General features: G+C 55.5%; 51 protein-coding genes (1 of these 51 only partly in view). 35 read left to right on the top strand and 16 right to left on the bottom strand.

Annotation, left to right across the window (positions count from 1 at the left end; all coding sequences use genetic code 11):
- The 6 genes from hrpB to fhuB all read left to right on the top strand — a co-directional run.
- Positions 1-1,097: the 3' portion of an ATP-dependent helicase HrpB gene (gene hrpB / locus RVY89_RS15105; RefSeq protein WP_484825764.1), read on the top strand. 1,333 nt of this gene lie to the left of the window's left edge; the window shows 1,097 of its 2,430 coding nt (coding positions 1,334-2,430); its start codon lies beyond the left edge, outside the window; its stop codon occupies positions 1,095-1,097.
- A 144-nt stretch (positions 1,098-1,241) separates the two neighbouring features.
- Positions 1,242-3,767: a bifunctional glycosyl transferase/transpeptidase gene (gene mrcB / locus RVY89_RS15100; RefSeq protein ID WP_484825763.1), complete on the top strand. Its 2,526-nt coding sequence runs from the start codon at positions 1,242-1,244 to the stop codon at positions 3,765-3,767.
- A 235-nt stretch (positions 3,768-4,002) separates the two neighbouring features.
- The gene (gene fhuA, locus RVY89_RS15095) at positions 4,003-6,213 is read left to right on the top strand and encodes a ferrichrome porin FhuA (RefSeq protein ID WP_484825762.1); all 2,211 of its coding nucleotides are present in this window, start codon (positions 4,003-4,005) and stop codon (positions 6,211-6,213) included.
- A gap of 50 nt (positions 6,214-6,263) precedes the next feature.
- The gene (fhuC, locus tag RVY89_RS15090) at positions 6,264-7,061 is read left to right on the top strand and encodes a Fe3+-hydroxamate ABC transporter ATP-binding protein FhuC (protein WP_484825761.1); all 798 of its coding nucleotides are present in this window, start codon (positions 6,264-6,266) and stop codon (positions 7,059-7,061) included.
- Complete coding sequence (gene fhuD / locus RVY89_RS15085; RefSeq protein ID WP_484825760.1) at positions 7,061-7,951, top strand: Fe(3+)-hydroxamate ABC transporter substrate-binding protein FhuD; 891 nt, start codon at positions 7,061-7,063, stop codon at positions 7,949-7,951. The genes fhuC and fhuD overlap by 1 nt, the downstream gene beginning before the upstream one ends.
- The gene (gene fhuB, locus RVY89_RS15080) at positions 7,948-9,930 is read left to right on the top strand and encodes a Fe(3+)-hydroxamate ABC transporter permease FhuB (protein WP_484825759.1); all 1,983 of its coding nucleotides are present in this window, start codon (positions 7,948-7,950) and stop codon (positions 9,928-9,930) included. Before fhuD ends, fhuB begins: the two co-directional genes overlap by 4 nt.
- A 96-nt stretch (positions 9,931-10,026) precedes the next feature.
- Here the strand turns inward: fhuB and hemL are convergent, their stop codons facing one another.
- Entirely contained in the window at positions 10,027-11,307 is a 1,281-nt protein-coding gene (gene hemL / locus RVY89_RS15075) for a glutamate-1-semialdehyde 2,1-aminomutase (protein ID WP_484825758.1), read from the bottom strand.
- 177 nt (positions 11,308-11,484) lie between these two features.
- Here hemL and clcA point away from each other — a divergent pair, with 177 nt between their 5' ends.
- Both clcA and erpA read left to right on the top strand, forming a co-directional pair.
- Positions 11,485-12,885, top strand: coding sequence for a H(+)/Cl(-) exchange transporter ClcA (clcA, locus tag RVY89_RS15070; protein WP_484825757.1), 1,401 nt, complete (start codon positions 11,485-11,487; stop codon positions 12,883-12,885).
- 85 nt (positions 12,886-12,970) lie between these two features.
- Positions 12,971-13,315: an iron-sulfur cluster insertion protein ErpA gene (gene erpA, locus RVY89_RS15065; protein ID WP_013095643.1), complete on the top strand. Its 345-nt coding sequence runs from the start codon at positions 12,971-12,973 to the stop codon at positions 13,313-13,315.
- 93 nt (positions 13,316-13,408) lie between these two features.
- On the opposite strand, the gene RVY89_RS15060 is transcribed toward erpA, so the two are convergent.
- Genes RVY89_RS15060 through mtnN form a run of 3 tightly spaced genes read right to left on the bottom strand, consistent with a single transcriptional unit; the run spans position 13,409 to position 15,545 of the window.
- On the bottom strand, positions 13,409-14,026 hold the full coding sequence (locus tag RVY89_RS15060; protein ID WP_024907514.1) for a TRIC cation channel family protein: 618 nt from the start codon (positions 14,024-14,026) through the stop codon (positions 13,409-13,411).
- A 27-nt stretch (positions 14,027-14,053) separates the two neighbouring features.
- A complete protein-coding gene (gene btuF, locus RVY89_RS15055) occupies positions 14,054-14,854 on the bottom strand; it encodes a vitamin B12 ABC transporter substrate-binding protein BtuF (RefSeq protein ID WP_484825756.1) in 801 nt (266 codons plus the stop codon).
- On the bottom strand, positions 14,847-15,545 hold the full coding sequence (gene mtnN, locus RVY89_RS15050; protein ID WP_014882620.1) for a 5'-methylthioadenosine/S-adenosylhomocysteine nucleosidase: 699 nt from the start codon (positions 15,543-15,545) through the stop codon (positions 14,847-14,849). Before mtnN ends, btuF begins: the two co-directional genes overlap by 8 nt.
- An 82-nt stretch (positions 15,546-15,627) precedes the next feature.
- On the opposite strand from mtnN, the gene dgt reads away from it, so the two are divergent.
- The 3 genes from dgt to cdaR all read left to right on the top strand — a co-directional run bounded on the left by dgt (position 15,628) and on the right by cdaR (position 20,014).
- Complete coding sequence (gene dgt / locus RVY89_RS15045; RefSeq protein ID WP_484825755.1) at positions 15,628-17,142, top strand: dGTPase; 1,515 nt, start codon at positions 15,628-15,630, stop codon at positions 17,140-17,142.
- 131 nt (positions 17,143-17,273) lie between these two features.
- A complete protein-coding gene (gene degP, locus RVY89_RS15040; protein ID WP_024907518.1) occupies positions 17,274-18,710 on the top strand; it encodes a serine endoprotease DegP in 1,437 nt (478 codons plus the stop codon).
- 146 nt (positions 18,711-18,856) lie between these two features.
- Positions 18,857-20,014: a DNA-binding transcriptional regulator CdaR gene (gene cdaR, locus RVY89_RS15035; RefSeq protein ID WP_252002977.1), complete on the top strand. Its 1,158-nt coding sequence runs from the start codon at positions 18,857-18,859 to the stop codon at positions 20,012-20,014.
- Between the two features lie 134 nt (positions 20,015-20,148).
- Here the strand turns inward: cdaR and RVY89_RS15030 are convergent, their stop codons facing one another.
- The 4 genes from RVY89_RS15030 to map form a co-directional block, all read right to left on the bottom strand.
- Positions 20,149-20,535: a DUF3461 family protein gene (locus tag RVY89_RS15030; protein WP_014168696.1), complete on the bottom strand. Its 387-nt coding sequence runs from the start codon at positions 20,533-20,535 to the stop codon at positions 20,149-20,151.
- A 111-nt stretch (positions 20,536-20,646) separates the two neighbouring features.
- A complete protein-coding gene (gene dapD / locus RVY89_RS15025; protein ID WP_008501915.1) occupies positions 20,647-21,471 on the bottom strand; it encodes a 2,3,4,5-tetrahydropyridine-2,6-dicarboxylate N-succinyltransferase in 825 nt (274 codons plus the stop codon).
- A gap of 32 nt (positions 21,472-21,503) precedes the next feature.
- Positions 21,504-24,179 carry a bifunctional uridylyltransferase/uridylyl-removing protein GlnD gene (gene glnD, locus RVY89_RS15020; protein ID WP_484825754.1) on the bottom strand — a complete coding sequence of 892 codons (2,676 nt, stop codon included), beginning with the start codon at positions 24,177-24,179 and terminating at the stop codon, positions 21,504-21,506.
- A gap of 63 nt (positions 24,180-24,242) precedes the next feature.
- The gene (map, locus tag RVY89_RS15015; RefSeq protein ID WP_023310454.1) at positions 24,243-25,037 is read right to left on the bottom strand and encodes a type I methionyl aminopeptidase; all 795 of its coding nucleotides are present in this window, start codon (positions 25,035-25,037) and stop codon (positions 24,243-24,245) included.
- Positions 25,038-25,358: 321 nt separating this feature from the next.
- On the opposite strand from map, the gene rpsB reads away from it, so the two are divergent.
- The 20 genes from rpsB to tilS all read left to right on the top strand — a co-directional run bounded on the left by rpsB (position 25,359) and on the right by tilS (position 48,841).
- On the top strand, positions 25,359-26,084 hold the full coding sequence (gene rpsB, locus RVY89_RS15010) for a 30S ribosomal protein S2 (protein WP_003856207.1): 726 nt from the start codon (positions 25,359-25,361) through the stop codon (positions 26,082-26,084).
- Between the two features lie 117 nt (positions 26,085-26,201).
- Complete coding sequence (gene tsf / locus RVY89_RS15005) at positions 26,202-27,053, top strand: translation elongation factor Ts (RefSeq protein ID WP_014882627.1); 852 nt, start codon at positions 26,202-26,204, stop codon at positions 27,051-27,053.
- A gap of 150 nt (positions 27,054-27,203) precedes the next feature.
- Complete coding sequence (gene pyrH, locus RVY89_RS15000) at positions 27,204-27,929, top strand: UMP kinase (protein WP_008501910.1); 726 nt, start codon at positions 27,204-27,206, stop codon at positions 27,927-27,929.
- A 167-nt stretch (positions 27,930-28,096) separates the two neighbouring features.
- The gene (gene frr / locus RVY89_RS14995) at positions 28,097-28,654 is read left to right on the top strand and encodes a ribosome recycling factor (protein WP_014882629.1); all 558 of its coding nucleotides are present in this window, start codon (positions 28,097-28,099) and stop codon (positions 28,652-28,654) included.
- A gap of 95 nt (positions 28,655-28,749) precedes the next feature.
- Positions 28,750-29,949: a 1-deoxy-D-xylulose-5-phosphate reductoisomerase gene (gene ispC / locus RVY89_RS14990; protein WP_484825752.1), complete on the top strand. Its 1,200-nt coding sequence runs from the start codon at positions 28,750-28,752 to the stop codon at positions 29,947-29,949.
- Positions 29,950-30,135: 186 nt separating this feature from the next.
- Complete coding sequence (ispU, locus tag RVY89_RS14985; protein WP_024907522.1) at positions 30,136-30,894, top strand: (2E,6E)-farnesyl-diphosphate-specific ditrans,polycis-undecaprenyl-diphosphate synthase; 759 nt, start codon at positions 30,136-30,138, stop codon at positions 30,892-30,894.
- A 12-nt stretch (positions 30,895-30,906) separates the two neighbouring features.
- On the top strand, positions 30,907-31,764 hold the full coding sequence (gene cdsA, locus RVY89_RS14980; protein WP_023310457.1) for a phosphatidate cytidylyltransferase: 858 nt from the start codon (positions 30,907-30,909) through the stop codon (positions 31,762-31,764).
- Between the two features lie 11 nt (positions 31,765-31,775).
- Entirely contained in the window at positions 31,776-33,128 is a 1,353-nt protein-coding gene (rseP, locus tag RVY89_RS14975) for a sigma E protease regulator RseP (protein WP_023310458.1), read from the top strand.
- Positions 33,129-33,157: 29 nt separating this feature from the next.
- Positions 33,158-35,575, top strand: a complete 2,418-nt coding sequence (gene bamA / locus RVY89_RS14970) for an outer membrane protein assembly factor BamA (RefSeq protein ID WP_371899234.1) — start codon at positions 33,158-33,160, stop codon at positions 35,573-35,575.
- A 122-nt stretch (positions 35,576-35,697) separates the two neighbouring features.
- The gene (gene skp, locus RVY89_RS14965; RefSeq protein WP_032644135.1) at positions 35,698-36,192 is read left to right on the top strand and encodes a molecular chaperone Skp; all 495 of its coding nucleotides are present in this window, start codon (positions 35,698-35,700) and stop codon (positions 36,190-36,192) included.
- Positions 36,193-36,195: 3 nt separating this feature from the next.
- A complete protein-coding gene (gene lpxD, locus RVY89_RS14960) occupies positions 36,196-37,221 on the top strand; it encodes a UDP-3-O-(3-hydroxymyristoyl)glucosamine N-acyltransferase (RefSeq protein ID WP_032644136.1) in 1,026 nt (341 codons plus the stop codon).
- A 102-nt stretch (positions 37,222-37,323) separates the two neighbouring features.
- Positions 37,324-37,779 carry a 3-hydroxyacyl-ACP dehydratase FabZ gene (gene fabZ, locus RVY89_RS14955; RefSeq protein WP_010426706.1) on the top strand — a complete coding sequence of 152 codons (456 nt, stop codon included), beginning with the start codon at positions 37,324-37,326 and terminating at the stop codon, positions 37,777-37,779.
- Positions 37,780-37,782: 3 nt separating this feature from the next.
- A complete protein-coding gene (lpxA, locus tag RVY89_RS14950) occupies positions 37,783-38,571 on the top strand; it encodes an acyl-ACP--UDP-N-acetylglucosamine O-acyltransferase (protein ID WP_484825751.1) in 789 nt (262 codons plus the stop codon).
- On the top strand, positions 38,571-39,719 hold the full coding sequence (lpxB, locus tag RVY89_RS14945) for a lipid-A-disaccharide synthase (RefSeq protein WP_484825750.1): 1,149 nt from the start codon (positions 38,571-38,573) through the stop codon (positions 39,717-39,719). The genes lpxA and lpxB overlap by 1 nt, the downstream gene beginning before the upstream one ends.
- On the top strand, positions 39,716-40,312 hold the full coding sequence (rnhB, locus tag RVY89_RS14940) for a ribonuclease HII (protein ID WP_257258663.1): 597 nt from the start codon (positions 39,716-39,718) through the stop codon (positions 40,310-40,312). The genes lpxB and rnhB overlap by 4 nt, the downstream gene beginning before the upstream one ends.
- A 38-nt stretch (positions 40,313-40,350) precedes the next feature.
- Positions 40,351-43,833 (top strand): DNA polymerase III subunit alpha, encoded by a 3,483-nt coding sequence (dnaE, locus tag RVY89_RS14935; RefSeq protein ID WP_484825749.1) that lies wholly within the window; start codon positions 40,351-40,353, stop codon positions 43,831-43,833.
- A 12-nt stretch (positions 43,834-43,845) separates the two neighbouring features.
- Positions 43,846-44,805 (top strand): acetyl-CoA carboxylase carboxyl transferase subunit alpha, encoded by a 960-nt coding sequence (gene accA / locus RVY89_RS14930; RefSeq protein ID WP_008501895.1) that lies wholly within the window; start codon positions 43,846-43,848, stop codon positions 44,803-44,805.
- Between the two features lie 100 nt (positions 44,806-44,905).
- A complete protein-coding gene (locus tag RVY89_RS14925; protein WP_484825748.1) occupies positions 44,906-47,038 on the top strand; it encodes a lysine decarboxylase LdcC in 2,133 nt (710 codons plus the stop codon).
- A 65-nt stretch (positions 47,039-47,103) separates the two neighbouring features.
- A complete protein-coding gene (locus RVY89_RS14920; protein WP_371899230.1) occupies positions 47,104-47,493 on the top strand; it encodes a VOC family protein in 390 nt (129 codons plus the stop codon).
- A gap of 58 nt (positions 47,494-47,551) precedes the next feature.
- Entirely contained in the window at positions 47,552-48,841 is a 1,290-nt protein-coding gene (gene tilS, locus RVY89_RS14915; protein ID WP_484825747.1) for a tRNA lysidine(34) synthetase TilS, read from the top strand.
- 28 nt (positions 48,842-48,869) lie between these two features.
- Here the strand turns inward: tilS and rof are convergent, their stop codons facing one another.
- On the bottom strand, positions 48,870-49,130 hold the full coding sequence (gene rof, locus RVY89_RS14910) for a Rho-binding antiterminator (protein ID WP_008501890.1): 261 nt from the start codon (positions 49,128-49,130) through the stop codon (positions 48,870-48,872).
- The gene (locus RVY89_RS14905) at positions 49,117-49,317 is read right to left on the bottom strand and encodes a YaeP family protein (RefSeq protein ID WP_008501889.1); all 201 of its coding nucleotides are present in this window, start codon (positions 49,315-49,317) and stop codon (positions 49,117-49,119) included. Before RVY89_RS14905 ends, rof begins: the two co-directional genes overlap by 14 nt.
- 196 nt (positions 49,318-49,513) lie before the next feature.
- Here RVY89_RS14905 and RVY89_RS14900 point away from each other — a divergent pair, with 196 nt between their 5' ends.
- Genes RVY89_RS14900 through nlpE form a run of 3 tightly spaced genes read left to right on the top strand, consistent with a single transcriptional unit; the run spans position 49,514 to position 51,211 of the window.
- Positions 49,514-50,059 carry a YaeQ family protein gene (locus RVY89_RS14900; protein ID WP_371899227.1) on the top strand — a complete coding sequence of 182 codons (546 nt, stop codon included), beginning with the start codon at positions 49,514-49,516 and terminating at the stop codon, positions 50,057-50,059.
- Positions 50,056-50,478, top strand: a complete 423-nt coding sequence (gene arfB / locus RVY89_RS14895) for an alternative ribosome rescue aminoacyl-tRNA hydrolase ArfB (protein ID WP_371899226.1) — start codon at positions 50,056-50,058, stop codon at positions 50,476-50,478. Before RVY89_RS14900 ends, arfB begins: the two co-directional genes overlap by 4 nt.
- Before the next feature lie 34 nt (positions 50,479-50,512).
- The gene (gene nlpE, locus RVY89_RS14890) at positions 50,513-51,211 is read left to right on the top strand and encodes an envelope stress response activation lipoprotein NlpE (protein WP_484825746.1); all 699 of its coding nucleotides are present in this window, start codon (positions 50,513-50,515) and stop codon (positions 51,209-51,211) included.
- 47 nt (positions 51,212-51,258) lie between these two features.
- Here nlpE and proS read toward each other — a convergent pair whose 3' ends face one another.
- The 6 genes from proS to metN all read right to left on the bottom strand — a co-directional run bounded on the left by proS (position 51,259) and on the right by metN (position 56,838).
- Positions 51,259-52,977 carry a proline--tRNA ligase gene (gene proS, locus RVY89_RS14885; protein WP_048028425.1) on the bottom strand — a complete coding sequence of 573 codons (1,719 nt, stop codon included), beginning with the start codon at positions 52,975-52,977 and terminating at the stop codon, positions 51,259-51,261.
- A gap of 112 nt (positions 52,978-53,089) precedes the next feature.
- Positions 53,090-53,797, bottom strand: a complete 708-nt coding sequence (gene tsaA / locus RVY89_RS14880) for a tRNA (N6-threonylcarbamoyladenosine(37)-N6)-methyltransferase TrmO (protein ID WP_484825745.1) — start codon at positions 53,795-53,797, stop codon at positions 53,090-53,092.
- A complete protein-coding gene (gene rcsF, locus RVY89_RS14875) occupies positions 53,794-54,198 on the bottom strand; it encodes an Rcs stress response system protein RcsF (protein ID WP_484825744.1) in 405 nt (134 codons plus the stop codon). The genes tsaA and rcsF overlap by 4 nt, the downstream gene beginning before the upstream one ends.
- Before the next feature lie 106 nt (positions 54,199-54,304).
- The gene (gene metQ, locus RVY89_RS14870; RefSeq protein WP_014168729.1) at positions 54,305-55,120 is read right to left on the bottom strand and encodes a methionine ABC transporter substrate-binding lipoprotein MetQ; all 816 of its coding nucleotides are present in this window, start codon (positions 55,118-55,120) and stop codon (positions 54,305-54,307) included.
- 40 nt (positions 55,121-55,160) lie between these two features.
- Positions 55,161-55,814, bottom strand: a complete 654-nt coding sequence (locus tag RVY89_RS14865; RefSeq protein WP_003856130.1) for a methionine ABC transporter permease MetI — start codon at positions 55,812-55,814, stop codon at positions 55,161-55,163.
- Positions 55,807-56,838, bottom strand: coding sequence for a methionine ABC transporter ATP-binding protein MetN (gene metN, locus RVY89_RS14860; protein ID WP_484825743.1), 1,032 nt, complete (start codon positions 56,836-56,838; stop codon positions 55,807-55,809). The genes RVY89_RS14865 and metN overlap by 8 nt, the downstream gene beginning before the upstream one ends.
- 188 nt (positions 56,839-57,026) lie before the next feature.
- Here metN and gmhB point away from each other — a divergent pair, with 188 nt between their 5' ends.
- Positions 57,027-57,593: a D-glycero-beta-D-manno-heptose 1,7-bisphosphate 7-phosphatase gene (gene gmhB / locus RVY89_RS14855; protein ID WP_484825742.1), complete on the top strand. Its 567-nt coding sequence runs from the start codon at positions 57,027-57,029 to the stop codon at positions 57,591-57,593.
- Positions 57,594-57,671: the final 78 nt, after the last annotated feature.

Here is a 57,671-nt window from a genome sequence, read left to right as displayed (position 1 = left end):
AGCCGCCGCGCGGAGGTTCCAGCGATCTGGGGCAGGCGTTTTCGCGCAATCAGGGGAACTGGCAGCAGCGGGCGCAGCAGCTGTGCAAACGGCTTAACAGCCGCGGCGGCGTGCCGGACAGCGAGAGTATTTCCCGGCTGTTAGCGCAGGCGTTTCCGGATCGAATTGCGCGTCGGCGCGGGCTGGACGGTCGCTATCAGCTGGCAAACGGCATGGGGGCGATGCTGGACAGCGATGACGCTCTGACGCGTCATGAGTGGCTGATTGCGCCGCTCCTGCTGCAGGGCAGCCATTCTCCGGATGCGCGTATCCTGCAGGCGATCGCCGTAGATATTGACGCCCTGACGCGTGCCTGTCCGCAGCTGCTTCAGCAATCTGATACCGTGGAATGGGATGACGCTCAGGGCACGCTGAAGGCGTTTCGTCGCAGCCAGATTGGAAAGCTGACGCTCGGGACGAAGCCGCTGGCGAAGCCGTCGGAAGAAGAACTTCATCAGGCTATGCTGAACGGCATTCGGGAAAAAGGGCTGAGCGTGCTGAACTGGACGCCGGAAGCCGAACAGTACCGCATTCGCCTGCACTGCGCCGCGAAGTGGCTACCGGAACATGGCTGGCCAGCGGTGGATGACGAGACGCTGCTGGCTACGCTTGAGGGCTGGCTACTGCCGCAAATGAGCGGCGTGCACTCTCTGCGCGCCCTTAAGGCGCTTGATGTTAAGACTGCGTTACAGAATTTACTTGACTGGTCATTACGTCAACGTCTGGATAGTGAACTGCCAGGGCATTACACTGTGCCGACCGGAAGCCGGATTGCCATCCGTTATCATGAGGATAATCCGCCGGCGCTGGCGGTTCGGATGCAGGAGATGTTTGGTGAAGCCATCACGCCGTCCATTGCCGAAGGGCGCGTGCCTCTCGTGCTTGAGCTGCTGTCGCCTGCGCATCGTCCATTACAAATCACCCGAGATTTGGGGGCGTTCTGGGCGGGAAGCTACCGTGAAGTGCAGAAAGAGATGAAGGGACGATACCCCAAACATGTCTGGCCGGACGATCCGGCGAATACGGCGCCGACGCGGCGAACGAAGAAATATTCGTGAAAGGGGAGTGCGGCCTGATGCCCTCACCCCGGCCCTCTCCCACAGGGAGAGGGAGAAAACAAATTTTGAGAGATTTCTTCTTTCACAGGCCTGTGAAAGAAAAGAAAATCTGGCCTTTGCGCCTGAAAGTTGCGGAGAAAAAGCATGGCGGGGAATGACCGCGAGCCAATAGGACGTAAGGGAAAACCAACGCGTCCGGCGAAAGAAAAGGTAAGCCGTCGTCGCCTCAGAGATGAGGATTATGACGATGACTATGAAGACGATTATGAGGATGAAGAACCGATGCCGCGTAATGGAAAAGGCAAAGGGCGTAAGCCTCGGGGCAAACGCGGCTGGTTCTGGCTGCTGCTGAAGCTGTTTATTGTTTTTGTTGTCCTGATCGCGATTTACGGCGTGTATCTGGATCAGAAGATCCGCAGCCGTATCGACGGGAAAGTCTGGCAATTGCCTGCGGCAGTGTATGGCCGCATGGTGAACCTTGAGCCGGACATGTCCATCAGCAAGAACGAGATGGTGAAACTGCTGCAAGCCACGCAGTATCGTCAGGTGTCTAAAATGACCCGACCTGGCGAATTTACCGTTCAGGCGAACAGCATTGAGATGATCCGTCGTCCGTTTGATTTCCCGGACAGCAAAGAGGGGCAGGTGCGCGCGCGTCTGACCTTTGACGGCGATCGCCTGGATACCATCGAGAACATGGATAACAACCGTCAGTTCGGTTTCTTCCGTCTCGACCCGCGTCTGATCACCATGCTTTCGTCAGCAAACGGCGAGCAGCGCCTGTTCGTAGCGCGTAACGGCTTCCCGGATCTGCTGGTCGATACTCTGCTGGCAACCGAAGACCGTCACTTCTACGAGCACGATGGCATCAGCCTTTACTCGATTGGTCGTGCGGTGCTGGCTAACCTGACTGCCGGTCGTACCGTGCAGGGGGCGAGTACGCTGACCCAGCAGCTGGTGAAGAACCTGTTCCTCTCCAGCGAACGCTCTTACTGGCGTAAAGCGAACGAAGCCTACATGGCCGTGCTGATGGACGCGCGCTACAGCAAGGATCGTATCCTTGAGCTGTACATGAACGAGGTGTATCTCGGTCAGAGCGGCGATAACGAAATCCGCGGCTTCCCGCTGGCGAGCCTGTACTACTTTGGTCGCCCGGTGGAAGAGCTGAGCCTCGATCAGCAGGCGCTGCTGGTGGGCATGGTGAAAGGGGCGTCCATTTATAACCCGTGGCGTAACCCGAAACTGGCGCTGGAGCGTCGTAACCTGGTGCTGCGTCTGCTGCAACAGCAGCAGGTGATTGACCAGGAGCTATACGACATGCTGAGCGCACGTCCGCTTGGCGTTCAGCCGCGCGGTGGGGTGATCTCACCTCAGCCTGCGTTTATGCAGATGGTGCGTCAGGAGCTGCAAAGCAAGCTTGGCGATAAGGTGAAAGATCTCTCCGGCGTGAAGATCTTTACGACCTTTGACTCAGTGGCCCAGGACGCGGCAGAAAAAGCGGCGGTGGAAGGCATTCCGGCGCTGAAGAAGCAGCGTAAGCTCTCCGATCTTGAAACCGCGATGGTGGTGGTTGACCGCAACACCGGTGAAGTTCGCGCCATGGTGGGCGGCGCCGAGCCGCAGTTTGCGGGATACAACCGCGCCATGCAGGCGCGTCGCTCGATCGGTTCTCTGGCAAAACCGGCGACCTACCTCACTGCCCTGAGCCAGCCAAACCAGTACCGCCTGAATACCTGGATTGCGGATGCGCCTATCTCCCTGCGCCAGCCTAACGGCCAGGTCTGGTCACCGCAGAACGACGATAAGCAGTTCAGCGGTCAGGTGATGCTGGTGGATGCGTTAACGCGCTCCATGAACGTGCCGACGGTGAACCTGGGCATGTCGCTGGGCCTGCCAGCGATTGTCGATACCTGGCAGAAACTGGGCGTGGCGAAAGATCAGCTGCACCCGGTGCCGGCGATGATCCTCGGGGCGCTTAACCTGACGCCGATCGAAGTCGCCCAGGCGTTCCAGACCATTGCCAGCGGCGGTAACCGTGCACCGCTGTCAGCCCTGCGTTCGGTGATTGCCGAAGATGGCTCCGTGCTGTATCAGAGCTTCCCGCAGGCGGAGCGTGCCGTTCCTGCTCAGGCCGCCTACATGACGCTGTGGACGATGCAGCAGGTTGTGCAGCGTGGTACCGGGCGTCAGCTGGGTGCGAAGTATCCGGGTCTGCATCTGGCAGGTAAAACCGGGACCACCAACAACAACGTCGATACCTGGTTTGCCGGTATCGATGGCCGTGAAGTGGTGATCACCTGGGTAGGCCGCGATAACAACCAGCCGACCAAACTGTATGGGGCGAGCGGGGCGATGTCGATTTACCAGCGTTATCTGGCAAATCAGTCTCCTGTGCCGCTGAATCTGGTTGCGCCGGAAGATATCGTCGATATGGGCGTGGACAGTTCCGGTAACTTCGTCTGCGGCGGCGGGATGCGTACGCTTCCTGTCTGGACCGCAAACCCGGACTCGCTGTGCCAGCAAAGCCAGCCGGAACAGCCAACGGGTAACCCGTTCGACCAGTCCTCTCAGCCACAGCAGCCGCAGCAGCAACAGCCGCAGCAGCAGAATGAGAAGAAAGACAGCGACGGTGTCGCGGGCTGGATTAAAGACATGTTCGGCGGCAACTAACCTTTTAAAGCCCTCTTCCCTGGAAGGGGGCTTTTTTTACCCGTAAACTTTATTTCGTTAACCTTCGCTTTAACTCTGATTAACCCTTCGTTTTCTCTTGATGATTTCTTAAACCCTTAATTCTCATAGGGGCGCTTACTGCTTGCTATGCAACCAGCGTTTCGCATATTATTCTGGCGCTCATAATAATAATTCTCGTTTACGTTATCATTCACTTTCACATCAGAGATTCAACATGGCGCTTTCCAATACTGCTCAGCCAATGAACACGTCGCTGCGTAAACTCGCGGTCGTCGTCGCCACAGCGGTTGCCGGCATGTCTGCTTATACTCACGCGGCCGAAACCCCGAAAAAAGAAGAAACCATTACGGTAACCGCAGCACCTGCGGCACAGGAAAGTGCCTGGGGACCGGCACCCACGATTGCGGCCAAACGCACCGCCACGGCGACCAAGACCGATACCCCGATTGAGAAAACCCCGCAGTCTATTTCTGTCGTCACCCGTGAAGAGATGGACATGAAGCAGCCGGGTACGGTTAAACAGGCGCTGGCCTATACGCCGAGCGTGTTCGCAACGCGCGGCGCGTCAACAACGTATGATGTTGTTTCTATCCGTGGTTTCACCACCTCCAGTACCGTGAATACCAACCAGTATCTGGACGGGATGAAGCTGCAGGGTGATAACTATTCTGAAGCGTCCATGGATCCGTATTTCCTTGAGCGCGTCGAGCTGCTGCGCGGCCCTACGTCCGTTCTGTACGGTAAAAGTCACCCGGGCGGCGTGGTCAGCATGGTCAGCAAGCGTCCAACCACCGAGCCACTGAAAGAAATTCAGTTCAAAATGGGTACCGATAACCTGTGGCAGACCGGGTTTGATTTCAGCGATGCGATTGATGATGACGGCGTGTGGTCATACCGTCTGACCGGTCTGGGGCGCAGCGAAAATGCGCAGCAGGAAATGGTTAAATCTACTCGCTACGCCATTGCGCCTGCTTTCAGCTGGCGTCCTGACGATAAAACCGATTTTACTTTCCTGAGCAACTTCCAGAGCGATCCGGATGCAGGCTATTACGGCTGGCTGCCGCGGGAAGGTACCGTTGTGCCTTACTACGATGCCAACGGCAACGCACACAAGCTGCCGACCGATTTCAACGAAGGTGACGAAGACAACAAGATCTCCCGTCGCCAGAAGATGGTGGGCTATAGCTTCTCGCATCAGTTTGATGACACTTTTACCGTGCGTCAAAACCTGCGTTATACCAAAGTTAATACCCTGTACCGTTCCGTTTACGGCAACGGCTACATCGCGCCGGGGCAAATCAGCCGCGCGTATGTGCGCTCTGATGAGGACCTCAACTCGTTCACGGTCGATACCCAGCTGCAGTCCAAATTTGCCACCGGTGCAGTGGATCATACCCTGTTAACGGGCGTCGATTACCTGCGCATGCGTAACGATATTGATGCTGATTACGGCAGCGCTGACCCTATCAGCATGACGAATCCGCAGCACAACAATGCCAATATCAACGTGAACTTCCCGTATGCGGTGCTCAATCGTCAGGAGCAAACGGGCCTGTACGCGCAGGATCAGGCTGAGTGGGATAAGTGGGTACTGACCCTTGGCGGACGCTATGATTTCGCTAAAACGTCCACGCTGACGCGTTCCTCCGACACGACGGCTGAAATCAACGATCGGGCATTCACCTGGCGCGGCGGGATCAACTACCTGTTTGATAACGGTATTACGCCGTACTTCAGCTATAGCGAATCCTTCGAGCCTATTTCAGGCGCAACCCAGGGTGGCAAACCGTTCGATCCGGCTCGCGGCAAGCAGTATGAAGCGGGCGTGAAGTATGTACCGAAAGATCTGCCTGTGGTTGTGACTGCAGCGGTGTATCAGCTGACCAAAAATAACAACCTGACGGCCGATCCGGCGAATCCGACAAGCGGCTTTAGCGTACAGGGCGGTGAAATTCGCTCTCGCGGTTTCGAACTGGAAGCGAAAGCGGCAGTGTCTGCCAACGTGAACGTGACGGCTTCCTATAGCTTTACTGATGCGGAATACACGCACGATACCTGGTATGAAGGCCGTCGTCCGGCGGAAGTGCCGCGTAACATGGCGTCACTGTGGGCAGATTACACCTTCCACGAGACGGCGTTGAGCGGTCTGACGGTAGGGGCAGGCACCCGTTACATCGGTAACACCGTGTCCTACTACTCTGCCTCGTCGCCAAAAGCCTATCAGTCGTTCAACGTTGCGGGCTACGCACTGGCTGACGCGACCGTGAAATACGACCTGGCACGCTTTGGACTGCCGGGCTCGTCTGTCGGCGTCAACGTGAACAACATCTTCGATCGTGAATACGTCTCCAGCTGCTACAGCGAATATGCATGCTACTGGGGCGCAGGACGTCAGGTTGTTGCTACCGCGACCTTCCGCTTCTAATCTCTGTCCGGGCACGGTTCGCCGTGCCCTTTTTATTTAAGTTGGCTGATATGCAGGATAATCAAACGCAATCCGACACCACCTTTACGCTCAATCATCTCTCTTTTCGCGTACCCGGGCGCACGCTGCTGCATCCGCTCTCTCTGACGTTTCCGGCCGGTAAAGTGACGGGCCTGATTGGTCACAACGGTTCAGGTAAATCCACGCTGCTCAAGATGCTGGGGCGCCATCAGCCGCCTTCAGAAGGCGATATTCTGCTGGATGACCAACCGCTGGAGAGCTGGAGCAGTAAAGCCTTTGCCCGCAAAGTGGCCTATCTGCCGCAGCAGCTGCCGCAGGCGGAAGGGATGACGGTGCGTGAGCTGGTGGCGATTGGGCGTTATCCGTGGCACGGGGCGCTTGGCCGCTTCGGCGTCGCCGACAGAGAGAAAGTGGAAGAGGCCATTGCGCTGGTCGGGCTAAAGCCGCTGGCGCACCGTCTGGTGGATAGCCTGTCCGGCGGTGAACGCCAGCGCGCGTGGATCGCGATGCTGGTGGCGCAGGACAGCCGCTGCCTGCTCCTTGATGAACCCACCTCCGCGCTCGATATTGCCCATCAGGTCGATGTCCTGGCGCTGGTGCACCGCTTAAGCCAGCAGCGCGGTCTGACGGTGATTGCGGTGCTGCATGACATCAACATGGCGGCGCGCTATTGCGACTACCTTGTTGCGCTGCGCGGGGGCGAGATGATTGCCGAGGGTACACCGGCAGAGCTGATGCGTAGCGAAACGCTGGAACATATTTACGGTATTCCGATGGGTATTCTGCCTCACCCGACCGGGGCTGCACCGGTGAGCTTCGTCTACTGATGCTCGACAACATGCGCATTAGCCGCCGTCGCCTGCTGACGGCGATGGCCCTCTCACCGCTGCTGTTAAAAATGAACACGGCGCGAGCCGCCGCCGTCGATCCGCACCGCATAGTCGCTCTGGAATGGCTGCCGGTCGAGCTGATGATGGCGCTCGGCGTCACGCCCTATGGCGTGGCGGACATTCCCAACTATAACCTCTGGGTGAACGAGCCGAAGCTGCCGGACTCGGTAATCGACGTCGGACTGCGGACGGAGCCAAACCTTGAACTGCTCACCCAGATGAAACCTTCATTTCTGTTCTGGTCAGCGGGCTACGGCCCGTCAGAGGAGACCATGGCGCGTATTGCGCCGGGACGTGGATTTGCTTTCAGCGACGGTAAAAAACCGCTGGCCGTGGCGAAAAACTCAATTAACGAGATGGCGCATTTCCTCAACCGGGAAGCGGAGGCCAAAAAACATCTCGACGAATTTGATGCCCTGATCGATTCCCTGAAGCCGCGCTTTGCTCACCGGGGCGATCGTCCGCTGCTGATGGTGACGCTGCTGGATGCCCGCCATATGCTGGTCTTCGGTAAAAACTGTCTGTTCCAGGAGGTGCTGGACAGCTTCGGCATTCGCAATGCCTGGGAAGGAGAGATGACGTTCTGGGGCAGTACCGCCGTGGGTATCGATCGCCTCGCGGCGTTTCGCGATGTGGATGTGCTGTGTTTCGACCACGGCAACGAACGCGATATGCAAACCCTGATGGCGACCCCGCTCTGGCAGGCGATGCCGTTTGTGCGCGAGCGGGGCTTCCGGCGCGCTCCGGCGGTCTGGTTCTACGGCGCGACGCTGTCGGCCATGCATTTTGCCCGCGTGCTGGATAACGCCCTGGGAGGTAAAGCATGAGTACGCGTATTGCCCGTTTCCCGGCGCTTCTGCTGATGCTGATTTTTCTTGCCGCGCTGGCGTTAACCGGCTTCAACCTCTCGGCCGCGTTACCGCGCGCGCAGTGGGGGGCCGCTTTGGCCTCGCCGGATATCGACAATATTCAACAGATGCTGTTCCACTACAGCCTGCTGCCGCGTCTGGCGATCTCCCTTTTGGTCGGTGCCGGCTTAGGGCTGGTGGGCGTGCTGTTCCAGCAGGTTTTACGTAACCCGCTGGCAGAGCCAACCACGCTCGGCGTCGCGACAGGCGCACAGCTTGGGATCACCATCACCACGCTGTGGGCGCTGCCGGGAGCGTTAACCTCGCAGTTTGCGGCACTCGCGGGGGCGTGCGTGGTCGGCGCGCTGGTCTTTGGCGTGGCCTGGGGCAAGCGCCTTTCTCCTGTGACGCTTATTCTGGCCGGGCTGGTGGTGAGCCTGTACTGCGGGGCGATTAACCAGCTGCTGGTACTGTTCCATCACGATCGGCTGCAAAGCATGTTCCTGTGGAGTACCGGCACGCTCACCCAGACCGACTGGAGCGTTGTCCTGCGCCTGTGGCCGCAGCTGGCTGGCGGTGTTGTGCTGACGCTGCTGCTCCTGCGTCCTCTGACGCTGATGGGACTGGATGATGGCGTGGCGCGTAACCTGGGGCTTGCGCTGTCGCTGGCTCGTCTGGCGGCGCTGACGCTGGCGATTGTATTGAGTGCCCTGCTGGTAAACGCGGTCGGCATCATTGGGTTTATCGGCCTGTTTGCGCCGCTGCTGGCAAAAATGCTCGGGGCGCGTCGCTTGCTGGCGCGTCTGATGCTGGCGCCGCTGATTGGGGCACTGATCCTCTGGCTTTCCGATCAGCTCATTCTCTGGCTGGCGCAGGTCTGGAGGGAAGTGTCCACCGGCTCTGTGACCGCGCTTATCGGGGCGCCGCTGCTGCTGTGGCTGCTCCCGCGCCTGCGCAGCATGAGCGCACCGGCGATGGACGCGGGCGATAAAGTCTACGCTGAACGTCGGTCGGTGCTGTGGTTTAGCCTTGCCGGTCTGGCGGTGCTGATTATCGCCTCGTTCGCGGCGCTCTCGTTCGGACGCGATGCCGCGGGCTGGCACTGGGCAACGGGTGATTTACTCAATGAACTGCTGCAGTGGCGCTGGCCCCGTATCCTCGCTGCGCTGATCGCAGGGGTGATGCTGGCGGTAGCAGGGTGTATTATTCAGCGTCTGACCGGCAACCCGATGGCGAGCCCGGAAGTGCTCGGGATCAGCTCAGGTGCCGCCTTTGGCGTGGTGCTGATGCTGTTCTTCGTGCCGGGCAATGCGTTTGGCTGGCTGATGCCTGCAGGCAGTATCGGCGCGGCGGTTACGCTGATGATTATCCTGATTGCCTCCGGTCGAGGCGGGTTTTCGCCGCACCGCATGCTGCTGGCCGGGATGGCGCTCAGCACTGCGTTTACGATGCTGCTGATGATGCTGCAGGCAAGCGGCGATCCGCGTATGGCGAAGATCCTGACCTGGATATCCGGCTCAACGTACGGCGCGACCGGCAGCCAGGCGATCTGGTCCGGGATCGTGATGATCGTACTGCTGGCGACGGTGCCGCTGTGCCGTCGCTGGATGACCATTCTGCCGCTCGGCGGGGAAACCGCGCGCGCGGTGGGAATGGCGCTGACGCCAGCGCGTGTAGCGTTGCTGCTGCTCGCTGCGTGCCTGACGGCGACGGCGACCATGACGATTGGCCCGCTGAGTTTTGTCGGATTAATGGCGCCGCACATTGCCAGAATGATGGGGTTCCGCCGGACGATGCCGCATATCGTGATGTCGGCCCTGACTGGCGGGGTGATGCTGGTGTTTGCGGACTGGTGCGGAAGAATGGTGCTGTTCCCGTATCAGATCCCGGCGGGTCTGCTGTCGACCTTTATCGGTGCGCCGTATTTTATTTATCTGTTGAGAAAGCAGAGTAGGTAGTCAGGTGCGGCCTGATGCCCTCACCCCGGCCCTCTCCCACGGGGAGAGGGAGAACATCGTAGGCCGGGTAAGCGTTAGCGCCACCCGGCAATGCCCTTAGAGCTTCGCAAACACCTTACGCGCCGCGTCAATGGTGTTATTGATATCTTCTTCACTGTGCGCCACGGACATAAAGCCCGCTTCGAACGCGGACGGCGCCAGGTACACGCCTTCTTCCAGCATCAGGTGGAAGAAGCGCTTGAAGCGTTCAACGTCGCACTTCACCACGTCCTGATAGCAGGTCACGGTTTTCGCATCGGTGAAGAAAATCCCGAACATGCCGCCCACGTGGTTGACCACCAGAGGGATACCGGTCTCTTCTGCGGCTGCCAGCAGACCGTTTGCCAGCTGCGTGGTCAGGTCGGTCAGGGTTTCGTGAATGCCAGGCTGAGCCACTTCGGTCAGGCAGGCAAAGCCCGCCGCCATCGCGATAGGGTTACCGGAGAGCGTGCCCGCCTGGTAAACCGGGCCGGTTGGCGCCAGGGCTTCCATCACGTCCTTACGACCACCGAATGCGCCGACCGGCATGCCGCCGCCGATGATTTTACCGAGGCAGGTCAGGTCCGGCTCAACGCCGTAATAAGACTGGGCGCCCGCCAGAGCCACGCGGAAGCCGGTCATCACTTCATCGATGATCAGCAGCGCACCGAACTCATCGCACAGGGCACGCAGGCCCGGCAGGAAATCAGGCTGCGGTGGAATGCAGTTCATGTTGCCCGCAACCGGCTCAACGATGATGCAGGCGATCTCCTGCGGATACTGCTCGAACGCCGCGCGAACGGTGTCCAGATCGTTGTAGGTGCAGGTCAGGGTATGCTTTGCGAAGTCAGCCGGTACGCCAGGTGAGTTTGGCTGGCCGAGCGTTAGCGCGCCGGAACCGGCTTTCACCAGCAGGCAGTCCGCATGACCGTGGTAGCAACCCTCAAACTTGATAATCTTGTCGCGACCGGTAAAGCCGCGCGCCAGGCGGATGGCGCTCATGGTCGCTTCGGTACCGGAGTTCACCATGCGCACCATGTCCATGGTAGGCACCAGTTCGGTAACCAGCTCCGCCATTTTCACTTCCATTTCGGTTGGCGCACCGAAGCTCAGGCCGCGCTGAGCGGCTTCAATCACCGCGTTACGAATGGCCGGGTGGTTGTGTCCCAGCACCATCGGGCCCCAGGAGCCGACATAATCGATATAGGCTTTGCCATCGACATCGTACAGATACGCGCCGTCAGCACGTTCGATAAACAGCGGCGTGCCGCCCACGCCGGTAAAGGCGCGAACAGGTGAGTTCACACCACCTGGAATAAGCTCGCGGGCTGCACTGTAGAGGTTTTCAGACTTGCTCATGGCGTCGTTCCTGGTTCGTATAAAATGATTAAGCCCACTATTCTAAGTGATTCGGGGAAGGTTATGAAATTTTTAGCCGGGTAATGCTTTAAGATTTGTTAAGTAATTTTCAGGAGACGATGAGCGGGTCTCTGGTAAAATCATCGCGGCTTTTTGTATGACGAATAAGAACAGGACATGAAATCAGATTCTCCGTCTTTTGAAGAACAACAGTTTACGCGGGCTCAGCATCGAATCAGCATTCGGCGGCTGCTCAATCGCGATAAAACGCCGCTGGCGATCCTGCTGGCCGCTGCCGTGGTGGGAACTCTCGCAGGGCTGATTGGCGTGGCGTTTGAAAAAGCGGTTAATGCCGTACTCAACTGGCGAGTGGGCACCGTAGCTGGTTTCGCCGACCGCGAATGGCTGGTCTGGGTGTGGGCATTCGGTCTGTCTGCGCTGTTTGCTATGGTGGGGTATTTTCTGGTGCGTAAATTCGCGCCGGAGGCGGGCGGGTCGGGCATTCCTGAAATTGAAGGCGCGCTGGAGGAGCTGCGTCCGGTGCGCTGGTGGCGGGTGATTCCGGTTAAATTCATCGGCGGCATGGGTACCTTGGGCGCGGGGATGGTGCTTGGCCGGGAAGGGCCCACGGTACAGCTGGGGGGGAACGTCGGCCGCATGGTGGGCGATCTCTTTCGGATGCGAAGTGCCGAAGCGCGCCATACGCTGCTGGCAACCGGCGCGGCGGCGGGGCTTTCCGCCGCGTTTAACGCGCCGCTGGCGGGCATTTTGTTCATTATCGAAGAGATGCGCGCGCAGTTTCGCTATAACCTGATCTCGATTAAAGCGGTGTTTACCGGCGTTATTATGTCGAGCATCGTGTTTCGCATCTTTAATGGCGAGGGCGCAGTTATTGAGGTGGGTAAACTGACCAACGCGCCGGTTAACACCCTGTGGCTTTATTTGATCCTCGGCATGATTTTTGGCGTGGTGGGGCCGCTGTTTAACACCTTTATCCTTCGCGCTCAGGATATGTTCCAGCGCATTCACGGCGGGAACACCACGAAATGGGTGCTGATGGGCGGCCTGCTGGGCGGAATGTGTGGCGTACTCGGGTTTATCGAGCCGAATGCCGCTGGCGGCGGGTTCGGGCTGATCCCCATTGCGGCGGCGGGGAACTTTAGCGTGGGTCTGCTGCTGTTTATGTTTATCTCCCGCGTCATCACGACGGTGCTCTGTTTTTCCTCCGGCGCGCCCGGCGGGATATTCGCCCCGATGCTGGCGCTGGGAACCTTGCTGGGTACCGCGTTTGGTATGGCGGCTGAAGCGGGCTTTCCCGCCTATCACCTTGACGCCGGGACCTTTGCGGTGGCCGGAATGGGGGCGCTGCTGGCCGCCTCCCTGCGCGCGCCATTGACCGGGATCGTCCTGGTGCTGGAGATGACGGATAATTACCAGCTCATTTTGCCAATGATCATTACCTGTCTCGGCGCGACACTATTAGCCCAGTTCCTGGGTGGAAAACCGCTATACTCCACCATTCTTGCGCGTACTCTGGCAAAACAAGAGGCGGAGCGGGCCGCAACGCAGAATACTTGAATGAATTACCAGGGTATTAGATAATGACACAAAGAATTGGGTGAATTTTACCCAATAGCAGTAGCAGTATTCATGGGAGCATAAGATGAGTGATGATGTAGCGTTGCCGCTGGAGTTTACCGAAGCAGCAGCCAACAAAGTGAAAACCCTGATTGCCGACGAAGACAATCCGGATCTGAAACTGCGTGTCTATATTACCGGTGGCGGCTGCAGCGGCTTCCAGTATGGTTTTACCTTTGACGATCAGGTTAACGATGGCGATATGACCATCGAGAAACAGGGCGTCGCGCTGGTGGTTGACCCGATGAGCCTGCAATATCTGGTGGGCGGTTCGGTGGATTACACCGAGGGTCTGGAAGGTTCGCGCTTTGTGGTCACCAACCCGAACGCAACAAGCACCTGCGGGTGTGGTTCTTCGTTCAGCATTTAAGAGGGTGCGGGCTGTTGCCCTCACCCCGGCCCTCTCCCACAGGGAGAGGGAGAAAAGACTAAAAACGGTAACCGTCAGGTTACCGTTTTGCTTTTACCGGTCATCCAGCGCAAACGTCGGCAGCTTCAGGTGCCAGCGTATCGCCGCTAAACGTATCACCAGCGTCACGACCATCCCCAGCATCGCGGCGTTTTCCAGCGGAAGTGCAAACGTGTAGTATGCGGTCGCGTGGACAATGCCGCCCGCAATACAGGCCGTCGCGTAAATTTCAGTACGCAGGATCATCGGTACCTCACGCGCCAGAATGTCGCGAATGATCCCGCCGCCCACGCCGGTTAATACGCCCATGCAGATCGCCACCATCGGACCGGTGCCCGCATTAAACGCCTTATTGACGCCAATACCGACAAACACGGCCAGACCCACGGCATCCAGTACCGGTAATATCCATTTGGGTAATCTGCGGGGCTGGCGAACCAGCACAATGGTTAACAGGCAGGTGACCATCGCGACCACCAGATCGGTAGGATCTTTCACCCAAAACACCGGGCCATTCGCCAGCGCCATATCGCGGATAGTCCCGCCGCCTACGGCGGTCACTACGCCCAGCACCAGCACGCCAAACGGATCCATGCGTAGTTTTCCGGCGAGCAGGACGCCGGAGATAGCAAAAACGGCTGTGCCAAGAATATCCAGCCAATAAACGAGCATCGTTAAATCCTCGAAAAGGGTCTTATGTTAGTGACTCTCTGCCAGCGCGGCACAGAGCTGTTTTGCGGCGAGGATAATACGCGGGCTGGCGCGTTCAAACCAGTCGCTGTTGAGGGGGATTACCGGTATTTTTAGCTGCTTTTGCCAGAATTGCTCAATTTTGGGAATTTCGCTCGCATTTCCGACCACGACGATGGCCTGCGGCTGGCGCGCCAGGACCTGTTCACGGCTAACCTGGGGCCACGGCACCCGGCTGGCAGCAAAGATATTTTCACCGCCACAAACTTCCAGCACCTGGTTTTGAATCGACCCTTTTCCGGTGGTGAACAGCGGCTGGCTGCCAAACTGCAGGAAGATGCGCTTTTTAACAGGGGTATCGTATCGGGATTTCAGCGCGGCATAGTCGCTCAGCATCTGTTTCGCCGCGGCCTCGGCTTTTTTGGGCGCAGGGCTATAGGGTGCCAGGGCGCGTAGCGCCTGGGCGACTTGCTCAATGCTGACGGCATCAATCCACATGACCTTTATGCCAAGGGAGGTAAGCTGGTTGACCTGCCGCTCGGCGTTGCCGCCACGCCAGGCCAGCACGAGATCCGGTTTAAGCGCCACGATGCGCTCAAGGTTCATCCCCTGCCAGGTTGCAACTTGTTCAATATCCGCGGCTTGCGGTGGATAATCCGAATAGCTACTCACGCCAACGGGCGTTATCCCGGCGGCAAATGCCAGTTCCGTATTCGCGGGAGAGAGCGTAATCACGCGCGGTACAGCGTAGAGCCACAGCGGTGCGAGAAGAAGCAGGGCGGCCAGCGCCCTGAGGGTATGTTTAGCCACGTGCCAGATTCTGCACCAGGCGTTCCACCATCACGGTGGACTGTTTTGCCGCAACGGTCAGAAACTCGTCGAAGCTGATGTGGGACTGCTGGTCTGCCACGTCAGAGATGGCGCGAACCACCACGAACGGTACGCTGAAGTTATGGCAAACGTGCGCAATCGCGGTCGCTTCCATCTCAACGGCTACCGCCTGAGGGAAGTTATGACGGATTTTCGCCAGACCCACGGAACCATTGATGAACGCATCACCGCTGACAATCAGACCGCGTACCGCGTTGAGGTTGAGTTCTGCGATGCAGGTCTCCGCCGCCGCAATCAGTTTGTCGTCAGCTTTAAACCCGGCAGGGCAGCCCGGGAGCTGACCGTACTCATAACCGAACGCGGTGACGTCGGCATCGTGGTAACGCGCTTCGTCGGAGACAACGATATCACCCACTTTCAGCGTCGGCGCCAGGCCGCCCGCAGAGCCGGTATTCACGATCACATCCGGCTTGCAGCGCTCCAGCAGCAGGGTCGCACCCAGCGCAGCAGCCACTTTACCGATGCCTGATTTCAGCAGAGCCACGTCAACACCGTTCAGCTGGCCGGTGTAGATCTCACAACCACCAAGAGAGAGGGTCTGACGGTTCTCAATTTTGTCACGCAGCAGCGTAACTTCTTCTTCCATTGCACCAATAATGCCGATTTTCATAGATTTACTCGCGATGTGCCTTGTTAAGATGCATAGTCTATCATGCGGTTAAGGGGAAACGCATTCTCACGCGGGGGAGCACATGGCACCAATCGATTTTCGCACCAAAATTAACTGGCACCGACGTTTCCGTTCGCCGCAGGGCGACAAGAGCGAACATGAGATCCTGCGTATCTTTGAAAGCGATCGCGGGCGGATCATTAACTCGCCCGCCATCCGCCGTCTGCAGCAAAAAACCCAGGTATTTCCGCTTGAGCGTAACGCCGCGGTGCGCACGCGCTTAACCCACTCTATGGAGGTGCAGCAGGTCGGGCGCTACATTGCCAAAGAGATTTTAAGCCGTCTCAAAGAGCAGCGCTTACTGGAAACCTATGGTCTGGACGAGCTGACGGGGCCTTTCGAGAGCATCGTTGAGATGGCCTGCCTGATGCATGACATCGGCAACCCGCCTTTCGGCCACTTTGGTGAGGCGGCAATCAATGACTGGTTTAAACAACGGCTTTACCCTTCGGATGCGGTAAGCCAGCCGCTGAGCGACGACCGCTGCATCGTACGCGATTTACGCCTGCGTGAAGGCGAAGAGGGGCTGAACGATCTGCGCCGCAAGGTGCGCCAGGATCTCTGTCACTTTGAGGGCAACGCGCAGGGGATCCGTCTGGTCCATTCCCTGATGCGCATGAACCTGACCTGGGCACAGGTCGGCTGCATTCTGAAATATACGCGCCCCGCGTGGTGGATGGGGGATACGCCCGCGTCCCACAGTTATTTAATGAAAAAACCAGGCTATTACCTTTCCGAAGAGGCCTATATTGAGCGGCTACGTAAAGAACTCTCATTGACGCCAAACGGCCGCTTTCCATTGACCTGGATTATGGAAGCCGCCGATGATATCTCCTATTGCGTGGCCGATCTGGAAGATGCCGTGGAGAAAAGAATCTTCAGCGTCGAGGAGCTTTATCAGCATCTTTATACGGCCTGGGGCACCCATGAAAAAGGCTCGCTGTTTGCGCAGGTTGTCGAAAATGCCTGGGAAAAATCGCGCTCAAATACATTAAGCCGCAGTACGGAAGACCAGTTCTTTATGTATTTGCGGGTCAATACATTAAATAAACTGGTGCCGTATGCGGCGTCGCGCTTTATTGATAATTTGCCGCTCATTTTCAGCGGGGAATTCAACCACGCGCTGCTGGAAGATGACAGCAGTTTCAGTCAACTCCTTGAGCTTTATAAACATGTGGCGATGCGGCATGTATTCAGCCATCCGGATGTCGAGCAGCTTGAGCTGCAGGGCTATCGGGTAATTAGTGGGTTACTGGAAATTTATTCCCCGTTGCTCCAGCTGTCGGTCGATGAATTCAGCGAGCTGGTGGAACACGAGCGCGTGCGCAGAATACCTATCGAATCGCGGCTTTATCAGAAACTCTCTACCCGGCATCGTCTGGCGTATGTGGAAGCGATTGGCAAGCTGGATCGCCATTCTCCCCAATGGCCGGTGATGGAATATTATTATCGCTGCCGTCTCATCCAGGACTATATCAGCGGCATGACGGATTTGTATGCCTGGGATGAATATCGCAAGCTGATGGCGGTGGAATAATCCCTGAGTTTTGTAAAGACGGCCAATAAATTTTTACCTTTTCCATAAACTTATCGCCGGAACTAAGCGGTATAAAACGAATCTGAGTTACACAGCAATTTTGCGTTACTTGTAAATCGAGATTGAGAAACATGAAAAAAACCACATTAGCAATGAGTGCACTGGCTCTGAGTTTAGGTTTAGCGCTGTCTCCTCTGACTGCTACTGCAGCCGAGACCGCGTCGTCGGCAGCAACCGCGCAGCAGATGCCAAGCCTGGCACCGATGCTCGAAAAAGTGATGCCATCGGTGGTGAGTATTAACGTTGAAGGCAGTACGACCGTCAATACGCCGCGTATGCCGCGTAACTTCCAGCAGTTCTTCGGCGACAACTCGCCGTTCTGCCAGGATGGTTCGCCATTCCAGAGCTCTCCGTTCTGTCAGGGCGGCGGTGCCGGAGATGACAGCCAGGGCGGTGGCCAGCAGCAGAAATTTATGGCGCTTGGCTCGGGGGTGATTATTGATGCGGCGAAAGGCTATGTCGTCACTAACAACCACGTTGTCGATAACGCTAACAGCATTAAGGTTCAGCTGAGCGATGGCCGTAAGTTCGACGCCAAAGTGGTGGGTAAAGACCCGCGCTCCGACATCGCGCTGATCCAGATTCAGGATCCGAAAAACCTGACGGCGATTAAAATTGCCGACTCCGACGCGCTGCGCGTGGGTGATTATACCGTGGCGATCGGTAACCCGTTTGGTCTGGGTGAAACCGTGACCTCGGGTATCGTCTCTGCGCTGGGCCGTAGCGGCCTCAACGCTGAGAACTATGAAAACTTCATCCAGACGGATGCGGCGATCAACCGCGGTAACTCCGGCGGTGCGCTGGTGAACCTTAACGGTGAGCTGATCGGTATCAACACCGCGATCCTTGCGCCAGACGGCGGCAACATCGGTATCGGTTTTGCTATCCCGAGTAACATGGTGAAAAACCTGACCGCGCAGATGGTGCAGTATGGCCAGGTGAAACGCGGCGAGCTGGGTATCCTCGGTACGGAGCTGAACTCCGAACTGGCTAAGGCGATGAAAGTTGACGCCCAGCGCGGGGCATTCGTCAGCCAGGTGATGCCGAATTCCTCTGCGGCGAAAGCGGGCATTAAAGCAGGGGATGTGATCACCTCCCTGAACGGTAAGCCGATCAGCAGCTTTGCCGCCCTGCGTGCCGAAGTGGGCTCAATGCCGATTGGCAGCAAAGTGACCCTCGGCCTGCTGCGCGACGGTAAGCCGGTTAACGTGAGCCTGGAGCTGCAGCAGAGCAGCCAGAATCAGGTGGATTCCAGCACCATCTTCAGCGGTATTGAAGGTGCCGAGATGAGCAATAAAGGCGCAGACAAAGGCGTGGTGGTGAATAACGTGAAAGCGAATTCACCGGCAGCCCGTATCGGCCTGAAAAAAGGTGATGTGATCATGGGCGCTAACCAGCAGCCGGTGAAAAATATCGCTGAACTGCGCAAAATTCTCGACAGCAAGCCTTCCGTGCTGGCGCTGAATATCCAGCGTGGTGATACCTCTCTTTATCTGCTGATGCAATAATCCTCAGAAGCCCCTGTTCGCAGGGGCTTTCTCGTTTCTGTGATACTTGCCACAACTCCATACTTCTCCCTCTCTCTTTGTGCATCTGCACAATGCGGCCGTCGCTGAACTTCCCTATGCTTGAGCTCTGCTCACGGGAGGATTCTATGGCTGGCTGGCATCTTGATACCAAAATGGCGCAGGACATCGTGGCGCGCACAATGCGCATCATTGATACCAATATCAACGTGATGGATGCCCGCGGGCGCATTATCGGCAGCGGCGATCGCGAGCGTATTGGGGAATTGCACGAAGGTGCGCTGCTGGTGCTTTCCCAGGGGCGTGTCGTGGATATCGACGATGCGGTAGCGAAACACCTGCACGGCGTACGCCAGGGAATCAATTTACCGCTGCGTCTTGAAGGTGAGATTGTTGGGGTCATCGGGCTCACCGGTGAGCCCGAGTCACTGCGAAAATACGGTGAGCTGGTCTGCATGACGGCGGAGATGATGCTGGAGCAGTCGCGCCTGATGCACCTGCTCGCTCAGGACAGCCGCCTGCGTGAAGAGCTGGTGATGAACCTTATTCAGGCGGAAGAGCATACGCCTGCGCTCAGTGAATGGGCGCAGCGTCTGGGGATCGATCTCAACCAGCCGCGCGTGGTGGCGGTGATTGAGGTTGATAGCGGTCAGCTTGGCGTAGACAGCGCGATGGCCGAACTGCAGCAGCTGCAAAATGCGCTGGCGACGCCGGAGCGCGATAACCTGGTGGCGATTGTTTCTCTGACGGAAATGGTGGTGCTCAAACCGGCGCTTAATGCGTTTGGCCGCTGGGATGCGGAAGATCATCGTCGTCGCGTAGAGCAGCTGATCTCCCGAATGAAGGAGAATGGTCAGCTGCGTTTTCGCGTTGCGCTGGGCAACTACTTTACCGGGCCGGGCAGTATCGCCCGCTCCTGGCGTACCGCGCGCACCACCATGATGGTGGGCAAGCAGCGGATGCCGGAGAGCCGCAGTTATTTCTATCAGGATCTGATGCTGCCGGTGCTGCTCGACAGCCTGCGCGGGGGCTGGCAGGCCAACGAGCTGGCGCGGCCGTTAGCGCGCCTGAAAGCCATGGATAACAACGGCCTGCTGCGCCGGACGCTGCAGGCATGGTTCCGCCATAACGTGCAGCCGCTGGCGACCTCGAAGGCGCTGTTTATTCACCGTAATACTCTGGAGTATCGGTTAAATCGGATTTCGGAGCTGACGGGGCTGGATCTGGGGAATTTCGATGACAGGCTGCTGCTGTATGTGGCGCTTCAGCTGGACGAGCAGAGATGATGCTGTTTGCCGGGTGGCGGCTTCGCCTTACCCGGCCTACATGCTGAGTGCGGTCTGGTGCCCTCACCCCATCCTCTCCCACGGGGAGAGGGCGCAAACATTAAAAACGGCAATCAAGGATTGCCGTTTTGCTTTTATTTCCGCGTTAATTTCTCAAGATCCGCTTCAATCTCGCTGATCTTGTTAGTTACGACGCTTTCAAGGTGACGCAGATCGTCAAGGATCTTACGCTTGAGATCGACTTCGGTGCGGTCGCGCTGGCAGATCTGATCGAGTTCATCGATCACATAGCGCAGGTTAGGGCTGATTTCCTGTACTTCTTTGTATCCCTGTCCTACACCGTCAGCAACAACGGTCTTACGCTGGCGTGGATATTTAAACTTCACGCTTTTGGCGAAAAACTCTCCTTTGTCCTTGTGAAAATAGATTTTCAGAATATCGTTATTGGCTTCCTGACGGAGGCTGTAACGATCAATTTCATCAGGATTGGTAATGCCCAGACTTTTCAGATTATCGTACATAGCGGTACCCTTGATCTCAACATAACCTTTGAATAATTAACGAAAAAATCTATTTTCGCCACCCTCAGATATAAAAAAAGCGGGGTTGCCCCCGCTTTTTGTTATACCCGATTAATCGATGGTGCGCAGCAACTCGTTGATGCCCACTTTACCGCGCGTTTTCGCATCCACTTTCTTCACGATAACCGCACAGTAGAGGCTGTATTTGCCATCTTTGGACGGCAGGTTGCCGGAAACAACCACGGAGCCCGCCGGAACGCGACCGTAGTGAACTTCGCCGGTTTCACGGTCGTAAATACGGGTGCTCTGACCGATGTAAACGCCCATGGAGATCACGGAGCCTTCTTCAACGATCACGCCTTCAACCACTTCAGAGCGCGCGCCGATGAAGCAGTTGTCTTCGATGATGGTCGGGTTAGCCTGCAGCGGTTCCAGAACACCACCGATGCCCACGCCGCCGGACAGGTGAACGTTTTTACCGATCTGCGCGCAGGAACCGACGGTCGCCCAGGTGTCAACCATCGTGCCTTCGTCAACGTAGGCACCGATGTTCACGTAGGATGGCATCAGCACGGTATTGCGTGCGATGAAGGCGCCCTGACGCACTGCCGCAGGCGGTACCACGCGGAAACCTTCTTTCTGGAAACGCGCTTCGTCGTAGTCAGCGAATTTCATTGGCACTTTATCGAAGTAGCGGCTTTCTGCTCCGTCGATAACCTGGTTATCGTTGATGCGGAAAGAGAGCAGCACGGCTTTCTTCAGCCATTGATGAGTGACCCACTGACCGTCGATTTTTTCTGCAACGCGCAGCGCGCCGGAATCCAGAAGGGAAATCACCTGGTTTACCGCTTCACGGGTCACGGTATCCACATTTGCCGGAGTAATCTCGGCGCGACGCTCAAAAGCGGACTCAATAACGTTCTGTAACTGCTGCATTGTTTACTCTTTCCATTTCACTAAAAAACATATCACCCTTTATCGTTTGGATTGAGGGCTGCTGTCAACCGTTGTTGCACTTCAAGCTGCAGGTCATTATTAAGGGCACGCCGGTCCGCTGTCGCGATTATAAATAAATCTTCTACTCGCTCGCCAATCGTTGTAATTCGGGCTCCGTGGAGCGAAATTCCCAGATCGGCAAAAACCTGGCCGACGCGGGCGAGCAGCCCCGGCTGGTCGAGCGCGATCAGCTCCAGGAACGATTTACGGTCGGTGTGGGTCGGCAGGAAATTGACTTCGGTATCGACGGTAAAGTGGCGCAATTTCGCCGGCTGGCGACGCGGCTGCGGGGGCTGCCAGCTGCGCTGGGTAATCGCCTGCTCAAGACCAAAACGTATCCCTTCATGCCTGTCCGAAGAGAGCGGGCTGCCGTCCGGCTCCAGCACGATAAAGGTGTCCATCGCCATGCCGTCGCGGGTAGTGAAAATCTGCGCGTCGTGAACGCTCAGGTTTCGCCTGTCCAGCTCGGCGCAGACCGCAGCAAACAGATAAGGGCGGTCCGGGCTCCAGATGAAAATCTCCGTTCCGCCTCGGGTGGCCTGAGGGCTTAGCAGGATCATCGGCTGGGACAGATCGTGCTTCAGCAGATGCCGCGCGTGCCAGGCAAGCTGGTTTGGGCTGTGGCGGACAAAATAGTTGGCACGGCAGCGGGCCCAAATCTGATGCAGTGCCTCTTCATCAATGTTATCCATCCGCAGCAGCGCCAGCGCCTGCAGCTGGTGATGGCGCACGCGTTCGCGCATGTCCGGGGTGTTTTGCATCCCGCGACGCAGCTGTTTTTCGGTAGCGAAGTACAGCTCGCGCAGCAGGCTCTGCTTCCAGCTGTTCCACAGGGTCTCGTTGGTGGCGCAGATATCGGCCACCGTCAGGCAGACCAGATAGCGCAGACGGTTTTCCGTCTGAACCTCTTCCGCGAACTGCTTGATCACTTCCGGATCCTGAATGTCACGACGCTGTGCGGTGACCGACATCAGCAGGTGATGGCGCACCAGCCAGGCCACCAGCTGCGTTTCACGCGAGTTCAGGCCGTGCAGTTCGGCAAATTTCAGCACGTCCTGCGCGCCGAGCACAGAGTGGTCGCCGCCGCGGCCTTTGGCGATATCGTGGAACAGGGCGGCGATCAGGATCAGTTCCGGATGGGTCAGGCGCGGCCACAGCTCGACGCACAGCGGGTGGCGGGACCGCGTCTCTTCTTTCGCAAAGCTTTCCAGCTTGAGCATCACGCGGATCGTGTGTTCATCCACCGTGTAGGCGTGGAACAGATCGAACTGCATCTGTCCGACAATGTGCGACCACTGCGGCATATAGGCCCACAGCACGCTATGGCGGTGCATCGGCAGCAGGCCGCGGCTGACGGCGCCCGGGTGGCGGAGCATGCTCAGGAACAGCGAGCGCGCTTCCGGGATATAGCACAGCGGCTGCGTCAGATGACGGCGCGCATGGCGCAGATGGCGCAGGGTGGTGGAGTAGATCCCGGTGATGGTGCTGTTGCGCACCATGGTATAGAACATCCGCAGAATTGCTTCCGGCTCGCGGATGAACAGCGTTTCGTCGCGCAGATCGATAAGCGTGCCGCGCAGCTGGAATTCGTCATCAATCGGGCGCGGCTTTTCGTCGGCCGTCAGGGCCAGAATGGCCTCGTCGAACAGCTGCAGCAGCATCTGGTTCAGCTCGGTCACCCGGCGGGTGACGCGGAAGAAATCTTTCATCATCTGCTCAACCGGCTCGTTGCCTTCGCCCTGGTAATTCAGGCGCTGAGCCACGCTGAGCTGACGGTCAAACAGCAAACGGTTATCGTAGCGGGTGACTTCCAGATGCAGGGCAAAGCGGATGCGCCAGAGCAGGTGCAGGCACTCGTTTAGCTCGTTACGCTCCGCCTCGGTTAAGAAACCGAAGCCAACCATCTCGTCCAGCGAGGTGGCGCCAAAATGGCGGCGGGCGACCCACTGTAAAGTGTGGATGTCGCGCAGGCCGCCGGGGCTGCTTTTGATATCGGGCTCAAGATTATAGCTGGTGCCGTGGTAGCGCTGGTGGCGCTGGTTTTGCTCCTCGACCTTTGCGGCGAAGAACTTTTCTGACGGCCAGAAGCCGTCGCTGAAAATGTGCTTTTGCAGCTCCAGAAACAGGGCGACGTCGCCAATCAGCAGGCGGGTTTCAATCAGGTTGGTGGCGACGGTCAGGTCCGATAACCCTTCCAGCAGACACTCTTCCAGGGTGCGCACGCTGTGGCCGACCTCCAGCTTCACGTCCCAGAGCAGCGTCAGCAGTTCGCCAATTTTTTGCGCCTGTTCGTCCGGCAGCTTTTTGCGGCTTAAGATCAGCAGATCGATATCGGAAAGCGGATGCAGCTCTCCGCGGCCATAGCCCCCGACGGCAACCAGCGCAACATCGCTGATTTGCCCAAACCCGTAATCGATCCACAGACGCTGCAGCAGCTGGTCAATAAATTCGGTGCGCGCTTCAATGAGCTGCTCGGCCGACACGCCCGCGTCGAACGCGCTGCCCAGCCAGCGATGGAAAACATCCATATGGGCTTTAATATGCGCGCAGGTCAGCTCGTGCGACGGCCAGACGCCCGGGTTATCGGGCTGGTCGGGGAGGGTGGGAAGTGCTGTGTTAGCATACTGTTCGGGTAAAAGATTACTCATCGTGCGCCACCCATAAGAAAAAGCTATAGCCATTAAAAAAGCCGGCATTTGCCGGCTTTTTTATCATTCGTCGTGCGTCAGTATCGCCGGGATGGTGTCATCCTTGCGCAACGTCATAATTTCGCAGCCGTTGTCTGTTACCACAATAGTATGCTCGTACTGCGCAGACAAGCTTCTGTCTTTGGTTTTCACGGTCCAGCCGTCTTTCATGGTACGGATGCGGTAGTCACCCGCGTTGACCATCGGCTCAATGGTAAAGGTCATGCCTTTTTGCAGCACTACGCCGCCGTCATCTGCATCATAGTGCAGGACCTGCGGTTCTTCATGGAAGACGCGACCAATGCCGTGACCGCAGTACTCGCGCACCACGGAGAAACCTTCTGCTTCCACAAACTTCTGGATTGCCGCACCGATGGTACGCAGGCGAATACCCGGTTTAACCATTTTCAGCGCCAGGTAGAGGCTCTCTTGCGTCACTTTGCACAGACGCTCGCCAAGAATAGTCGGCTTGCCAACGATGAACATTTTTGAGGTGTCACCGTGGTACTCGTCTTTAATGACGGTCACGTCGATGTTAACGATGTCGCCATCTTTCAGCAGTTTTTCATCGTCCGGGATGCCGTGGCACACCACTTCATTAATAGAGATGCAGACGGATTTCGGGAAACCGTGATAGCCGAGACAGGCGGAAACCGCGTGCTGCTCGTTCACGATATAGTCGTTACAGATACGGTCCAGTTCACCGGTGCTGACGCCCGGCTTCACGAACGGCTCGATCATTTCCAGCACTTCCGCGGCCAGACGACCGGCGACGCGCATCTTTTCAATTTCTTCAGGTGTCTTAATAGAGATAGCCATGTAATCTGTCCATCGGTGTCGATTTTTTCGACAATACTAGTCTAAGTGTCGTCAATGGTATCAGTCAGGCACGCTCCGTGCCAAATTGAGAATCATTAACAGCACACTCCGCCAACAACTGTTGGTTTCTGGTCGTGTTTTGTGGTATAAAGCGCGCCGGACTTCCGATCCATCTCAGATACACAGGCTGGACGGAAGCGACAAATCTCACTTTGTGTAACAACACACACGTATCGGCACATATTCCGGGGTGCCCTTCGGGGTCGGTAATATGGGATACGTGGAGGCATAACCCCAACTTTCAATATAGAGGTTTTAAACATGGCAACTGTTTCCATGCGCGACATGCTCAAGGCTGGTGTTCACTTTGGTCACCAGACCCGTTACTGGAACCCGAAAATGAAGCCTTTCATCTTCGGCGCGCGTAACAAAGTTCACATCATCAACCTTGAGAAAACTGTACCAATGTTCAACGAAGCCCTGGCTGAGCTGAACAAGATCTCTTCCCGTAAAGGTAAGATTCTGTTCGTTGGTACTAAGCGCGCTGCAAGCGAAGCTGTGAAAGATGCTGCTAACAGCTGCGACCAGTTCTTCGTGAACCATCGCTGGTTGGGCGGCATGCTGACCAACTGGAAAACTGTTCGTCAGTCCATCAAGCGCCTGAAAGATCTGGAAACCCAGTCTCAGGACGGTACTTTCGACAAGCTGACTAAGAAAGAAGCGCTGATGCGCACTCGTGAACTGGACAAGCTGGAAAACAGCCTGGGCGGTATCAAAGATATGGGCGGCCTGCCAGACGCGCTGTTCGTAATCGATGCAGACCACGAGCACATCGCAATCAAAGAAGCTAACAACCTGGGTATCCCGGTATTCGCTATCGTTGATACCAACTCCGATCCGGACGGTGTTGACTTCGTTATCCCGGGTAACGACGACGCAATCCGTGCTGTTAGCCTGTACCTGAGCGCTGTAGCTGCTACCGTTCGTGAAGGCCGTTCCCAGGATCTGGCTTCTCAGGCGGAAGAAAGCTTCGTAGAAGCTGAATAATAAGGTTTTACCCCTTATTAGTACCGTGTATGAATAGGGGCCCATTACCGGCCCCTTTTTTCAATTTACACTGTTTGGCCCCCGGCCGGGCAGTTCACATCTCCCGAGGATTTAAGAATGGCTGAAATTACCGCATCCCTGGTAAAAGAGCTGCGCGAGCGTACTGGCGCAGGCATGATGGATTGCAAAAAAGCGCTGACTGAAGCGAACGGCGACATCGAGCTGGCAATCGAAAACATGCGTAAATCCGGTGCGATCAAAGCAGCTAAAAAAGCAGGCAACGTTGCTGCTGACGGCGTGATCATCACTAAGATCGACGGCAACTACGGCATCATTCTGGAAGTTAACTGCCAGACTGACTTCGTTGCTAAAGATGGTGGTTTCCAGGCATTTGCTAACAAAGTTCTGGACGCAGCTGTTGCTGGTAAAATCACTGACGTTGAAGTTCTGAAAGCACAGTTCGAAGAAGAACGTGTTGCGCTGGTTGCTAAAATCGGTGAGAACATCAATATCCGTCGCGTATCTTCTCTGGAAGGCGACGTTCTGGGCTCTTACCAGCACGGTGCACGTATCGGTGTTCTGGTTGCGGCTAAAGGCGCTGACGAAGAGCTGGTTAAACAGCTGGCTATGCACATCGCTGCAAGCAAACCAGAATTCGTTAAGCCAGAAGACGTGTCTGCTGAAGTGGTAGAGAAAGAGTACCAGGTTCAGCTGGACATCGCGATGCAGTCTGGTAAGCCAAAAGAAATCGCAGAGAAAATGGTTGAAGGCCGCATGAAGAAATTCACCGGCGAAGTTTCTCTGACTGGCCAGCCATTCGTAATGGACCCAAGCAAGTCTGTTGCTCAGCTGCTGAAAGAGCACAACGCTGACGTAACTGGCTTCATCCGCTTCGAAGTGGGCGAAGGCATCGAGAAAGTTGAGACTGACTTCGCAGCAGAAGTTGCTGCAATGTCCAAGCAGTCTTAATGATTGAAAAGGAGCCGCCTGAGGGCGGCTTCTTTTTGTCACCCGTCACAGGAAATCAGACAGGCTCCAGTATCGCTGTGCTGATTTGCGGCATATCATGTCGCCAGAATTAACCCCCATCTTAATCGTTGACAGTCTCAGGAAAGAAACATGGCTACCAATGCAAAACCCGTGTACAAACGCATTCTGCTTAAGCTGAGTGGCGAAGCGCTGCAGGGATCGGAAGGCTTCGGTATTGACGCAAGCATCCTTGATCGCATGGCACAGGAAATCAAAGAACTGGTCGAACTGGGTATCCAGGTTGGCGTGGTCATTGGCGGTGGCAACCTTTTCCGTGGTGCTGGTCTGGCGAAAGCGGGGATGAACCGCGTAGTGGGCGACCACATGGGTATGCTGGCAACCGTCATGAATGGCCTGGCAATGCGTGATGCACTGCATCGCGCCTATGTGAATGCCCGCCTGATGTCCGCGATTCCGCTGAATGGCGTTTGCGATAATTACAGCTGGGCAGAAGCCATCAGCCTGCTGCGCAATAACCGCGTGGTGATCCTCTCCGCCGGTACGGGTAACCCGTTCTTTACGACCGATTCCGCCGCCTGCCTGCGCGGTATCGAGATCGAAGCCGATGTGGTACTGAAAGCGACCAAAGTAGACGGCGTGTTTACTGCCGACCCGGCAAAAGATCCTTCTGCAACCATGTACGATCAGCTGAGCTACAGCGAAGTGCTGGATAAAGAGCTGAAAGTGATGGATCTTGCCGCCTTCACGCTGGCTCGCGACCACAAACTGCCGATCCGTGTCTTCAACATGAATAAACCTGGCGCACTGCGTCGCGTGGTCATGGGCGAAAAAGAAGGCACTTTGATCACGGAATAATTTCCGTTGACGATAAATACAGGTAAGATTCCGCTTTATTTTGTAGTGGTATCTTACCCGGGCGCGCCTTTGGCGTTGTCATGAATTAAACGCGACTATACTTAGCACACCTGTAGCGCTGTGCTGGCGGATAGTCTGCCTGAGACAAGTTTTCAAGGATTCGTAACGTGATTAACGACATCAGAAAAGATGCTGAAGTACGCATGGAAAAATGCGTAGAAGCGTTCAAAACCCAAATCAGCAAAATCCGTACTGGCCGTGCTTCCCCAAGCCTGCTGGATGGCATCATCGTAGAATACTACGGTACGCCAACCCCTCTGCGTCAGCTGGCGAGCGTCACGGTAGAAGATACCCGTACGCTGAAAATCAACGTGTTCGATCGTTCTATGAGCCCGGCCGTTGAGAAAGCGATCATGGCCTCTGACCTCGGACTGAACCCAAGCTCTGCGGGTTCTGACATCCGCGTTCCACTGCCTCCACTGACGGAAGAGCGTCGTAAAGATCTGATCAAAGTCGTTCGTGGCGAAGCTGAGCAGGGTCGTGTATCCGTGCGTAACGTCCGTCGCGACGCGAACGATAAAGTAAAAGCGCTGCTGAAAGAAAAAGAGATCAGTGAAGATGACGATCGTCGTTCTCAGGACGACATTCAGAAAATGACCGACGCTGCCATCAAGAAAATTGATGCGGCGCTGGCAGATAAAGAAGCGGAACTGATGCAGTTCTGATTTCTGTCGTACACTGATAAACGCCGTTCAGAGGGACTTCGGGTCTTGCTGGCGGCGTTTTGCTTTTATCTGGTCTAACTTTTTTCGGGCATCTCATGAAGCATTTAACACTCCTCGGCTCAACCGGCTCTATCGGTTGCAGCACTCTCGACGTTGTTCGCCATAATCCTGAACTTTACACCGTGACAGCGCTGGTGGCCGGTAAGAATGTGCAGCGAATGGTTGAGCAGTGCCTGGAGTTTGCGCCCCGCTATGCGGTGATGGATGACGAAGAGAGCGCACGCTTGCTGAAAGCACAGCTGCGTGAAAAGGGCAGCCGAACCGAGGTGTTGAGTGGCCAACAGGCGGCATGCCAGATGGCGGCACTGGATGAGGTGGATCAGGTGATGGCGGCTATCGTCGGTGCGGCAGGATTATTGCCCACGCTTGCCGCGATTGATGCCGGCAAGGACGTTCTGCTGGCCAATAAAGAGTCGCTGGTCACCTGTGGACGCCTGTTTATGGATGCGGTGAAGCAGCGCGGAGCGCGTCTTTTGCCGGTCGACAGCGAGCACAACGCGATTTTTCAGAGTTTACCGCAACCTTTTCAACAGAACCTGGGGTACGCTGACCTGGAGCAGAATGGCGTGGTGTCTATTCTGCTTACCGGGTCTGGTGGCCCGTTCCGTGAAACGCCACTGTCTGAACTGCGCGCCATGACGCCGGATCAGGCGTGCCGTCATCCGAACTGGTCGATGGGGCGTAAAATCTCCGTTGACTCTGCCACCATGATGAACAAAGGTCTGGAATACATTGAAGCGCGCTGGCTGTTTAATGCGTCAGCGAAACAGATGGAAGTACTGATTCACCCGCAATCGGTGATTCACTCGATGGTGCGTTATCAGGATGGCAGCGTGTTGGCACAGCTGGGCGAGCCGGACATGCGTACGCCGATTGCCCATTCCATGGCGTGGCCAAATCGAGTGAAGTCCGGCGTGAAGCCGCTTGATTTCTGCAAGCTAAGTTCCCTGACGTTCAGTGAACCAGACTATGACCGCTATCCTTGTCTGAAGCTTGCGATGAATGCCTTTGACCAGGGGCAGGCGGCGACAACGGCACTTAATGCAGCCAATGAAATTACCGTTGAGGCATTTCTGAATCAGCAAATTCGTTTTACCGATATCGCGTCGTTAAATTTATCGGTACTGGAGATGATGGATTTGCGCGAACCACAAAGCGTGGAAGAGGTGCTGGCGGTGGATGCAGCTGCGCGTAATATTGCGCGCCAACAGGTGACACGTCTCGCAAGCTGGTGATAAAGCAAGCACTAGTCGTCGTGCTATTTGTTAGCGTTGGGCTTCAGTGATATAGTCTGCGCCACCTGATCGCAGGTATTTGACTTAATGTGGTCAGGTGAGCCGTGGTTTGACACGGCTTTTTTATGTATAGGCTTCAGTATTCCTGAGTACCGTTAAATCCTTTTCAGGGACAAAAAACGCGTTATGTTGTCTGCGAATCAACCAATAAGCGAAAATTTGCCAGCTCATGGCTGCCGTCATGTAGCAATCATTATGGATGGCAATGGCCGCTGGGCGAAAAGACAAGGGAAGATACGAGCCTTTGGGCATAAAGCAGGGGCGAAATCCGTTCGTCGCGCCGTTTCTTTTGCCGCCAACAACGGCATTGATGCGTTAACGCTCTATGCTTTTAGCAGTGAAAACTGGAATCGACCTCTGCAGGAAGTGACTGCGTTGATGGAATTGTTTGTGTGGGCGCTAGACAGCGAAGTAAAAAGCCTGCACCGCCACAACGTCCGCCTGCGTATCATTGGCGATACCAGTCGTTTTAACTCACGCTTGCAGGAACGGATTCGCAAAGCAGAAGCGCTGACGGAAAATAATACCGGTCTGACGCTGAATATTGCGGCGAATTACGGCGGGCGCTGGGATATTATCCAGGGCGTTCGGCATCTGGCCGAACAGGTTCAGGAAGGGCTGTTGAGACCCGACCAAATTGATGAAGAGGCGCTGAGCAAGCAAATCTGCATGAATGAACAGGCGCCTGTGGATTTGGTAATTAGGACAGGGGGGGAGCATCGCATAAGTAACTTTTTGATATGGCAAATTGCCTATGCCGAACTTTACTTTACGGATGTTCTTTGGCCCGATTTTGATGAACAAGACTTTGAAGGTGCGCTGCATGCCTTTGCCAATCGAGAGCGTCGTTTCGGCGGCACCGAGCCTGGTGGCGACAAAGCCTGATGGGGGTAGCTTTTGCTGAAGTATCGCCTGATTTCCGCTTTTGTATTAATACCCATTGTCATTGCGGCGCTGTTTTTACTGCCCCCGGTGGGATTCGCTATTGTCACGCTGGTGGTGTGCATGCTCGCCGCGTGGGAATGGGGACAGTTTAGCGGCTTTACCTCGCGCACTCAGCGAGTATGGCTTGCGGTACTTTGTGGCTTTATCCTGGCCATAATGCTGTTTACGTTGCCTGAATATCACCATGATATTCATCAGCCCCTGGTTGCCGGTTCCTTGTGGATATCGTTGGCCTGGTGGGTTGCCGCGCTGTTGCTGGTTCTTTTTTATCCAGGCTCCGCGGCATTATGGCGTAATTCAAAAGTGCTGCGACTGATTTTTGGCTTGCTCACAATTATTCCTTTTTTCTGGGGTATGGTTGCGCTGCGAGCCTGGCACTATGACGAAAACCACTACAGCGGTGCGATCTGGCTGCTTTATGTGATGATTCTGGTCTGGGGAGCTGACTCCGGGGCCTATATGTTTGGTAAACTGTTTGGCAAACATAAGCTGGCACCGAAGGTTTCTCCGGGCAAAACCTGGCAAGGATTCATCGGCGGCCTGTTTACGGCAGCGATCATCTCCTGGGGCTACGGCGTCTGGGCGAATCTTGAAGTGGCACCGTCAATACTGCTGGTGTGCTCGATTTTTGCTGCGCTTGCCTCCGTGCTCGGTGATTTAACCGAAAGTATGTTTAAGCGTGAAGCAGGGATTAAGGACAGCGGACACCTGATTCCAGGGCACGGCGGTATACTGGATCGCATTGATAGCCTGACAGCGGCTGTTCCAGTGTTTGCGTGTTTGCTTTTACTGGTATTCGGGACGATTTAACGGAAGGTTTTATGCTGAGCATTCTCTGGAATCTGGCGGCGTTCATTGTTGCACTGGGTGTACTGATTACCGTGCATGAATTTGGCCATTTCTGGGTTGCTCGCCGCTGTGGCGTGCGCGTAGAGCGATTTTCCATCGGTTTTGGCAAATCACTCTGGACGCGCACCGATCGCCACGGCACGGAATTTGTCATCGCCCTTATCCCGCTGGGCGGCTACGTCAAAATGCTCGACGAACGCGTCGAGCCTGTCGCGCCTGAGCTGCGACACAGTGCATTCAACAATAAAACCGTTGGACAACGCGCCGCCATCATTGCTGCCGGACCGGTAGCCAACTTCATCTTTGCGATTTTCGCTTACTGGCTGGTGTTCATCATCGGCGTTCCTGGCGTGCGTCCGGTGGTGGGAGAAATTGCTCCCAACTCCATCGCCGCGAGTGCACAAATTACATCCGGGATGGAACTTAAAGCGATTGATGGCATCGAAACCCCTGATTGGGATGCCGTGCGACTGCAGCTGGTCGCCAAAATTGGCGATCCGCAGACCACCATCAGCGTATCGCCGTTTGGTTCAGATACGCGTCAGGACAAAGTCCTCGATTTACGTCACTGGCGTTTCGAGCCGGACAAAGAGGATCCCGTCGCTGCGCTGGGCATTCGTCCACGCGGCGCGCAGATCGAGCCGGTATTAGCCGAAGTCCAGGCCAACTCGGCGGCGAGCAAAGCGGGTTTGCAAGCGGGCGACAGGATCGTTAAAGTCGATGGTCAACCATTAACAGAGTGGATGACCTTTGTTACTCTGGTGCGCGATAATCCGGGAACGTCTCTCGCGCTGGAAGTTGAAAGGCAAGGCAGTCCGCTTTCGCTGACGCTGATCCCGGATACGAAGTCGGTCGGCAAGAAGGCAGAAGGGTTTGCAGGCGTAGTGCCAAAAGTGATCCCGCTGCCAGATGAGTACAAGACAATACGCCAGTATGGGCCGTTCAGCGCCATCCTTGAAGCCACGGATAAAACATGGCAACTGATGAAGCTGACGGTCAACATGTTGGGGAAATTGATAACCGGTGATGTGAAACTGAACAACCTCAGTGGGCCAATTTCGATTGCTCAGGGGGCTGGGATGTCAGCGGAATTCGGGGTGATTTACTATCTCATGTTCCTCGCGCTCATTAGCGTGAACCTTGGGATAATCAACCTGTTCCCGCTTCCCGTTTTAGACGGGGGTCATCTGCTGTTTTTAGCGATTGAAAAGCTAAAAGGCGGACCGGTATCCGAGCGAGTTCAAGACTTTAGTTATCGCATTGGCTCGATTTTGCTGGTGCTGTTAATGGGGCTTGCACTTTTCAATGATTTCTCTCGGTTGTAAGAGAGTGTTAGGAAGAACGCATAATAACGATGGCGATGAAAAAGTTGCTCATAGCGTCGCTGCTGTTTAGCAGCGCCACCGTATACGGTGCTGACGGGTTCGTAGTGAAAGACATTCATTTCGAAGGCCTCCAGCGTGTCGCCGTTGGTGCGGCCCTCCTCAGTATGCCTGTACGCCCCGGCGATACGGTTAATGATGATGATATCAGTAACACCATCCGTGCTCTGTTTGCCACCGGCAACTTTGAGGACGTTCGCGTCCTGCGCGATGGTGATACGCTGCTGGTACAGGTAAAAGAACGTCCAACGATTGCCAGTATCACTTTCTCCGGTAACAAATCGGTGAAAGATGACATGCTCAAGCAGAACCTTGAAGCATCGGGTGTTCGTGTGGGTGAATCTCTGGACCGCACAACCCTTTCAGACATTGAAAAAGGTCTGGAAGACTTCTACTACAGCGTCGGTAAATACAGCGCCAGCGTGAAAGCGGTTGTCACTCCGCTGCCACGTAACCGTGTTGACCTGAAGCTGGTCTTCCAGGAAGGTGTTTCTGCGAAGATCCAGCAGATCAACATTGTCGGCAACCACGCGTTCAGCACCGACGAACTGATCTCCACCTTCCAGCTGCGCGATGAAGTGCCGTGGTGGAACGTGGTGGGCGATCGCAAATACCAGAAACAGAAACTGGCGGGTGACCTTGAAACCCTGCGCAGCTACTATCTCGATCGTGGCTATGCGCGTTTCAACATCGACTCGACTCAGGTCAGTCTGACTCCGGACAAGAAAGGCATCTACATTACGGTTAACATCACTGAAGGCGAGCAGTACAAGCTTTCAGGTGTTGAAGTGAGTGGTAACCTGGCGGGGCATTCTGCTGAAATCGAATCGCTGACCAAAATTCAGCCGGGTGACCTGTATAGCGGTTCCAAAGTAACCAAAATGGAAGACAGCATTAAGAAGCTGCTCGGCCGCTACGGTTATGCCTATCCGCGCGTACAGACTCAGCCGGAAATCAACGATGCGGATAAAACCGTTAAGCTGCACGTAAATGTTGATGCGGGCAACCGTTTCTACGTGCGTAAGATCCGCTTCGTCGGTAACGACACTTCCAAAGACTCCGTTCTGCGTCGCGAAATGCGTCAGATGGAAGGCGCATGGTTGGGTAGCGACCTCGTTGATCAGGGTAAAGAGCGTCTGAACCGTCTGGGCTATTTTGAAACGGTGGATACCGATACGCAGCGCGTACCGGGCAGCCCGGATCAGGTTGATGTTGTTTATAAAGTGAAAGAGCGCAACACCGGTAGCTTCAACTTCGGTGTGGGCTACGGTACTGAAAGCGGCGTTAGCTTCCAGGTCGGCGTGCAGCAGGATAACTGGCTGGGTACGGGTTACTCTGTCGGTATTAACGGCACCAAAAACGACTACCAGACCTACTCTGAGTTCTCTGTGACTAACCCATACTTCACCGTAGACGGTGTAAGCCTGGGCGGTCGTATCTTCTATAACGACTTTAAAGCAGACGACGCGGACCTGTCTTCTTACACCAACAAGAGTTACGGTGTGGACGGTACGCTTGGCTTCCCGGTCAACGAATACAACACCCTGCGTGCGGGCTTAGGTTACGTGCATAACGACCTGTCCAACATGCAGCCGCAGGTGGCGATGTGGCGTTATCTGGACTCGATTGGTCAGTCAACCAGCAAAAATGGCCATGACAATGGCTTCGCGGCGGATGACTTCACCTTCAACTACGGCTGGACCTATAACCGTCTCGACCGTGGTTACTTCCCAACGGAAGGTTCTCGCGTCAACCTGAACGGTAAAGTGACCGTGCCGGGTTCCGATAACGAGTTCTATAAGGTCACGCTGGATACCGCGTCCTACTTCCCGATCGATGACGATCATAAGTGGGTGGTTCTGGGTCGTACCCGTTGGGGCTATGGCGATGGTCTGGGTGGCAAAGAACTGCCGTTCTATGAAAACTTCTATGCGGGTGGCTCAAGCACCGTTCGTGGCTTCCAGTCCAACAACATTGGTCCGAAAGCGGTTTACTACGGCGGGAACGACAAAGATAACTGTAATAAGTCTTCCTCTTCCGAAGTCTGTAGCTCTGATGACGCGGTGGGCGGTAACGCCATGGCCGTTGCCAGCCTGGAGTTCATCACGCCAACGCCGTTTATCAGTGATAAATACGCGAACTCGGTCCGTACGTCCTTCTTCTGGGATGCCGGTACCGTGTGGGATACCAACTGGCAGAATACTGCCCAGATGCGCGCAGAAGGCATTCCTGACTACAGCGATCCGAGCAATATTCGCATGTCTGCCGGTATCGCATTACAATGGATGTCACCGCTGGGGCCGTTGGTCTTCTCTTACGCCCAGCCGTTTAAGAAATATGATGGAGATAAGTCGGAGCAATTCCAGTTTAACATTGGTAAAACCTGGTAATAATCCGCTGCAAAGGAATGCGTTGGCAGTGTAGCGCTGACAACTGGCGATCGGTAACACGGTCGCCTTGCCACGCAAAGAACGGTACCTTCTGGTGCCAATGGGATGGTAAGGAGTTAATTGTGAAAAAGTGGTTATTAGCTGCAGGTCTCGGTTTAGCGATGGCAACTTCTGCTCAGGCAGCAGACAAAATTGCAATCGTCAACATGGGTAATTTGTTCCAGCAGGTTGCACAGAAAACAGGTGTTTCTGCGACTCTGGAAAACGAATTCAAAGGCCGTGCAAGCGAACTGCAGGGTATGGAAAACGATCTTCAGTCCAAAATGCAGCGTCTGCAGCGTGATGGTTCTACCATGAAAGCAAGCGACCGCAGCAAGCTGGAAAAAGACGTAATGGCTCAGCGCCAGACGTTCTCCCAGAAAGCGCAGGCTTTCGAGCAGGATCGTCAGCGTCGTTCTAACGAAGAACGCGGCAAGCTGGTAACTCGCATTCAGACCGCTGTTAAAGCAGTGGCTGCCGATCAGAGTATCGATCTGGTTGTAGATGCGAACGCCGTTGCTTATAACAGCAAAGATGTTAAAGACATCACTGCTGATGTTCTGAAACAGGTTAAATAAGTAATGCCTTCAATTCGACTGGCTGATTTAGCTCAGCAGTTGGATGCAGAATTACACGGTGATGGCGATATCGTCATCACCGCTGTTGCGTCCATGCAATCTGCTAAAGCTGGCACGATTACCTTCATGGTAAGCCCTAAGTACCGTGAGCAACTGGCTCAATGCCAGGCGTCAGCTGTTGTACTGACGCAGGACGATCTTCCATTTGCCACTGTAAGCGCGCTGGTAGTGAAAAACCCCTACCTGACGTATGCACGCATGGCTCAAATTCTTGATACCACGCCGCAGCCGGCCCAGAACATTGCTGCCAGTGCAGCGATTGATGCGACGGCCAGGCTTGGCAACAACGTCGCCGTTGGCGCGAATGCGGTTATCGAATCCGGCGTTGTGCTGGGCGATAACGTCGTCATTGGCCCGGGTTGTTTCGTTGGGAAAAATACGAAAATCGGCGCCGGGACCCGTTTATGGGCCAACGTGTCCGTTTATCATGACGTTGAAATTGGCGAAAATTGCCTCGTCCAGTCCAGCACTGTGATTGGTTCTGACGGCTTTGGTTACGCTAACGATCGCGGTAACTGGGTTAAGATCCCGCAGCTTGGTCGCGTTATTATTGGCGATCGCGTGGAGATCGGCGCCTGTACCACCATTGACCGTGGCGCGCTTGACGACACGATCATTGGCAATGGTGTTATCATCGATAACCAGTGCCAGATTGCGCATAACGTTGTGATTGGCGACAATACCGCGGTTGCGGGTGGCGTCATCATGGCAGGCAGTCTGAAAATTGGCCGTTATTGCATGATTGGCGGCGCGAGCGTGATTAATGGCCATATGGAAATATGCGACAAGGTCACCGTGACGGGAATGGGCATGGTAATGCGTCCTATCACTGAACCTGGCGTCTATTCTTCAGGCATTCCGCTACAACCCAACAAGGTATGGCGTAAAACAGCAGCTCTGGTGATGAACATTGATGATATGAGCAAGCGCCTCAAGTCCCTTGAGCGTAAGATCGATCAACAAGATTAAGCGTCATCCGTTTAACGCTATTTTTCCCGGCCTGTCGGCTTTCTAATAAACCGGCAGGCCGTGTTATTATTGTTATCAGTACATTTTGACAGGAAGAGTATTTTGACTACTGACACTCATACTCTGCATATTGAAGAGATTTTAGAACTTCTGCCGCACCGCTACCCGTTTTTGCTGGTAGACCGTGTGCTGGATTTTGAAGAAGGTCGTTTTCTGCGCGCAGTGAAAAATGTTTCCGTGAACGAGCCGTTCTTCCAGGGGCACTTCCCTGGTAAGCCTATCTTCCCGGGTGTGTTGATTCTGGAAGCGATGGCTCAGGCTACCGGTATTCTGGCGTTTAAAAGCGTCGGTAAACTGGAGCCAGGTGAGCTGTATTACTTCGCGGGTATTGATGAAGCGCGCTTTAAGCGCCCTGTCGTGCCTGGTGATCAGATGATCATGGAAGTCACTTTTGAAAAAACGCGTCGTGGCCTGACTCGCTTCAAAGGCGTAGCGCTGGTTGACGGCAAAGTTGTTTGCGAAGCGACGATGATGTGTGCTCGTAGCCGGGAGTCCTGATACGTGATTGATAAATCCGCCTTTATTCATCCTACCGCGATTGTGGAAACCGGTGCCATCGTTGGCGCTAACGTCCACATTGGCCCGTTTTGTATTGTTGGACCCCATGTCGAAATTGGTGAGGGTACAGTACTGAAATCTCACGTTGTCGTGAATGGTCACACGACCATTGGCTGCAATAACGAGATCTATCAGTTCGCTTCCATCGGTGAAGTTAACCAGGATCTGAAATATGCTGGTGAGTCGACCCGTCTGGAAATTGGCGATCGTAACCGTATTCGCGAAAGCGTCACCATTCATCGTGGAACAGTACAGGGTGGTGGGTTGACGAAGGTGGGCAGCGATAACCTGTTTATGGTTAATGCGCATATCGCGCACGACTGTACCGTGGGTGACCGCTGTATTCTTGCCAACAACGCAACGCTGGCAGGACACGTATCGGTTGATGACTTCGCAATTATTGGCGGCATGACCGCAGTCCATCAGTTCTGCATCATTGGTGCGCACGTGATGGTTGGCGGATGCTCCGGTGTGGCGCAGGACGTCCCACCGTATGTGATTGCGCAGGGCAACCATGCCACGCCGTTTGGCGTGAACATTGAAGGCCTCAAGCGTCGTGGTTTTAGTCGCGAAGCGATTACTGCCATCCGCAACGCGTACAAACTGCTGTACCGTAGCGGTAAAACGCTGGAAGAGGCTAAGCCGGAAATTGCCGAACTGGCGAACAAGTACCCGGAAGTGAACGCGTTCATGGAATTCTTTGACCGTTCAACAAGGGGTCTGATTCGTTAATGGTCGACAGTCGTCCGCTTACGATAGCCCTGGTCGCCGGAGAAACCTCCGGCGATATTCTTGGTGCAGGTCTCATCCGCGCGCTTAAGGCGCGTGTACCCAATGCTCGCTTTGTTGGCGTTGCTGGCCCGCTAATGCAGGCCGAAGGCTGTGAAGCCTGGTATGAAATGGAAGAGCTCGCCGTGATGGGCATCGTTGAGGTGCTGGGACGGCTCCGCCGCTTGCTGCACATCCGTGCCGATCTCACCCGCCGCTTTACCGAACTCAAACCCGATGTGTTTGTCGGTATCGATGCGCCTGATTTCAACATTACCCTCGAAGGGAATCTGAAAAAGCAGGGTATCAAAACGATTCACTACGTCAGTCCGTCCGTCTGGGCGTGGCGACAGAAACGCGTTTTCAAAATCGGACGGTCCACCAACCTGGTGCTGGCTTTCCTGCCTTTCGAAAAAGCGTTTTACGACAGATTTAATGTTCCGTGCCGTTTTATCGGTCATACCATGGCGGATGCGATGCCATTGGATCCGGATAAGAACGCGGCGCGCGACGCGCTTGGCATCCCGCATGATGTGCACTGTCTGGCACTGCTGCCAGGCAGCCGTGGCGCAGAAGTTGAGATGCTGAGTGCCGATTTCCTCAAAACAGCGCAGATTCTTCGCCAGACCTATCCGGATCTTGAAGTGGTTGTTCCGCTGGTAAATGCCAAACGCCGCGAACAGTTTGAGCGCATCAAAGCGGAAGTCGCCCCGGAACTTCACGTCCGTCTTCTGGACGGGAAAGGGCGGGAAGCGATGTATGCGAGCGATGCCGCGCTGCTGGCCTCCGGCACGGCGGCGCTGGAATGTATGCTGGCGAAATGCCCTATGGTGGTCGGTTATCGCATGAAGCCGTTCACCTTCTGGCTGGCAAAACGTCTGGTGAAAACAGATTATGTCTCGCTGCCAAACCTGCTTGCCGGGCGCGAGCTGGTGAAAGAGCTGCTGCAGGATGAGTGCCAGCCGCAGGCGCTTGCCGATGCACTGCTGCCGCTTCTCGCCGACGGTAAGACCAGCCACCAGATGCACGATACCTTCCGCGAACTGCATCAACTGATTCGCTGTAATGCTGATGAGCAAGCGGCTGATGCGGTGCTGGAGCTAGCAAAATGATGGAATTTGTTTATCCTCACACTCGCCTTGTGGCGGGTGTGGACGAAGTGGGTCGTGGCCCGTTAGTTGGGGCTGTGGTCACCGCCGCGGTGATCCTCGATCCGGCTCGCCCGATTATCGGGCTGAACGACTCAAAAAAATTGTCTGAAAAGCGCCGGTTGGCGCTGTTTGATGAGATTCAGGAGAAGGCGCTGGCCTGGAGCCTGGGGCGCGCTGAACCGCATGAAATAGATGAGCTGAATATTTTGCATGCCACGATGCTGGCGATGCAGCGTGCGGTAGCAGGCCTGAAAATTTCCCCGGAATATGTTCTGATTGACGGCAACCGCTGTCCTGCATTGCCCATGCCTTCAATGGCGGTCGTCAAAGGCGATAGCCGGGTCGCAGAAATTAGCGCAGCTTCTATTATTGCCAAAGTGACGCGCGACGCCGAAATGGCCGCGCTGGACCTCACTTACCCTCAGTATGGTTTCGCCCAGCATAAGGGGTATCCCACACCTTTCCATCTGGAAAGGCTGGCTGAACATGGCGCAACCGAGCACCACCGTCGCAGTTTTGGCCCGGTGAAACGCGCGCTGGGACGGGTGTCCTGAATCAATACGCAAGCAATTAAGTAACGCGGAATCTGAAGATGGCTGAACCACGTTTCGTACACCTGCGGGTGCATAGCGACTACTCCATGATCGATGGGCTGGCGAAGACCGGGCCGCTGGTAAAAAAGGCGGCCTCCCTTGGCATGCCCGCGCTGGCGATCACCGATTTTACCAACCTGTGTGGCCTGGTGAAGTTCTACGGAACGGCGCACGGCGCGGGGATGAAGCCTATCGTCGGGGCGGATTTTCATGTGCAGAGCGATCTCATCGGCGATGAAATGACGCAAATCTCCGTGCTGGCAATGAACAACACGGGCTATCAAAACCTCACTCTGCTTATTTCAAAAGCCTATCAGCGCGGATATGGTGCGTTGGGCCCGTGGATCGACAGGGACTGGCTGGCTGAACTGAACGAAGGGCTGCTGCTGATCTCCGGCGGCCGCATGGGTGATGTCGGCAAATGCCTGCTGCGCGGCAATAGCGCGCTGGTGGATCAATGCGTCTCGTTCTATGAAGAGTATTTCCCGGATCGTTATTATCTGGAGCTGATCCGCACCGGTCGCCAGGACGAAGAGAGCTATCTGCATGCGGCAGTCGCACTTGCGGAAGAACGCGGGCTGCCCGTCGTTGCGACAAACGATGTGCGGTTCCTCGAGCCGGGGGATTTTGACGCCCACGAAATTCGCGTCGCAATTCACGATGGTTTCACCCTCGACGATCCGAAGCGGCCGCGTAATTACTCCGCGCAACAATACATGCGCAGCGAAGAGGAGATGTGTGAGCTCTTCTCCGATATCCCCGAAGCGCTGGAAAACAGCGTAGAGATTGCAAAGCGCTGTAACGTTACCGTCCGCCTTGGCGAGTACTTCCTGCCGCAGTTCCCGACGGGTGACATGACCACGGAAGATTTCCTGGTCGTCAAATCAAAAGAAGGTCTGGAAGAGCGTCTGGAATTCCTGTTCCCGGATGAGGCCGTTCGCAAAGAGAAGCGGCCGCCGTACGATGAGCGCCTGGATATTGAACTCCAGGTTATCAACCAGATGGGCTTCCCGGGCTACTTCCTGATCGTAATGGAGTTTATCCAGTGGTCGAAGGATAACGGCGTACCGGTCGGACCGGGGCGTGGCTCCGGTGCAGGATCTCTGGTGGCGTATGCGCTGAAAATTACCGACCTCGATCCGCTGGAATTCGACCTGCTGTTCGAACGTTTCCTTAACCCGGAACGTGTTTCCATGCCCGACTTTGACGTCGACTTCTGCATGGAGAAACGCGACCAGGTGATCGAGCACGTTGCCGATATGTACGGCCGTGATGCGGTATCGCAGATTATTACGTTCGGTACGATGGCGGCGAAGGCGGTTATCCGTGACGTCGGCCGCGTGCTGGGCCACCCGTACGGGTTTGTCGATCGTATTTCTAAGCTGGTGCCGCCCGATCCGGGCATGACGCTGGCAAAAGCGTTTGAAGCCGAACCTCAGCTGCCGGAAATCTACGAAGCTGACGAAGAAGTGAAAGCGCTGATAGACATGGCGCGCAAGCTGGAAGGCGTCACGCGTAACGCCGGTAAGCATGCGGGGGGCGTAGTTATCGCGCCGACCAAAATTACCGACTTCGCGCCGCTCTACTGCGATGAAGCGGGTGAGCATCCGGTTACTCAGTTTGATAAGAACGACGTGGAATACGCCGGGCTGGTGAAGTTTGACTTCCTCGGCCTGCGTACGCTCACGATCATCGACTGGGCGCTGAAGATGATCAACCCGCGCCGGGAAAAGCAGGGCCTTGAGCCCATAGACATTGCCGCCATCCCGCTGGATGACAAGAAAAGTTTCGACATGCTGCAGCGCTCGGAGACAACAGCCGTCTTCCAGCTTGAATCCCGCGGCATGAAAGATCTGATTAAGCGTCTGCAGCCCGACTGCTTCGAAGATATGATCGCACTGGTTGCCCTGTTCCGTCCGGGACCACTGCAGTCAGGGATGGTAGATAACTTTATCGACCGTAAGCACGGTCGCGAAGAGATTTCTTACCCGGACGTTCAGTGGCAGCACGAAAGCCTGAAGCCGGTGCTGGAGCCCACCTACGGCATTATCCTGTACCAGGAACAGGTTATGCAGATCGCCCAGGTGCTTTCCGGCTATACCCTCGGCGGCGCGGACATGCTGCGTCGTGCGATGGGTAAGAAAAAGCCGGAAGAGATGGCCAAGCAGCGCTCCATCTTTGAAGACGGTGCTAAGAAAAACGGCATTGACGGCGAATTGGCGATGAAAATTTTCGACCTGGTGGAGAAATTCGCCGGGTACGGATTTAACAAATCTCACTCCGCCGCCTATGCTTTGGTGTCGTATCAAACGCTGTGGCTGAAGGCGCACTATCCTGCTGAGTTTATGGCTGCGGTAATGACCGCGGATATGGACAACACCGAGAAGGTGGTAGGGCTGGTGGATGAGTGTTGGCGCATGGGGCTGAAGATCCTGCCGCCGGATATCAACTCGGGTCTTTACCATTTCCACGTCAATGACGACGGGGAGATCGTTTACGGGATTGGCGCGATCAAGGGCGTAGGCGAAGGTCCGATCGAGGCGATCATCGAAGCGCGCAACAACGGCGGGTATTTCCGCGAGCTGTTCGATCTTTGTGCCCGTACCGATACCAAAAAACTGAACCGTCGCGTGCTGGAAAAACTGATCATGTCCGGCGCGTTTGACAGGCTGGGGCCGCACCGCGCCGCGCTGATGAACTCGCTGGGCGACGCCCTGAAAGCGGCGGATCAGCACGCCAAAGCGGAAGCCATTGGCCAGGCGGATATGTTCGGGGTGCTGGCGGAAGAGCCGGAGCAGATTGAGCAGTCGTATTCCAACTGCCAGCCGTGGCCAGAACAGGTGGTGCTGGACGGCGAGCGTGAAACGTTAGGCTTGTATCTGACGGGTCACCCGATCAACCAGTACATTAAAGAAATTGAGCGCTATGTCGGCGGCCACAGGCTAAAAGACATGCATCCGACAGAACGTGGTAAAATCACCACGGCTGCGGGGCTCGTGATTGCTGCAAGGGTTATGGTCACCAAGCGCGGCAATCGTATCGGCATCTGTACGTTGGATGACCGTTCCGGGCGTCTGGAGGTGATGCTGTTCACCGACGCGCTGGATAAATACCAGCAATTGCTGGAAAAAGACCGCATACTTATCGTCAGCGGACAGGTCAGCTTTGATGACTTCAGTGGGGGGCTTAAAATGACCGCCCGCGAAGTGATGGACATTGACGAAGCCCGGGAAAAATATGCTCGCGGGCTTGCTATCTCGCTGACGGACAGGCAAATTGATGACCAGCTTTTAAACCGACTCCGTCAGTCTCTGGAACCCCACCGCTCGGGGACAATTCCAGTACATCTCTACTATCAGAGGGCGGATGCACGTGCGCGGTTGCGCTTTGGTGCAACGTGGCGTGTCTCTCCGAGCGATCGTTTACTAAACGATCTCCGTGGCCTCATTGGTTCGGAGCAGGTGGAACTGGAGTTTGACTAATACAGGAATACTATGAGTCTGAATTTCCTTGATTTCGAACAGCCGATTGCTGAGCTGGAAGCGAAAATCGATTCTCTGACAGCGGTAAGCCGTCAGGATGAAAAACTGGATATTAACATCGACGAAGAAGTGCATCGTCTGCGCGAGAAAAGCGTAGAGCTGACGCGCAAAATCTTTGCCGATCTCGGCGCATGGCAGGTGGCCCAGCTGGCTCGCCATCCACAGCGTCCGTACACCCTGGATTATGTCCGCCTGGCGTTTGACGAATTTGACGAACTGGCAGGCGATCGCGCATACGCTGACGATAAAGCTATCGTTGGCGGTATCGCGCGTCTGGACGGGCGCCCGGTGATGATCATTGGTCATCAGAAAGGTCGTGAAACCAAAGAGAAAATCCGTCGTAACTTCGGTATGCCAGCCCCAGAAGGCTACCGTAAAGCCCTGCGTCTGATGGAGATGGCTGAGCGTTTTAATATGCCAATCATCACCTTCATCGACACCCCGGGTGCCTACCCTGGCGTGGGTGCGGAAGAGCGCGGCCAGTCTGAAGCCATCGCGCGCAATCTGCGCGAGATGTCTCGTCTGAAGGTGCCGGTCATCTGTACCGTTATCGGTGAAGGTGGTTCCGGTGGCGCGCTGGCGATTGGCGTGGGTGATAAGGTGAATATGCTGCAGTACAGCACCTATTCCGTTATCTCCCCGGAAGGCTGTGCGTCCATTCTGTGGAAAAGTGCCGATAAAGCGCCTCTGGCCGCAGAAGCAATGGGTATCATTGCGCCACGCCTGAAAGAGCTCAAGCTGATCGATTCCATCATCCCGGAACCGCTGGGTGGTGCGCATCGTAAGCCGGAAGTGATGGCAGCGTCTCTGAAAGCGCAGCTGCTGGCCGATCTGGCAGACCTGGACGTGCTGAGCAAAGAAGATCTGCTCAACCGCCGTTACCAGCGTCTGATGACCTACGGCTACGCATAAGCCTCACAATTATCTGAAAAGCCGCACACTGTTGCGGCTTTTTTTATACCTGCGGTTTAGCCGGGCTATGCTTAGCTAATGTTTTTTAAGGAGGAAGCCCATGAATATCATTGCCATTATGGGGCCACACGGCGTCTTTTATAAAGATGAGCCGATTAAGGAGCTGGAGCAAGCCCTGCAGTCGCGCGGGTATCAGCTAATCTGGCCGCACAACAGCGCCGATCTGCTGAAGTTCATCGAGCATAATCCGCGTATCTGTGGCGTGATCTTCGACTGGGATGAATATGACCTCGAACTGTGCAGCGATATCAACAAGCTGAACGAATATCTCCCGCTGTACGCGTTTATTAATACCCACTCAACCATGGACGTCAGCGCCAATGATATGCGTATGGCGCTGTGGTTTTTTGAATATTCGCTCGGCGTGGCGGAAGACATTGCGGCCCGAATTCAGCAATACACGAATGAATATCTCGATAACATTACGCCACCGTTTACCCGGGCGCTCTTCACCTACGTGAAGGAGGGGAAATATACCTTCTGTACGCCGGGCCATATGGCGGGGACGGCCTACCAAAAAAGCCCGGTGGGCTGCCTGTTCTATGATTTCTTTGGTGGCAACACGCTGAAGGCGGACGTGTCCATTTCGGTTACCGAATTAGGCTCTCTGCTGGATCACACCGGCCCGCATCTGGAAGCGGAAGAGTATATCGCCCGCACCTTTGGCGCCGAGCAGAGCTATATGGTGACCAACGGCACCTCGACCTCGAACAAAATCGTCGGAATGTACGCTGCGCCTGCGGGCAGCACCCTACTGATTGACCGTAACTGCCATAAGTCGCTGGCTCACCTGCTGATGATGAGCGACGTCGTACCGCTCTGGCTGTCGCCCACGCGTAACGCGCTCGGTATTCTTGGCGGCATTCCGCGGCGGGAGTTTGCGCATGACGCGATTGAACGTAAGGTCGCGGCGATCCCTGGTGCAAGCTGGCCTGTCCATGCGGTGATCACCAACTCGACCTATGACGGTCTGCTGTACAACACGAACTGGATCAAAAAGACGCTGGACGTGTCGTCGATCCACTTCGATTCCGCGTGGGTGCCGTACACCAATTTCCACCCGATTTACGCAGGTAAAAGCGGCATGAGCGGTGAGCGCGTGCCGGGTAAAGTGTTCTTCGAAACGCAGTCGACGCACAAAATGCTGGCGGCGTTTTCCCAGGCTTCGCTTATTCACATCAAAGGCGAGTACGACGAAGAGACCTTCAACGAAGCCTTTATGATGCATACCACCACCTCACCGAGCTATCCGCTGGTGGCGTCTATCGAAACGGCCGCGGCGATGCTGCGCGGCAATCCTGGCAAACGCCTCATCAACCGTTCGGTGGAGCGCGCGCTGCATTTCCGCAAAGAGGTTCAGCGGCTGAAAGATGAAGCCGACGGCTGGTTCTTTGATATCTGGCAGCCGGAAGAGATTGATGAGGCGGAATGCTGGCCCGTCTCGCCCGGCGAAGACTGGCATGGTTTCCGGGATGCCGATAGCGACCATATGTTCCTCGACCCGGTAAAAGTGACGATCCTGACGCCAGGCATGGATGAGCAGGGAAAGATGAGCGAGGAAGGTATTCCGGCCGCGCTGGTCGCGAAATTCCTTGATGAACGTGGCGTGGTGGTAGAGAAGACCGGGCCCTATAACCTCCTGTTCCTGTTCAGCATTGGTATTGATAAAACCCGGGCGATGGGGCTGTTGCGCGGGCTGATGGAGTTTAAGCGCGCCTACGATCTCAACCTGCGGGTGAAGAATATGCTCCCGGATCTCTACGCGGAGGATCCTGACTTCTATCGTAATATGCGCATTCAGGATCTGGCCCAGGGGATCCACAGGCTGATCCGTCAGCACGATCTGCCGCGCCTGATGCTTCAGGCGTTCGATGTCTTACCGGAAATGAAGTTTACCCCGCACAAGGCATGGCAGCGCCAGGTGAAAGGGGAGGTCGAAACCGTTGAGCTGGAAAACCTGGTCGGGCGCGTATCGGCCAACATGATCCTGCCTTACCCGCCGGGCGTACCGCTCCTGATGCCTGGAGAAATGATTACAGAGGAGAGTCGGGCCGTGCTCGATTTCCTGCTGATGCTCTGTTCGGTAGGGCGTCATTACCCCGGTTTTGAGACGGATATCCACGGCGCGAAGCGCGACGAAAACGGCGTTTACTGGGTGCGAGTCCTAAAATAAGGGTGACCGCTTGCATGGTGCGGGTTTTCGGTTGTAACGTTCAGGCATCATAAAAAGGAGAAGCTATGCTGGGTTTAAAACAGGTTCATCATATTGCGATCATTGCGACCGATTACGCAAAGAGTAAGGCCTTCTACTGCGACATTCTCGGCTTTACGCTGTTAAGCGAGGCGTACCGCGAAGAGCGCGACTCATGGAAGGGCGATCTGGCATTAAACGGGCAGTATGTGATTGAACTGTTCTCTTTTCCTTTTCCGCCTGCGCGTCCGTCCCGCCCGGAAGCCTGCGGCCTGCGCCATCTTGCCTTTAGCGTCGATGACCTGGATAGCGCAGTAAAACATCTGGAAGCGCACGGCGTGACGTGTGAAGCGATCCGCGTCGATCCGTTCACGGACAAGCGCTTTACCTTTTTCAGCGACCCGGACGGCCTGCCGCTGGAGCTTTATCAGCAGTAATCTTCGTCCTGTGTGATAATGCCCGCTCAGTTCGGGCATTTTTTATGTGTAATTCCCTATGACCTTACCCGCTATCGCACACGCCGTTTCACCGTACCGCCAGCTGCTGGTGGGGTTTAGCGGTGGCCTGGATTCCACCGTTCTGCTTCATCGCCTCAAGCGCTGGCGCGACCGGGAGCCTGACGTCCAGCTGCGGGCGATGCATATTCATCATGGATTAAGTCCTCACGCAGAGGAGTGGGTGGCGCACTGCGAAGCCTTGTGTGCAGCCTGGTCAATCCCGCTCATCGTTGAACGCGTCACGCTTGCGGAGGAAGGGCTTGGCATCGAGGCGCAGGCGCGTAAAGCCCGCTATGCCGCGTTTGCCGGGGCATTACGTGCTGGAGAAGCGCTGGTCACGGCCCAGCATCTGGACGATCAGTGCGAAACCTTTCTGCTGGCGCTTAAGCGGGGAAGCGGACCGGCGGGGCTTTCTGCCATGCCGGCGCGCTCGGCATTTGCCGGCACAACGTTACTGCGCCCGCTGCTTGGCGAGACGCGTGCCTCACTGGAAGCCTGGGCGCGAGAGCATCAGCTGAGCTGGATCGAAGATGAGAGTAACCAGGATGACGGCTATGATCGTAACTTTCTGCGTCTGCGCGTCCTCCCGCTATTGAGCGAGCGCTGGCCGCATTTCGCCGACGCGACGGCAAGAAGCGCTATGCTGTGCGCCGAACAGGAATCGCTGCTGGACGAGCTGTTGAGCGACGAGCTGGCTGAACTGATTTCTAAAGACGGAGCGCTGGCCATTGCACCGCTGACAGCGATGAGCCCGGTGCGTCGCGCCGCGCTGCTACGACGCTGGCTGGCCTTTCATCGCGCCGCGATGCCGCCGCGGACAATGCTGAGCCGTATCTGGGACGAAGTCGCTCTGGCGCGGGATGATGCTTCCCCGTGCGTCCACCTGAACGGTTTCGAGGTTAGACGCTATAAAGGGGAACTCTGGTGGATAAAATCCATGCCCTCGCTGACAGATGTCGTGCTCGACTGGCTTTCTCCTGAGGTTCCGCTGATATTGCCCGCAGAGGCTGGACGCGTCTCTCTCCTGCCGTCTGGTCATGTGCGGCCGCCGAAGCCCGGTGAACCGGTCACCGTGCGCTTTAAGGCTGGCGGCATGCTGCATATTGTCGGGCGTAACGGAGGTCGGAAGCTGAAGAAAATCTGGCAGGAGTGCAACGTGCCGCCGTGGCTGCGCGACACTACGCCGCTGCTGTTCTATGGTGAAACGTTGATTGCTGCGGCAGGGGTATTCATCACGGAAGCGGGATGGGCGGAAGACGGGGTCAGGTTTGAGTGGCAGGAAGCGTAACGGGCAGCCTGGCTGCCCGTTAGTGTCATCAGGATTCGCTCACCACGACGGTGCCGATTTGCGGGTGGCTGAAGCTGGCTATTTTATCCAGACGCAGCTCACGCGTCGCACCGGCATCTTCCACTATCAGGTATTCCACATTTTTACGTGAAACCAGATCGCTAGCTTTTGCCTTCAACACTTCGCCATCTTTTAGCTCCAGCGTCAGTAATAAATGATGCTGGCAGGCGAGTTCGAGGTTGTCATAGTCATCACAATTGATGGGTTGATAAGTATCATTCATCGACATAATCGCTCACCAGTAAATTCGCCGCAGCATACGCTGCTTTTTCCCTGACCGACTCTGAAAGGCTCTCATCAGAGGCCACTTCATTAAGCACTTTCAATACACAGCCCAACGCGTCCGGGACATACCCCAGATCTCCGCTGGCGATTTCCGCATACCGTTTGCGAATTAACTCACAATAATTATTCACATCCCCTCCCGCCAGCGCACTGACTTACTGTGAGATATCATTAAGCCTACGAAGATAAACTCGGTTTAGCAAGGTGACTATACCATACTCATTTAAGCAATATCAGCGCCTTGATAGCGGTGTATTTATTACCCCGTAACAGCCTTTTGCCGCGCTTTTCGCTACAATGTGCGCCTGATTCGAATGGAGTTCTCTCATGGCGCTGAAAGCGACAATCTATAAAGCAGTGGTCAATGTGGCCGATCTCGATCGCAACCAGTTCCTGGACGCCTCGCTGACGCTGGCACGTCACCCCTCCGAAACCCAGGAGCGCATGATGCTGCGCCTGCTGGCGTGGATTAAGTACGCTGACGAGCGTCTGCAGTTTACCCGTGGCTTAAGCGCAGAAGACGAGCCTGAAGCCTGGCTGCGCAACGATCATCTGGGTATCGATTTGTGGATCGAACTCGGACTGCCGGACGAGCGCAGAATTAAGAAGGCCTGCACCCAGTCCGCTGAAGTGGCCTTATTCGCGTATAATCAGCGTGCTGCAGAGATTTGGTGGCAGCAAAACAAGAGCAAGTGCGGACAGTTTAAAAATCTCACGGTCTGGTATCTGGATGATGAGCAGCTGGCGCAGCTGAGCGACTTTGCCAGCCGGACCATGGTGTTACAGGCGACGATTCAGGATGGTGCAATCTGGCTTTCTGATTCTCAGAATAATCTGGAAATTCATTTAACGGCGTGGCAACCGGCACCATGATAGTCTTGTCCCGAAACGTCAGCATTCCTGACAACGAGCTGGAGATCACCGCCATCCGCGCTCAGGGGGCAGGCGGGCAGCACGTTAATAAGGCCTCAACGGCTATCCATTTGCGTTTTGACATTCGGGCCTCAAGCCTGCCAGAGTATTATAAAGAAAGCCTGCTTGCCGCCAGCCATCACCTGATCACCAGCGATGGCGTGATGGTGATCAAAGCCCAGGAATACCGTAGTCAGGAACTCAACCGGGAAGCGGCGATAGCCAGGCTGGTGGCGGTCATCAAAGAATTAACGGCAGTACAAAAAAGCCGCCGGGCAACGCGGCCAACCCGCGCATCGAAAGAGCGTAGGCTGACCTCGAAGGCCCAAAAATCCACAGTGAAAGCATTACGCGGCAAAGTTCGTCGCCCGACAGAGTGACGAAAGGGAACACAATTTTCATAAGGAATTCATTGTGAAAAAAGCATTATGGTCTGCGCTGGCAGTGAGTACGCTGTTTGCGCTTTTCGGGTGTAACAACCGTTCCGAAACGCAGGTTTTACAACCCACGCAAACGGAAGAATTAAAACCAATGCAGCAGAGCTGGCGCGGCGTATTGCCTTGCGCGGACTGTGAAGGCATTGAAACGTCCCTGTTCCTGCAAAAAGACGGCACCTGGGTAATGAACCAGCGCTATCAGGGCGCGAAAGAGCCTTCTTCTTTTGCGACTTATGGAACATGGGCGCGTACGGCTGAGAAGCTGGTTCTGACGGATACCTCCGGTGAGAAAACCTTTTTCCGCGCCAAAGGCGAGGGGATGGAGATGCTTGACCGCGAAGGCAACCCGATTGAATCCCAGTTTAACTACACGCTGGCCCCGGTGAAAGCGGCTCTGCCCGCGACGCCGATGGCAATGCGCGGGATGTACTTCTATATGGCGGATGCGGCGATCTTTACCGACTGCGCAACCGGCAGGAAGGTCAGCGTGGCAAACAATGCGCAGCTTGAACGTGATTACGCTGTGGCACGCGGCAATGACAGCAAGCCGGTATTGCTGACGGTGGACGGACACTTTACGCTGGAGCCAAATCCGGATAGCGGCGAGATGGTGAAAACGCTGGTGGCGGATAAAGACGCGAAATTTATTGCGGGCAAAGACTGTAACAGCAAATAAGCTGACGTAGCGCCATTAAAAAACCCCGCCTGAGCGGGGTTTTTTGTTTAGCCTTTGATGGCTTTCACCAGGTAATCAAGAATGTCGCCGGTCTTGATCATCTGTTTTTCGCCGCTGCGACGGTATTTGTATTCAATCTCGTCGCTGTCGAGGTTACGGTCGCCGATCACGACGGTGTGTGGGATACCGATCAGTTCCATATCGGCAAACATCACGCCCGGACGCTCTTTACGGTCATCCATCAGCACTTCGATACCCTGCGCACGCAGCTCGGCATACAGCTTCTCGGCCAGCTCCTGTACGCGGTAAGACTTGTGCATGTTCATTGGCAGAATAGCGACCTGGAACGGCGCGATGTTGTCCGGCCAGACGATGCCGCGCTCGTCGTAGTTCTGCTCAATCGCCGCAGCTACCACGCGCGTCACCCCGATACCGTAGCAACCCATGGTCAGGATCTGGTTACGGCCATCTTCACCCTGAACGGCGGCGTTCAGCGCGCGCGAGTATTTATCGCCCAGCTGGAAGATGTGACCCACTTCGATACCGCGCTTGATCATCAGGGTACCCTGACCGTCCGGGCTTGGGTCGCCTGCGACCACGTTACGGATGTCAGCCACTTCCGGCGTCGCCACGTCGCGATCCCAATTGATGCCGAAGTAGTGTTTACCGTCGATGTTCGCGCCGGCGGAGAAGTCGCTCATCGCGGCTACCGTGCGGTCAATAACAACAGGCACCGGCATATTCACCGGACCCAGTGAACCTGGCCCAGCATTGACCACGGCGCGGATTTCCGCTTCCGTGGCGAACGTCAGCGGGCTGGCGACCTGCGGCAGCTTCTCGGCTTTCACTTCGTTCAGCTCGTGATCGCCACGCACCAGCAGGGCAACCAGCGGGTAAGCGCTCCCTTCGGTGGATTTCACCAGCAGCGTCTTAACGGTTTTTTCGATCGGCAGATTGAACTGCTCAACCAGCTCGGCAATGGTTTTCGCGTTTGGCGTATCAACCAGCGTCATCTCTTGCGTTGCCGCAGCACGCGGTTCTTTTGGTGCCAGGGCTTCTGCAAATTCGATGTTGGCAGCGTAATCAGAGGAGTCAGAGAAGATCACATCGTCTTCACCGCTCTGCGCCAGTACCTGGAATTCATGGGATGCGCTACCGCCGATGGAGCCGGTATCAGCCTGCACAGCGCGGAAATCCAGACCCATGCGGGAGAAGATTTTGCTGTATGCCGCGTACATTGCGTCGTACGTCTCTTGCAGGGATTCCTGAGAGGTATGGAAAGAGTAGGCATCTTTCATCAGGAATTCGCGGGAGCGCATGACGCCGAAACGTGGGCGAACTTCGTCACGGAACTTGGTCTGGATCTGGAAGAAGTTCAGCGGCAGCTGTTTGTAAGAGCTCAGCTCATTACGAATCAGGTCGGTAATGACTTCTTCATGCGTTGGGCCGAGAACGAACGGACGCTCGCCGCGATCGACGAAGCGCAGCAGTTCAGGACCATATTGTTCCCAACGGCCGCTCTCCTGCCACAGGTCAGCGGGCTGAACCACAGGCATGGACACCTCGATAGCACCGGCGTTGTTCATCTCTTCACGCACGATGTTTTCGACTTTTTTCAGGACGCGCACGCCGGTCGGCAGCCAGGTATATAACCCGGAGGCCAGCTTGCGGATCATCCCGGCGCGCAGCATCAGCTGATGGCTGATCACTTCGGCGTCGGCAGGCGTCTCCTTCAGAGTGGAGAGCAGATATTGGCTAGTACGCATGTTGTTACGGTTCCATTTCGACGATTGGAACAGGCTGAAACACCAGCCTGACACAAAAAAAGTGGTTTAGTTTACCAGTGTGGCAAAGATGCCAAAAGAGAGGAGAACAAAATTACCTGGGTTCAAGGGCAAACACTTCAAAACCTGCCCCGGTGACGCGCCAGCGAACGTTAAAATCCAGCAGCCAGACGGCGTACGTTTTTCCTTCTTCCTCTTCTTTACGGTAGGCTGGACGCGGGTCCTGTGCCAAAACTTCAGTGATGAAATCCCGTAAGCGAGGATAGCGTTTCTCCAGTTGACCGAGTTGCGCGGTTATCTCAGGCGTAAAATACACCGGCATATCCGCCTGCGGTGCCTCCTGAGCATAACTTGCACGCGCGTCCGGGAGCGCTTCGGCGAAGGGCAAATAGGGCTTGATGTCGATAACCGGCGTGCCGTCGACCAGATCCAGGCTACCTAACTCCAGGATCACCCGATCTTTCTGGCAGCGTATGCCTTTCAGTTCAACCAGCGACATGCCAACCGGATTTGGGCGGAAGGTCGAGCGCGTTGCAAACACGCCCATTCTCGCATTTCCGCCAAGACGAGGAGGGCGCACGGTAGGACGCCAGCCGCCTTCCATCGTCTGGTGAAACACGAACACCACCCACAGATGGCTGAACGCCTCAAGTCCGCGTACCGCATCGGCCTGATTGTAAGGCGCAATCAGGTGAAGCTCACCGCTTCCGCTGGTGACAAGACCGGGCTGGCGGGGGACGGCGAACTTCTCTTTATAAGGAGAGTGGATAACGCCTATCTGCTCGAACTGAAATGCACTCATTTAGCCGTAATGTTCAGCGCTGAACCGATGCAAACCGCCTGACGGTAGCAGCCTGGCGTGCCGCTGGTGACTTCACAGCTGTGCAGCAGGACCGCGTTGGCTTTCATTTTTGCAGCATTAATCTGCATACGTTTACGCGCTGTCGGAATATTCGGTGGCGAGTCCTGATTGGACGCCTGACAGGATTCGCCGCTCACTTCGCCCAGTTCACGGAACGGTTTACCGACGAGTTCGTCCGCTTTCGTGATAATGCGAACCGGCGCAGGGCGAACCACTTTCGGTTTTGCAGGCTCGGTCTTTGGCGGGGTTGCCGTGCTTTGAACAGGTTCAACGGGAGATCTGCTTAGCATTGAACAGCCGCTCAGCATGAGTGCTAAAAGACAGATCGGTAAAGCACGCATAATATTTCCTCAATGGATAATCAAAACGTCAGATATTGAATCAGTTGACTGCACAAATGACAAGACGGGCATAAGCCCGTCCTGATGATATTACACTGAGGTGAGATTACCAGCCTTTAACAGCGCCGCCGTTAAACACTTTGTTGGCTTCCTGGTAAACTTCGTCTGACTGATAGGCCTGAACGAATTTCTTCACGTTTTCCGCGTCCTTGTTGTCTTCGCGAGTCACGATCAGGTTAACGTACGGGGAGTCTTTATCTTCAACGAAGATACCGTCTTTGGCTGGCGTCAGGCCAATCTGGCTGGCGTACGTGGTGTTGATAACGGCCAGTGCAATCTGCGCATCGTCCAGAGAACGTGGCAGCTGCGGTGCTTCCAGCTCAACAATTTTCAGATTTTTCGGGTTCTCGGTGACGTCCAGAACGGTTGGCAGCAGGCCAACACCGTCTTTCAGTTTGATCAGGCCCACTTTCTGCAGCAGCAGCAGGGAACGACCAAGGTTAGTTGGGTCGTTAGGAACGGCAACCTGAGAGCCCGGCTGCAGTTCGTCCAGTGATTTGATTTTCTTAGAGTAACCGGCAATCGGATAAACGAAGGTGTTACCGACACCCACCAGTTTATAGCCGCGATCTTTGATCTGCTGGTCCAGGTATGGCTTATGCTGGAAGGCGTTCGCGTCGATATCGCCTTTGCTCAGCGCTTCGTTCGGCAGAACGTAATCGTTGAAGGTCACCAGCTCCACGTCCAGGCCATACTTCTCTTTTGCCACTTTCTGAGCAACTTCCGCAACCTGCTGTTCTGCACCCACGATAACGCCAACTTTAATGTGGTTTGGATCCTTTTCGTCCTGACCGCAACCCACCAGTGCCAGAGAGCCGATCAGCGCGCCTACTGCTGCGAAGGTCTTTAATTTAAACGCCATGTTTTATCCTTAACTCGTAGAGTTTGTGTTGTGTGTAACGTTATTTATGCGTAACGGCCCGGACGATGCGATCGCCAGAGAACTGGATTAAGTAAACCAGAACAACCAGCAATACCAGAACGGTATTCATCACGGTAGCGTTATATCCAATATAGCCGTACTGGTAACCAATCTGACCTAAACCGCCAGCGCCTACGGCACCGCCCATTGCGGAATAACCGACCAGCGTGATGAGCGTGATGGTTGCCGCGTTCACCAGGCCTGGCAGTGCTTCCGGGAGCAGAACTTTGCGCACGATCTGCATCGGCGTTGCGCCCATTGCGCGGGATGCCTCAATCAGACCTGTCGGGATTTCCAGCAGGGCGTTTTCCACCATACGGGCGATAAACGGCGCTGCGCCAACGGTCAGCGGAACGATGGCCGCCTGCAGACCGATAGACGTTCCGACGATCACGCGGGTAAACGGAATCATCCACACCAGTAAAATAATGAAGGGGATAGAACGGAAAATATTCACCAGCGCAGAGAGCGTACGGTACAGTTTCGCGTTCTCAATGATTTGACCCGGACGCGTCACGTACAGCAATACGCCGACCGGCAGGCCAATCACAAAACCAAAGAAGCCAGAGACAAAGGTCATTGCCAGCGTTTCCCAAACGCCGCGAACCAGCAGCCACATCATCGGCTCAGACATAACCCAGTACCTCTACTTTTACGTGATGTTCTTGCAGCCAGGCAATCGCAGCCTGAGTTTCTTCTTGTGTGCCGTGCATTTCTGTCAGCATGATGCCGAACTTGACGCCACCGGCGTAATCCATCTGCGCGCTGATGATGTTGTTGTTCACGTTAAAGCGACGTGCGGTTTCGGAAAGCAGGGGAGCGTCTACGGACTGACCGGTGAACTCCATGCGCAGCATCGGGACGCTGTCTGCTGTCGGTTCGGTTTTCAAACGCTCCAGATAATCTTCCGGAATATCCAGATGCAGGGTGGACTGGATGAACTGCTGTGCCAGCGGGGTTTTCGGATGCGAGAACACTTCACTTACCGTGTCCTGCTCGATCAGTTCACCGTTGCTGATGACCGCCACGCAGTCGCAAATGCGTTTCACCACGTCCATCTCGTGCGTAATAAGGAGGATCGTCAGGCCCAGGCGACGGTTAATGTCTTTCAGCAGCTCCAGAATCGAACGCGTGGTGGCCGGATCCAGTGCGCTGGTGGCTTCATCGCACAGCAGTACCTTAGGATTGCTTGCCAGCGCGCGGGCAATGGCCACACGCTGTTTTTGCCCACCGGACAGGTTTGCCGGGTAGCTATCATGTTTATCGCCCAGACCCACGAGGTCGAGCAGCTCGGTGACGCGACGCTTCACTTCTTCTTTTGGCGTGTTATCCAGCTCAAGCGGCAAGGCAACGTTGCCAAACACGGTGCGGGAGGCCAGCAGGTTAAAGTGCTGGAAAATCATGCCAATCTGACGACGCGCTTTGGTGAGTTCTTTTTCTGAAAGGGCGGTAAGTTCCTGACCGCCAACTTCTATGCTGCCCTGGGTTGGGCGCTCAAGCAGGTTAACACAACGGATCAGCGTGCTTTTTCCTGCACCCGATGCGCCAATGACGCCATAAATTTGACCAGCAGGAACATGCAGGCTGACGTTGTTCAGCGCCTGAATGGTTCGGTTCCCCTGCTGGAACACTTTGGTGATATTGGAAAGTTTAATCATTAGATTATTTTTATCGTATGTAAGTTAGCCGTGGCATTTTCTTCTGCCAGATACGGGTGATGACCGTAAACAAAACGGATGTTAAGGCATCCAGACGTCTAAATCAATCCAACTCTGTACGATGAGCACTTTATTGCGCTGCGATTCATGAGATACTAGTCGAACATGCCTTTTTCAGGAGCAAACCGGTGGCAAAATCAGTACCCGCAATTTTCCTCGATCGTGACGGCACTATTAATGTGGATCACGGTTATGTTCATGAGATTGATGAGTTCGAGTTTATCGAGGGCGTAATAGATGCCATGCGCCAGCTGAAAGAGATGGGCTATGCGCTGGTGGTGGTGACGAACCAGTCCGGTATTGCACGCGGTAAATTCACCGAAGCGCAGTTCGAAACGCTGACGGAATGGATGGACTGGTCGCTGGCCGACCGCGGTGTGGATCTCGACGGTATCTACTATTGTCCGCATCATCCGCAGGGAACCGTTGAAGCGTATCGTCAAACCTGTGACTGCCGTAAGCCACATCCGGGGATGTTCATCTCTGCGCAGGAATTCCTGCACATTGATATGGCGGCTTCTTATATGGTGGGCGATAAACTGGAAGATATGCAGGCAGCTGCTGCTGCGGGTGTAGGGACCAAAATATTAGTTCGCACCGGCAAGCCAGTAACGCCAGAAGCTGAGAATGCGGCGGATTGGGTAATTAATAGTCTGGCCGATCTGCCAATAGAGATTAAAAAGCACCAAAAATAGCCTTTCTGGTGAAAAGATGAGCGGTTGAAATAAAAATGCATTTTTCCGCTTGTCATTCCTCGGCGGCCCCCTATAATG

Source organism: Enterobacter sp. 3U4 (assembly GCF_057224565.1).
Note: the sequence above shows the minus strand (reverse complement) of the source record. Positions and strands in the feature narration are given on the sequence as shown.

Bases quoted from the DNA above. Each gene is read 5' to 3' on its own strand.
- degP (WP_024907518.1), top strand. From the start codon at position 17,274: ATGAAAAAAACCACATTAGCAATGAGTGCACTGGCTCTGAGTTTAGGT.
- metQ (WP_014168729.1), bottom strand. From the start codon at position 55,120: ATGGCGTTTAAATTAAAGACCTTCGCAGCAGTAGGCGCGCTGATCGGC.
- arfB (WP_371899226.1), top strand. From the start codon at position 50,056: ATGATAGTCTTGTCCCGAAACGTCAGCATTCCTGACAACGAGCTGGAG.
- glnD (WP_484825754.1), bottom strand. From the start codon at position 24,179: ATGAGTAATCTTTTACCCGAACAGTATGCTAACACAGCACTTCCCACC.
- erpA (WP_013095643.1), top strand. From the start codon at position 12,971: ATGAGTGATGATGTAGCGTTGCCGCTGGAGTTTACCGAAGCAGCAGCC.
- RVY89_RS15060 (WP_024907514.1), bottom strand. From the start codon at position 14,026: ATGCTCGTTTATTGGCTGGATATTCTTGGCACAGCCGTTTTTGCTATC.
- rseP (WP_023310458.1), top strand. From the start codon at position 31,776: ATGCTGAGCATTCTCTGGAATCTGGCGGCGTTCATTGTTGCACTGGGT.
- dnaE (WP_484825749.1), top strand. From the start codon at position 40,351: ATGGCTGAACCACGTTTCGTACACCTGCGGGTGCATAGCGACTACTCC.
- dgt (WP_484825755.1), top strand. From the start codon at position 15,628: ATGGCACCAATCGATTTTCGCACCAAAATTAACTGGCACCGACGTTTC.
- RVY89_RS14920 (WP_371899230.1), top strand. From the start codon at position 47,104: ATGCTGGGTTTAAAACAGGTTCATCATATTGCGATCATTGCGACCGAT.
- fhuA (WP_484825762.1), top strand. From the start codon at position 4,003: ATGGCGCTTTCCAATACTGCTCAGCCAATGAACACGTCGCTGCGTAAA.
- RVY89_RS14900 (WP_371899227.1), top strand. From the start codon at position 49,514: ATGGCGCTGAAAGCGACAATCTATAAAGCAGTGGTCAATGTGGCCGAT.
- fhuB (WP_484825759.1), top strand. From the start codon at position 7,948: ATGAGTACGCGTATTGCCCGTTTCCCGGCGCTTCTGCTGATGCTGATT.
- pyrH (WP_008501910.1), top strand. From the start codon at position 27,204: ATGGCTACCAATGCAAAACCCGTGTACAAACGCATTCTGCTTAAGCTG.
- rpsB (WP_003856207.1), top strand. From the start codon at position 25,359: ATGGCAACTGTTTCCATGCGCGACATGCTCAAGGCTGGTGTTCACTTT.
- accA (WP_008501895.1), top strand. From the start codon at position 43,846: ATGAGTCTGAATTTCCTTGATTTCGAACAGCCGATTGCTGAGCTGGAA.
- tsf (WP_014882627.1), top strand. From the start codon at position 26,202: ATGGCTGAAATTACCGCATCCCTGGTAAAAGAGCTGCGCGAGCGTACT.
- tsaA (WP_484825745.1), bottom strand. From the start codon at position 53,797: ATGAGTGCATTTCAGTTCGAGCAGATAGGCGTTATCCACTCTCCTTAT.
- dapD (WP_008501915.1), bottom strand. From the start codon at position 21,471: ATGCAGCAGTTACAGAACGTTATTGAGTCCGCTTTTGAGCGTCGCGCC.
- rof (WP_008501890.1), bottom strand. From the start codon at position 49,130: ATGTCGATGAATGATACTTATCAACCCATCAATTGTGATGACTATGAC.
- map (WP_023310454.1), bottom strand. From the start codon at position 25,037: ATGGCTATCTCTATTAAGACACCTGAAGAAATTGAAAAGATGCGCGTC.
- fhuD (WP_484825760.1), top strand. From the start codon at position 7,061: ATGCTCGACAACATGCGCATTAGCCGCCGTCGCCTGCTGACGGCGATG.
- RVY89_RS15030 (WP_014168696.1), bottom strand. From the start codon at position 20,535: ATGTACGATAATCTGAAAAGTCTGGGCATTACCAATCCTGATGAAATT.
- proS (WP_048028425.1), bottom strand. From the start codon at position 52,977: ATGCGTACTAGCCAATATCTGCTCTCCACTCTGAAGGAGACGCCTGCC.
- mtnN (WP_014882620.1), bottom strand. From the start codon at position 15,545: ATGAAAATCGGCATTATTGGTGCAATGGAAGAAGAAGTTACGCTGCTG.
- RVY89_RS14865 (WP_003856130.1), bottom strand. From the start codon at position 55,814: ATGTCTGAGCCGATGATGTGGCTGCTGGTTCGCGGCGTTTGGGAAACG.
- tilS (WP_484825747.1), top strand. From the start codon at position 47,552: ATGACCTTACCCGCTATCGCACACGCCGTTTCACCGTACCGCCAGCTG.
- RVY89_RS14925 (WP_484825748.1), top strand. From the start codon at position 44,906: ATGAATATCATTGCCATTATGGGGCCACACGGCGTCTTTTATAAAGAT.
- fhuC (WP_484825761.1), top strand. From the start codon at position 6,264: ATGCAGGATAATCAAACGCAATCCGACACCACCTTTACGCTCAATCAT.
- lpxD (WP_032644136.1), top strand. From the start codon at position 36,196: ATGCCTTCAATTCGACTGGCTGATTTAGCTCAGCAGTTGGATGCAGAA.
- rnhB (WP_257258663.1), top strand. From the start codon at position 39,716: ATGATGGAATTTGTTTATCCTCACACTCGCCTTGTGGCGGGTGTGGAC.
- ispC (WP_484825752.1), top strand. From the start codon at position 28,750: ATGAAGCATTTAACACTCCTCGGCTCAACCGGCTCTATCGGTTGCAGC.
- ispU (WP_024907522.1), top strand. From the start codon at position 30,136: ATGTTGTCTGCGAATCAACCAATAAGCGAAAATTTGCCAGCTCATGGC.
- lpxB (WP_484825750.1), top strand. From the start codon at position 38,571: ATGGTCGACAGTCGTCCGCTTACGATAGCCCTGGTCGCCGGAGAAACC.
- bamA (WP_371899234.1), top strand. From the start codon at position 33,158: ATGGCGATGAAAAAGTTGCTCATAGCGTCGCTGCTGTTTAGCAGCGCC.
- hemL (WP_484825758.1), bottom strand. From the start codon at position 11,307: ATGAGCAAGTCTGAAAACCTCTACAGTGCAGCCCGCGAGCTTATTCCA.
- mrcB (WP_484825763.1), top strand. From the start codon at position 1,242: ATGGCGGGGAATGACCGCGAGCCAATAGGACGTAAGGGAAAACCAACG.
- rcsF (WP_484825744.1), bottom strand. From the start codon at position 54,198: ATGCGTGCTTTACCGATCTGTCTTTTAGCACTCATGCTGAGCGGCTGT.
- cdaR (WP_252002977.1), top strand. From the start codon at position 18,857: ATGGCTGGCTGGCATCTTGATACCAAAATGGCGCAGGACATCGTGGCG.
- metN (WP_484825743.1), bottom strand. From the start codon at position 56,838: ATGATTAAACTTTCCAATATCACCAAAGTGTTCCAGCAGGGGAACCGA.
- clcA (WP_484825757.1), top strand. From the start codon at position 11,485: ATGAAATCAGATTCTCCGTCTTTTGAAGAACAACAGTTTACGCGGGCT.